This window comes from Roseomonas genomospecies 6 (assembly GCF_008365375.1).
Lineage (GTDB): Bacteria > Pseudomonadota > Alphaproteobacteria > Azospirillales > Azospirillaceae > Azospirillum.
The window spans coordinates 1-54,735 of sequence record NZ_QOKW01000009.1; the positions used below are offsets into that span (position 1 = coordinate 1).

Below are 54,735 nucleotides of genomic sequence, written 5' to 3' on the forward strand. Positions count from 1 at the left end.
TGGACTTGACGACGCGGACGCCGCCCTTGCCCTCGGGGTTGTCCTTGAAGCGGCCGGCGCCGCGGCCACCCGCGTGGATCTGCGACTTCACGACCCACACCGGGCCGCCCAGTTCGCGGGCGACGGTCTCGGCTTCCTGCGGGGTGTAGGCGACGCCGCCGCGGGGAACCGCGACGCCGTACTTCTTCAGCAGGCCTTTGGCCTGGTACTCATGGATGTTCATCGGGCGTCCATCTGTTTTTATGGTCGGCTGACAGATTTTGGTCGGCTGACGATGGGCGAAGATCGGGCAGGCGTTTCCTGCTGGCGGACGCGCCAGGACGCAAGTCTCCGGGAAGTCTTGTCCTTCAAGAAGCCTTGCGCCGGCTGGCGCGAACAACCGCGGTTACTGTACCACCCGGGGCGGAGCGTTCAACCGTCCACCCCGGGCGATAAAGCCGCAGGCCGCCGCGCAGGCAAAAAACAGGCCGCCTTAGGAGGCGGCCTTCTCAGCCTGCTGCTTCTTGACCACCTCGACGAGCTGCTTCACAGCGTCGACCGAGTGATCGAACATCTTCTTCTCTTCCTCGGAGAGATCGATCTCGATGATCTTCTCGACGCCGCCGGCGCCGATGATCGTCGGGACGCCGACGTAGAGGTCGTTCTGGCCGTACTGGCCGGTCAGGTAGGCGGCGACCGGAACGACGCGCTTCTGGTCCTTCAGGTAGGACTCGGCCATCTGGATGGCGGAAGCGGCCGGGGCGTAGAAGGCCGAGCCGGTCTTCAGCAGCTTGACGATCTCCGCACCGCCGTCGCGGGTGCGCTGCACGATGGCGTCCAGCTTCTCCTGCGTGGTCCAGCCCATCTTGACCAGATCCGGCAGCGGAATGCCGGCGACGGTCGAGTAGCGGACGAGCGGGACCATGGTGTCGCCGTGGCCGCCCAGAACGAAGGCGGTGACGTCTTCGACCGACACCTTGAACTCGTCGGCCAGGAAGTAGCGGAAGCGGGCCGAGTCGAGCACGCCGGCCATGCCGACGACGCGCTCCGGCGGGAGGCCGGAAGCCTGCTGGAGCACCCACACCATCACGTCCAGCGGGTTCGTGATGACGATGACGAAGGCGTTCGGGGCGTACTTCTTGATGTTCTCGCCGACGGTCTGGCAGACGCCGGTGTTGATCCCGATCAGGTCGTCGCGGCTCATGCCCGGCTTGCGCGGCACGCCGGCGGTGACGATCACGACGTCGGCGCCTTCGATGACCGAGTAGTCGTTGCCGCCGCTGAGCTTGGCGTTGAAGCCTTCGACCGGCGAGGTCTCAGCCAGGTCGAGGGCCTTGCCCTCCGGCATGCCTTCGGCGATGTCGAACAGGACGACGTCGCCGAGTTCCTTCTGGGCAGCGAGCAGAGCCAGCGTGCCGCCAATCTGGCCGGCGCCGACGAGCGCAATCTTCTTGCGAGCCATGGAGCGTTTCCCTAAGCGTGAGCGTCCCCCATTCAGCGGAGGACAGAACCGATTGAGTGTAGCGTCCTAGGGGTCCAGCGCCCTGAGATTTCGAGGGCGGTTCCTAGCGCGATTCCGGCCCGAGGGCAAGCGTGACCGCAAGCACGGGGCACGGAACTGTGCATCGATTACGGCGAATGGCCGGAACGGCAAACAGGAATTTGGTGTTGCGGCCCCGACGCACTATTCTTTGGAAGGATTTTCCGAGGTTTTTCCGGATGGGGGACGGGGTATGATTCGCTTTGCACCGGCATTTTGCCTGACCGTGACGCTGGCGTTGGGAAGCGGCGGCGCGGCGTTGGGACAAACCGTCGCAGACTATGAGACCGCTCTGGCCAGGGCGCCGCTGGTGGAGGCTGCCTCCCCTGGCGCCGTCCCGTCGGACACCGACGTGACCTATTGCCGGCCCGTGGCGAATTATGTGTACACGTCCGTTCCGCCGGGAGAGCGCAGCCGTATCGTGGTGCCCTTCGTCGCCTTCGACATGGGCGGCGACCCGGCGATCCTGAACAAGCGGGACCTGTGCGAGCGGGTGCGCCGGATGGCGGTGATCCAGTTCGATTCCGGATCGGGCGAGGAGATCGTCACCCCGCCGCAGTTGATCGACACGGACCCGTCGCGTCCGATGTACCAGAGCGATCCGATGGTGGACCCGAACGCCCGGCGCGCGCCGGCCCGCCGTCCCCTGGAAATCCAGTAACGGCCTCCAGCCGCGTCAGAAGCGGACGCCGTAGAGCGCGAGGTGGCGGGCCATGTCCGCCGCGGGCAGCGGGTAACCGGTGCCCCGGCGGGCGTTCAGCACGGCGCGCGGCGGGATGCCGGCGGCGCGGACCTGCACCCGCATGGCGCAGCGCATCGAATAGCCCGCCCGCCAGACCAGAGCGGTGACCGCGCGCGGGTCGCCGGAGCGCAGAATGTCGTCCACGATCGCCGGGTGAACGGCGGCGCGCAGGGCCAGGGCGGTGCGGACGAACTCCGTCTCCTCCCAGGACAGGGCGTCGCCCAGCGCCGTTTCGTCCAAGGCCCCCTGCCGGTGCAGGCGGACGGCGCGGCGTTCGGGCGATTCGGCGGGGTCGCGCGCTTCGATCCAGGCGACGCGGCGGCGGGTGACGGCGGCGACTTCCGCCGCGGTGGTGGCGTCGAGATCGGTGCGGCGCAGCAGCAGCTCCGCAACGGAATCGTCGACGAACCCGGCCAGCCGCAGAGCCAGCCGCTGCGGCAGGGTGGGGCGGCCCGCCAGCTTGGCCTGCCAGTCCGGATGGCCGCCGGACCGCTCCACCAGATCCTCCAGGCGGTCTTCGGGGATGACGGCGCCGTTGTTGTCCAGCAGGACGCCGGTGGCCTCGACGTCGCCCGTATCCACGATGGCGCAGGACAGCGGTGCGCTGACCGTTGCCCGCCGCGCGATGGCCGACAACGCCCAGCCCGCGGGGTGGCCGGCGACGATCTCCAGCAAATCCTCGTCGGTCAGGGTGGCGCAGCAGTGCAGGATCGGCTCCGCCACCGAGCGTTCGACATCGCGGGCCAGCGTGCGCGCCACCGCCGGGGGGGCGCAGGCGACGTCCTTCAGCGCCCCGGCCAGCGCCGCCCGCACATGGGCCGCATGGTCGCGGGCCAGCCGCTCCAGCGCGCGCAGGGCGGCGGCGGTGGCCTTGTCCTGGCCGTCCGGCGGCAGATCGGGGAGCAGACGGCACAGCTTGCGCGCCAGCATCGCGCGGACTCCGGCGTCGCCCATGCCGGCCAGCCGCGATTCGACCAGCGCCGTGCCGACGCGGCGGCGCGCCGGCCCCGGCGCGGACGGTGCGGGGGGAGAATCGTCGAACAGATAGCCGAGCAGTTCCGGCTCGACGCCATCGCCGCTCTGGGCGGTCGCGTCGGGGCGGTCGTCTCCAAGGGCGGCGGGGGTGGCCTGACGTCGCTGCATCCTCACATCCAACGACGACGCGGTTAACGGGCGCCTAATGGACCGAAACTTGTCGTCGGGAACCGGCCCTTTGGCGGCTCGTCCGCTGACGATGGAAGGGCTTTGAAAAGCGCGGGCTGAAAAGAAAAAGGGCCGCAACCCCGATGGGGCGCGGCCTTGAAGAGTTTAGGGAGGAAACGCACTGCAAAAGCAGTAACGGGGCGGATCATAGTCTCTGACCCTGGCGCATGGTAATACCAAGTTGGTATTGGTGCGGTGCGGCGTGCGCATGGCGGCGCGGGAATAAAATGTTGCTTGCCCATCGGGTGGGCAGGATTTCAACCGTTTGCACACATTCGAGCCGGAATTGCGAATGGTGGAAAGGCAAACGATCGGACTGAGAATATTGTTCGGGACCGGAATGATGGCGGGCGAAATCTGTTCGGGTGCCGATTGGACTCCGTCCGGTCATGGCCTTTGGAGGCCGCGCTCCTTGGAGGCGTCTTGTGCATTGGACGAAGTGTTGATGCGGGATGCCGGCACGTCTGGAAAGACCTCCCCCGCGGCGGGCCGGCGGCGCGGGGGAGGGGATAGGTGTTCAGGCGGCCAGCTTCTCGCGGATCAGCGCCTTCGTCTCGTCCAGGCCGTAGAGCTGGATGAAGGAGCCCATGCGGGGGCCGGTGGTCTGGCCCAGAAGCACTTCGTAGAGCGCCTGGAACCACGCGCGCAGCTCGGTGAAGCCGTGCTCCTTGCCGACCGCGAAGACCTCGTTCTGGATCACGTCGCCCGCCGCGTCGGCGGCGACGGCGTCCAGCCGCTTCAGCAGATCCTCCAGCGCGGCGCGCTCGGCGTCGGTGGGGGCGCGGAAGCGCTTCGTCGGCTTCACCTGATCCTGGTAGTAGCGGACGGCGTAACCGACCAGCTTGTCCAGGAAGGGGCTGTTCTCCGGCGTGGCCTCGGGCGCGTAGCGGCTGATGAAGCCCCACATCACGTCCTTGGTCTCGGCGTTCGCCGCACCGGCGAGGTTCAATAGCAGGTTGAAGGACACGTCAGACCGCACCGCGGGAGCCGCGCCGTTGTGGATGTGCCAGGCCGGGTTCTCCAGCGCCTTGGCCGGCTCCTCCACCGGCAGCTTGGCGACGAAGGCCAGATACTCGTCCACCGCCCGCGGAATCACGTCGAAGTACAGGCGCTTGGCCGACTTCGGCTTCTGGAACATGTAGAGGGCGAGGCTCTCCGGCGGGGCATAGGCCAGCCACTCCTCCATGGTCAGGCCGTTGCCCTTGGACTTGGAGATCTTCTGCCCCCGGTCGTCCAGGAACAACTCGTAATTGAAGCCCTGCGGCGGGGTGCCGCCGAGGATCTTGACGATCTTCCCGGCCAGTTCGGCCGACGGGATCAGGTCCTTGCCGTACATCTCGTAATCGACGCCCAGCGCGTACCAGCGCATGCCCCAGTCGGGCTTCCACTGGAGCTTCACATGGCCGCCGGTGACGGGGACCTCGACCTTCTTGCCGTCCTCGTCCTGGAAGACGATGGTGCCGGCGTCCACGTTGCGCTCCAGCACCGGAACCTGAAGCACGCGCCCCGTGGAGGGGGAGACGGGCAGGAACGGGCTGTAGGTCTGCTGGCGCTCCTCGCCCAGCGTCGGCAGCATGACGGCCATGATCTCGTCGTAGTTCCGCAGCACGCCGAGCAGCGCGTCATCGAAGCGGCCCGACGTGTACCAGTCGGTGGAGGACTGGAACTCGTACTCGAAGCCGAAGCTGTCGAGGAAAGCGCGCAGGCGCGCGTTGTTGTGCGCGCCGAAGCTCTCGTGCGTGCCGAACGGGTCGGGGACCTTGGTCAGCGGCTTGCCCAGGTTCGCGGCGACCAGCTCCTTGTTCGGGATGTTGTCCGGGACCTTGCGCAGCCCGTCCATGTCGTCGGAGAAGCAGAAGAGCTTCGTCGGGATGTCGCTCATCCGCTGGAAGGCCTGACGGACCATGGTGGTGCGCGCCACCTCGCCGAAGGTGCCGATGTGCGGCAGGCCCGACGGACCGTAGCCGGTCTCGAACAGGACGTAGCCTTTGGCCGGCGGCTCCTTCGCGAAGCGCGCGACCAGTTTGCGCGCCTCCTCGAACGGCCACGCCTTCGCCTGCAACGCCAATTCCCGCTCGCCGGTCATGGTAGAGCCCTTTCAAAACTCGACGGAAATGTAGAAAGGCAGCGACCCTAGGGCGGTCCGCGCCGTCCGTCAACGGGCGCCGCGCTTGTCCGCCCCGCGTTTCGGGCGCATTTCTGGAACGTGGATCACCCGCCGAGGACCCGCATGAGCTGGCTGTTCCTGTCCGTCGCCATCGCCTTCGAGATCGTGGGCACCGTCGCCATGAAGATGTCCGACGGCATGACCCGCCTGTGGCCCAGCCTGGCGGTGGTGACCTGCTATCTGGTGGCCTTCGCGATGCTGGCCCAGGCGCTGCGCGAGATCGAGGTCGGCGTGGCCTACGCCATCTGGTCCGCGGTGGGCACGGCGGCCATCGCGGCGATCGGGGTCTGGGTGTTCGGGGAGTCGCTGAACCTGTTGAAGCTGGCGGGGATATTGCTGATCGTGGCGGGGGTGGTGAGTTTGCGGATGTCGGGGGGCGGGGCGTAAAGTAAATTAGTAGTTTCCTAGGAATGATGCCAAGATCAAAATAGGTTGATCGTGATAGAAGGTGTTCAAACTGAGATCACAACAGGACCTCTGCAGAGTGAAATCTTCAAAAATGCCGAGTCGCCAAAAAATTGGCGACTCGGAGGCGCTATTTAATAATCTACACGGAATACAGTGTATTTATTAAAGCGTATATTTATATCTTATGAATGTCTTATGTTGAAATAATTCCACAGCCCAGGATGAACTGTAACGTGCATATCTCTAATTAGGAATTCCTCCCCACGGTGGCTCCAAAAATATCTTTTTCCGCTTTTTGTTGCATCTACATTACCTATAATGCCTGCATGAAACATATCATCGCATAGCTGTTGGAGGTCTACATTGGGTATTCCAGTTATTTCTTTCATTAACTCATTGCAATCTGCATACTCTTGTTTTCGAATCGCATTCCTGAGCCGACAAACTATTGTCTGTCCATAATTTACTGAAAGCTCATCCATAATTTCCTTGGCGGAAACTCTTGCGTATTCGTTGAGGCAGTTTTTGAAGCCGTCTTCTGAAAGCCTCGTGTGGCTCGGATTAACCTTTTGATAGCTCTTAAGATATCTGATGATGTCGCGAGGTCTGTACCAGCTATTGTGTAGTATGAATTTATAAGTACTTTGAGGCCTTTTTCCGAACCTTATTGTCTTATCTATGAAGTTATCCATATCAACATGCGATTGAGAACCGCATTCAATCTTCTTCTTAAATAGGGTAATCAATATATTATCATCGATGTGGTCAGAATTCCAGTGCAAAAGAACATCTTTGCTGTCGATTATTTTGCTAATCTCAGCGTCTAGTTCATTCAAAAAGTTCCTAATTTCAGGCCGAAGAGTACAGATAAAATGGATATCAATGCAGTTTCTGCATAAATCTCTGTTGAGATCATGAGAAACACGAAGGATGTCTCTGATTAAAGCAGACCGCACTTTTATCTCATCGTCTTGTGAGTCAAGCTTTGAGAAAACCAATTCATCGATAAACATATAAACCTTAAGACCTGAACATTCTCTAATAAGTAGCTCACGAGAAATATCATTAAATGAAGAAATATCCATCTCGTTTCTGCTATTAACCAAATTTGTCGGGTCAAACGATAGTTTTGCTGACATGATGTGAAGTGGAATTTGTACTTCAATCTTCAGAGATTTTAGTATTCCATTTAAAAGACCGGAAGTTTTATTACTAACGGTAGAGTTGACAAAAGATGTAAAAGCATTATTAATGCCATTTTTGCTCATACATGCACTTAACTGAACATAAAGAACTCGCTCCCAAACGGACCGAAAGTCGTAATAGTTAAAAAGGTTTTTTAAATTATTGATGTCTATCTTTAAAAAGTCGATTTTTTGAGTTTTTGCTAAGTCATTATAGTTTTGATGGCTAATGCCATCAAAAAAGCTAAAGAAATTTGTGATGAAACCCTCTCTCTCAAGCTTTGACTTGAGATATAATTGTGCAGCGGTTTTCCCTGCGCCTTTTTTTCCAATTATTATATAATTTCTTCTGTTGCTCAATGTCGACATGGAAAAAGAGAAAGGAATAACAAATGATTTTTCAAAGAAGGAAGGATTTGTTGCGTCCTCGTCAACAGCATCGTACTCGCCAAAGTTCATGTCTGATATTGATTGAAAGCCCTTCAGCATTCCTCATGTCTCCACTTCAAGATGTAATTCTACAGCTTTGAGGTATTTTTCTTTCATGATGCAACGCTATCATGTGCTTCCTAAGAGTCAACAAAGCTATCTATGAAGATCACGCGCCGCATTGAAATTTTCTCTTGACTTTGCTTCCTATGGTAATCCTTTCCTCAATTCGTTATGAAAACGTTAACGAGGTGGGTCGAAACAGATCCTCGACTTAGCTAAGGCACTGATTTCCGTGATATATAACTCAGGCTTTGGTTCAAGCTTCGGTCCGAATTATGAATCAGTTCTACTTCACGCAATCCGCCAGCCCGTCCCGCTCCACCACGGCCATCCGCCGCTCGATGATCCCAGCCCTCCGAGCCACATAGGCGCCGGGCGGGTTGGGCGACCAGTTGCGGGGGTTGGGCAGGACGATGGCCAGAAGGGCGGCCTCGCGGCGGGTCAGGGCGGATGCGGGTTTCTTGAAATGGTGGCGGGCGGCGGCCTCGGCACCGTAGACGCCGTCGTCCCACTCCACGATGTTCAGATAGACCTCCAGGATGCGGCTCTTGGGCCACAGCGTCTCGATCAGCAGGGTAAACCACGCCTCCGCGCCCTTGCGGGTCCAGCTCCGGTCCGGCCAGAGGAAGGCGTTCTTGGCGGTCTGCTGGCTGATCGTGCTGCCGCCGCGCAGGCGGCTGCCCTCCTCGTTGTCCGCGAAGGCGCCTTCGATGGCCGCCCAGTCGAAGCCGCCATGGCCGCAGAACAGCGTGTCCTCCGACGCGATGACCGCGCGGGCGAGGTGGGGGGAGATTTCCGACATGGGCACCCAGTCGTGCTCCAGCCCGGAGCCTCCGGCGGCGCGGATCAGCATCAGGGGTGTGGCCGGCACCGGCACCACGCGGTAGAGCGCCACCCAGCCGACGCTGAAGGCCGCCAGGGCGACGGCCAGGGCCATCAGGAGTCTCAGCAGACGCCGGACCGTAAACCGCATGCGCTCGACCTCTCCTCTGCGACGCTCAAGGACGGGGGAGCACTTTCGAGGGGGCGGGCCGCCCGGTCAACACGGGTTTGCTCGCATTGCGGCGGCGGGGGCCTTTATACTGCGCGCCATGGATCTGACCTCGGCGCCTTCGCTTCCGTCCTTCAGCCTCGACGACGCTCCCGCGCTGGTGGCCGGCGCGCGGCGCGTGGTCCTGCTGACCGGGGACGGCGAGGTGGAGGAAGTGCCGCCCGCCGCCGCGGCGAAGCGGGCGCGCCGCCAGCCGCCGCTGGTCTGCCACGCGCGGGCCATGGCGCGGCGGCTGGGAACCGAGCCCTTCGCGGCCTTCGACCTGCTGGAGCTGTTCGCCTTCGTCCTGCCCGCCCGCTTCTGCGTGCCGACCCCGCGCGGGCTGGCCGAGGCGCTGGACCTGCCGATCCCCGACGGGCTGGAGGACGACGCGCTGGCCCTGCACCGGGCGGTGCGCAAGTTGCTGGGCCTGCTGGGATCGCCGGGGCGGGAAGAGGCGTCCGACCCCGTGGCCTTCGCCTGGGAGATGGGGCGCGCCGGCTGGCTGTGGGCGCCCGCCGTGCTGACCGCTCTGGGCAAACCGGACGGGCCGGAGAAGGGGGCGGCCCGCGCCGGCCTGCGCGTCTGGACCCGCATCAAGGAGTGGCAGGACGGCCCGCCCGAACCGCCGCCCGCCCACCACCCGGTGGAGCCCGACGAGGCGCGCCGCCGGCTGTCGGTGATGCTGGCGGCCAGCGTGCCCGGCAAGGTGGCCGAGCCGCGCCCGCAACAAGCCGACTACGCCAGCGCGGTGTCCGCCGCCTTCGCCCCGCGCCCCGCCCCCGACACGCCGAACGTCGTGCTGGCGGAAGCCGGAACGGGCGTCGGCAAGACGCTGGGCTATCTGGCGCCGGCCACCGTGTGGGCGGAGAAGAACGGCGGCACGGTGTGGATCTCCACCTACACCCGCAACCTCCAGCACCAGATCGACGCGGAGCTGGACCGCCTCTACCCCGAACCGGCGACCAAGGCGCGCAAGGTCGTGCTGCGCAAGGGGCGGGAAAACTACCTCTGTCTGTTGAATTTGGAGGAGGCCGTCCGCGGCATGCCGATGCAGCCCCATCATGCGATTGGCGTGGGGCTGATGGCGCGCTGGGCCGCGGCGACGCGGGACGGTGACCTGACCGGCGGCGACTTTCCCGGCTGGCTGGTGGACATCGCCGGACGCGGGCGGACTCTGGGCCTCGCCGACCGGCGGGGGGAGTGCATCTATTCCGCCTGCGACCATTACGCCCGCTGCTACATCGAGAAGAGCGTGCGCCGAGCCCGCAAGGCCGACGTGGTGATCGCCAACCACGCGCTGGTGATGGTGCAGGCGGCGCTCGGCGGCGGGGAGGAGCCGACTCTGCCGACCCGCTACGTCTTCGACGAGGGGCACCATGTCTTCGACGCGGCGGACAGCGCCTTCGCCGGGCATCTGACCGGGCGCGAGACGCAGGAGCTGCGGCGCTGGCTGCTGGGGGCGGAGGAGACGGGGCGCAGCCGCGCCCGCGGGCTGAAGCGCCGCATCGAGGATCTGGTCGCCAGCGACGAGCGCGCGCAGGAGCTGATGGACGCCGTGATGCTGGGCGCCCGCGTCCTGCCGGCGGAGGGCTGGGCGGTGCGGCTGTCCGCCGACAACCCGCAGGGGCCGACCGAGGCGTTCCTGCTCGCCGCGCGGCGGCAGGTCTATTCCCGCACGGCGGGGCAGGGCGGACCCTACAGCCTGGAGGCTGACAAGGCCTATCCGGTGGACGGGCTGCTCGCCGCGGCGGAGGCTCTGGAGGCGGCGCTCGTCCGGCTGGCGGAGCCGCTGGCCGGGCTGGCGAAGCGGCTGGCCGCGCGGCTGGAGGATGAGACGGCGGAGCTGGACAGCGACCAGCGCCGCCGCATCGACGCCATGGCCCGCAGCCTGACCCGGCGCGGCGTGCTGACGGTCGAGGCGTGGCGGGCCATGCTGAAGACGCTGCCGGTGGAGACGCCGGCGCAGTTCGTGGACTGGTTCGCGGTGGAGCGGATCGACGGGCGCGACGTGGATGTCGGGCTCTACCGCCACTGGATCGACCCGACCGTTCCCTTCGCCGAGGCTCTGGCCGGGCCGGCGCACGGGATGGTGGTCACCTCCGCTACCCTGACCGACGGAACGGGCGACGTCGCCATGGACTGGCAGGCGGCGGAGGACCGCTGTGGCGCCAGCCATCTGCCGAAGCCGGCGCTGCGCGCCCAGGTCCCCTCGCCCTTCGACTACCCCAACCGCACGCGGGTGATGGTGGTCACCGACGTGCGCAAGGACGATCTGGGGCAGGTGGCGTCGGCCTACCGCACGCTGTTCCAGGCGGCGGGGGGCGGGGGGCTGGGGCTGTTCACCGCGATAAGCCGCCTGCGCGCCGTCTACGACCGCATCGTGGAGCCGCTGGACGCCACGGGCATCCCGCTCTACGCCCAGCATGTCGATCCGCTGGACGTGGCGACCCTGATCGACATCTTTCGGGGGGAGGAACACGCCTGCCTTCTGGGCACCGACGCGGTGCGCGACGGGGTGGACGTGCCGGGCCGCTCGTTGCGGCTGATCGTGTTCGACCGCGTGCCCTGGCCGCGCCCCGACATCCTGCACCGCGCCCGGCGCGACGCCTTCGGGCGGCGGCGCTACGAGGACATGATCGCGCGGCTTCGGCTGAAACAGGCCTTCGGGCGGCTGGTGCGGCGGGCCGACGACACGGGGGTTTTCGTGCTGCTCGATCCCATGATGCCCAGCCGCCTGTTCGGCGCCTTCCCCGAGGGGGTGGAGGTCCGCCGCGTCGGCATCAAGGATGCCGTGGAGGCGACGGCGGAATTCCTGCGCGGCTGGTGAGCGGCCTGTCCGTCCCGTCTATCCGGCCGTGCCGATCCGGGCGACGTCGAAGGGCGTCGTCTGGTAGATCTGGTTGATCCAGTTGGCGAACAGCAGATGGGCGTGGCTCCGCCAGCGGTTCTCGGGCGGCTGGCTCGGGTCGTCGTCGGGGAAATAGCCCTGGGGAACCGGCGTGGCCGGGTCCTTGGCGGCGTCCCGGACATACTCGTTCCGCAGCGTGTCCGTGTCGTATTCGATGTGGTTGAACATGTGCAGCGACCGGTGCGCGGCGTCCTCCAGCAGGCAGAGGCCGGTGTCCGGGGAGTCCAGGAGCACGCGCAGGCCGCTGTCCGGGGGAATGTCCTCCCGGCGCACCTCGGTCCAGCGGGAGACCGGGATGGGCACGCCGTCGGACAGGCCGCACAGATAGGGCGACGCCGGGGCGAGGTTGCGGTGCCGGAACACGCCGGACGCCTTTTTCGGCAGAAGATGCTTCGGCACGCCGTGGAAATGATGGACGGCGGCCTGCGCCGCCCAGCAGATGTTCAGACAGGCATGGACGTGGCTCTGCGTCCAGTCGAAGACCGAACACAGCTCGTCCCAGTAGGACACCTCTTCGAAGGGCATCGTCTCGACGGGCGCGCCGGTGATGAGGAAGCCGTCGAACTTTTCGCGGCGCACATCCTCCCACGACCGGTAGAAGGCGCTCATATGGTCCGCGGCGGTGTTGCGCGGCACATGGTTGGTGATCCGGATCAGCGACAGCTCAACCTGAAGCGGCGTGGCGCCCAGAAGGCGGGCGATCTGCGTCTCGGTCCGGATCTTGTCGGGCATCAGGTTGAGAAGGCCGAAGCGCAGGGGCCGGATGTCCTGCCGGATGGCGTCGGCCTCCTGCATGACCATGACGCCCTCGGCCTGAAGGGCGGTGAAGGCGGGAAGATCGTTGGGTATCCTGATGGGCATGACTCGTCCGGCTCCGCTGTCGGCGCATCGGTCGGAACAGACGTCATGGCGAACCCCGTTTGATTGCCGGTCCGGCCACATCCCCCTTCGGGACGCCACCTTGCTCGGGTAAGCAGGTTGGCGTTGAGCGTCCGCTCAACTCTTGATGCGCGGCGCAGATTATACGGACAGCGGTGGCTTGGCAACAGGGGACCGGCGGCCGCCGGCGAGGGGGAACTCCCGCCCGCCGACCATCGGTGCCGAACGCCGATTCCTACGCCGCCTTGATGGCGTTGAGGAAGTTCTCCACCTCGCTCTTCAGGCGCATCGCCCCGTTGTTCAGATCGGCGGAGGCCGACATCACCTGGGTCGCGGCGCTGCCGGTCTCGGTCGCGGCCTGCGACACGCGGCTGATGTTGCTGGTCACCTCCTGGGTGCTCTGCGCCGCCTGCTGGACGTTGCGGCTGATCTCCTGGGTTGCGGCCCCCTGCTCCTCGATGGCGGCGGCGATGGAGGAGGAGATGTCGTTGATCGAGGAAATGGTCGCTCCGATCCCGCGGATGGCGCCGACCGCCCCACCGGTGGCCGACTGGATCGCGCCGATCTGCTGGGCGATCTCCTCCGTCGCCTTGGATGTCTGGTTGGCGAGGCTCTTGACCTCGCTCGCCACGACGGCGAAGCCCTTGCCGGCCTCGCCCGCGCGCGCCGCTTCGATGGTGGCGTTCAATGCCAGCAGGTTGGTTTGGGCGGCGATGTTCTGGATCAGGTCCACCACGTCACCGATGCGTTGCGCGGCTTCCGACAGGCCCTGAACGGTGGCGTTGGTGCGGTCGGCCTCGTCCACCGCCTTGCCGGCAATGCTGGCCGACTGCGACACCTGCTGGGAGATTTCCGTGATGGAAGCGGCCATCTCCTCCGACGCGGAGGCGACCGTCTGCACGTTGGCGGAGGTCAGCTCCGCCGCGGAAGCGGCGCCCCCGGCCTCGGCCCGCGTGTGTTCGGCGATTTCGGTCATGCTGCGGGCGGTGGTGTCGAGCTGCGACGCCGCCGCGCCCACGGTCTGAAGAACGCTGTGAACGGCCCCGTCGAAATTGCGGATCAGCGAATCGATCCGCTCGGTGCGGCGGCGCTTGCTCTCCTCCTCCGCGGCCTGGGCGGCGGTCAGGCGCTCCGCCTCGATCAGGCCGTCCTTGAAGACCTGCACCGCGCGGGCCATCGCGCCGATCTCGTCCTGCCGGTTGCCGCCTTCCACCGCGACACCGAGGTCGCGCTTGGCCAGACGGTCCATGATGGTGGTCAGAGCGATGACGGGCCGGGCGATGGTCTTGGTCATCGTGATGCCGACGAACAGGCACAGGACCGCCACCAGCGCGATGGCGCCCAGAATCCAGGTCCGAGCCCCGAGATAGGCATCATTTCCCTCGTCCGCCGCTTTGCCGGCGTTGCTGACGTTGAAGGCCGTCAGTTCGTCGAGGAGCGCGCTGCACTCGTCGAAGGCCTTGCGCGACTCGAGCCGGTAGATGTCGGCGGCCTTCTCGTTCTCGTTCGCGCGGGAAGGCGGGAGGAGCACATCCCGGCTGATCTTCATGTAGCGGTCCCAGGCGGCCTCCCAGCGCTTGGCGGTCTGGGCTTCCCAACCGGCGGTCAGCAGCGATTCGTATTTCCGGCGGGACTCCGCCAGCCGGTCCAGGACCGACGCCATTTCCTTTTCGACCTGCGCGATGTCCGCAGGGTAGAGGGCCAGGATGTGGGACGCCTCAAGGATGCGGTATTCGTTCGCCGCCCCGTCCATATCGGTGATGGAGGTCAGGCTGGGCAGCCAGTTGGAGCGGATCTCCTCCGCGACCTGATTGACGGCGTTCAACCGTTCGATGGCGAACAATCCCAGGGCGACCGACATCAGCAGGAGGGAAACGGTCGTGGCCACCACCTTGGCCCGGATGGTCATGGAGTTCAGCATGGACATAGCGCGTGTTTCTTTCCCGAAGCGATGCGGCGACCGGCGATGGTTCTGGGTCTTGGGCGGAGGCGATAGTAAGGGTCAGCAGATCAGCCAAAAAGCATATACCTAATCCGTCTTAAGTTATACGAATTCAGGAGAAAGGCTAGACGCAAGAATGACGCAGGGAGCAAGGCCATGGTTGCGTCATGGTTTCTTCAAGTTAACCGGGGAGAAGTCCCAATCGCGCCGCGGGCAATCCTGAAGGGAAGTACCACCTGTCTTACGGTCCTGGTGCGTAGACGGCCAAAAGGAAGGACAGGGTGACCACGCTGGCAATGGTGGACATCAGGATCGCGGAGGAGGTGCGCTCCACATAGATCCGGTACTGGCTGGCCACCACGAAGGTCAGGGCGCCGGTGGGCAGGCCGGCCAGGATGATGGCCGAACCGGTCCAGAAGGGGTCGAGCGGGAACAGCGTCCGGATGAGGACCCACGCCAGCGCGGGCTGCACCACCAGTTTCAGGGCGCTGATCCAGCCGACCTCCAGCAGATTGGCCTTCAGGCTCTGGGTCGCCAGGAACAGGCCGATGGCGAACAGGGCGCAGGGGCCGGCGGAGGCGCCCATCAATTCGCAATAGGTCACGATGGGGCGCGGCACCGGCACGCCGGACAGGAAGACCGACCAGCCCAGCCCCAGCGCCGTGGAGATGATCAGCGGGTTCCTGACCAGCGCCCGGCCCACGTCGCGCAGCGCCTTGCCGATTCCGCCGCCGTGGCTGTTGGCGAATTCCAGCCAGATCACCGCGATGCCGACCATGATCGCGCTCATGATGACGGTGGCGAGGATCGCCGGGGCCAGACGATCCGGGCCAAAGGCCGCCAGGAACAGCGGGATGCCCATGTAGCCGGTGTTGGAGAAGCAGGCGTTCAACCCCTGCATGCACTGGATCTGCGTCCGCTCCCGGTGGAACAGCCAGCCGAGCAGGGCGCCCAGCGCGTAGACCGCAAGCATCGAGCCGAGGAAGGCGCCGATGAAGGGGCCGTTGAAGATCTCCGGCAGCGAACGCCGGGCGGTGCCCAGGAACAGCACCGGCGGCAGGGCCATCCAATAGACGAACTTGTTCAGCGCCTCCGACGAGGCGGGACCGAGAAGCTTCGCCTTACCGGAAAGGACGCCCGCCAGGATGATGGCGAAGACCGGGAGCGCCACATTGAGGACCACCGACATGGGGCCCGACCTTAAGGGGCAGCCCGCTCCCTGTCGAGGCACCCACCATTCCGTCGCAGGCATGGCTCCCTTGACGGCGCGTGGGGGGCGGGCAAGATTGGGCGGGGCCCTTTTCCGCAGGAGTTTCGATGATCAACCATCACAGCGCGCTCATCTACGTCATGGTGCTGGTGTCGGCGTGCGACGGCGACATGACGGACGCGGAGCTTGAGGCCATCGGCGAGAACGTCCGCTATCTGCCGATCTTCAAGGATTTCGACATCGACCGGCTGACCGACGTGACCCGCGAATGCTCCGGCCTGCTGGCCGATGCCGACGGGCTGGAGACGACGCTCCAGATCGTCAAGGAGGCCATTCCGTCCAAGCTGTCCGAAACCGCCTACGCGCTCGCCTGCGACATCGCGGCGGCGGACCCGTCGGCCTCGCAGGAGGAGCTTCGGATGCTGGAGCTGATCCGGCACAAGCTGGGCGTGGACCGGCTGTGCGCCGCCGCCATCGAACGCGGCGCGCGGGCGCGCCACACCCGCCTGTGATGGATCGCGGTATGGAGAGTCTCCAGGGCGGTCTCCAGGGCCGGACGGTCGGCTTCATCGGGCTGGGCCTGATGGGCCGGCCCATGGCCCGCAATCTGGCGAAGGCCGGCGCGGCGCTGGTCATCCACAGCCGCAGCCCCGGCCCGGTGGCGGAACTGGCGGGCGAGGGCATGAGCCCCGCCGCCAGTCCCGCCGAGGTCGCCGCCCGCACCGACGCCCCCACCGACGCCCCCACCGACGCCATCGTGCTGATGCTGTCCGACACGGTGGCGGTGGAGGCGGTGGCCGCCGACCTCATGGATGCGCTGAGGCCCGGCCATCTCGTGATCGACATGGGCACCACGGCGGTCGGGGCGACCCGCAAGCTGGCCGAGGCCGTCCGCGCCAAGGGCGCCGAATGGGTCGATGCCCCGGTGTCCGGCGGCACGGTGGCGGCGGAGGCCGGCACCCTGACCATCATGGCCGGCGGGACGGAGGACGCCTTCGCCCGCGCCCTGCCGCTGTTCCAGGCCATGGGGCAGCGCATCACCCATGTCGGCGAGAGCGGGGCCGGGCAGGTCGCCAAGATGGCGAATCAGGTGATCGTCGCGCTGAGCATCGGTGCGGTGGCGGAGGCGCTGGCGCTCGCCAGGGCCGCGGGGGTGGAGCCGGGCAAGGTCCGCGACGCCATCCGCGGCGGCTTCGCCGAGTCGCGCATCCTGGAGCTGCACGGGCAGCGCATGGTGTCCGGCGACTTCACGCCGGGCGGCCGCGTGGCCACCCAGATCAAGGACCTGAAACAGGCGGAGGAGCTGGCGGAGCAGTCCGGCATCCAGCTTCCCGCGCTGGGCCTGAGCCTGGAGCTGTTCGAACTGCTGGCGGAGCAGGGCGACGGCGGTCTGGACCACTCGGCCCTGTACCGGCTGTTCTTCAAATAAGGAGCCGCGGGGGGCGGCGCCGGAAATAAGGAGCCGCGGGGGGCGGCGCCGGCAACGGGCCTTCCCCCCGCGGAACCGTCATGCGTCGAGATGCTCCTTCACCAGCAGCTCGGCGATCTGCACGGCGTTGAGAGCGGCGCCCTTGCGCAGGTTGTCGGTGGCGCACCAGAAGGCCAAGCCGTTGTCCACCGTGTAGTCCTCGCGGATGCGGCTGACGAAGACGGCGTCGTCGCCGGCCACCTCGACCGGGGTGATGTAGCCTTCGTTGTCGTGCTGGTCGATGACCTGGACCCCCGGCGCCTTGCGCAGGATGCGGCGCGCCTCCTCGGCGGTGACCGGTTCCGCGCATTCGATGGTGACCGAGGCGGAGTGGCCGATGAAGACGGGGACGCGCACGCAGGTGGCGGTCACCTTGATCTTGGGGTCCAGAACCTTCTTGGTCCCGACGTTCAGCGCCCACTCGTCCTTCGTCGCACCATCCTCCATGAAGGGGCCGATGTGGGGGATGACGTTGAAGGCGATCTGCTTGGAGAAGACGGACTTCTGCACCGGATCGTTCACGTAGATGGCGCGGGTCTGGCCGAACAGCTCGTCCATCCCGTCCTTCCCGGCGTCCGAGGCCGCCTGGTAGGTGGAGACCACGGCGCGGCCGACCGTGAAGGTGTCATGCAGGGGCTTCAGCGCCATCGCCAGCAGGACGGTCGCGCCGTCGGGGCTGGCGACGATGTTCTTCTTCGCGTAGCCGCCGAGCGCCTGGGCGTTCACCTCCGGCACCACCAGGGGAACGTCGGGGTCCATGCGGAACTGCGCGCTGGTGTCGATGACCACGGCGCCCGCGGCGGCGGCGCGCGGCGCGTGGGCCGCCGCGACCTTGGCGTCCGAGGCGAACAGCGCGATGTCCACGCCCTTGAAGTCGAACCGGCCGAGATCCTGGACCTTCAGCACCTCGTCCTCGCCGAAGGACACCTCCTTGCCGACCGCGGCGTCGGAAGCCAGGGCGATCACCTCCGCGACCGGGAACTTGCGGTCGGCGAGGGTGGCCAGCATCTCCCGTCCGACATTGCCGGTGGCGCCGACGACCGCGACTGTGTAGCCCATGGCGGTGAATCCCTGTGATATGCGGTGCGAAGAGGGCTTGAGGTATGCGGTTCCCAATGGAATTGCAACAGCGCCCGCGTTGTGACACGGTGTTCGCCCTCATCACGAACGACCGCGACCTGCGCACGGGCATGGCCACTCCGCTCGAAGACATCATCGCGAAGGCGATCAAGGACGCGGACAAGTCCTTCTTCAACGAGGACTACACCAAGCAGGCGCGCTCGGTGATGAACGCCCTGAAGAAGGCCGGTTACGAGGTCGCTCCCGTCCGCCCGCCGGAAGGTCTGGTGGAGTGGGCCAAGGAGAACATCCCCTTCGGCCGCCTGCGCCCGGCGGAGCTGATTACCCAGATGTATTCGATGATGGTGGAGAATGTCCGCCGGTTCGACAAGTAACTGTCTGAACCGCAAGACTGCGCCGGAACCGTGGTAATACCAGCTACAGCAAAGCCCATTAGATATCAGTCACTTCCCGCGGTGCGCCATTTTGGTCACGGCCAAGTCCCTGCCGTTGACTCGTGTGCGGGAGAGGCGTAATTCAATCGCCAAACACAGCAGGGCTTAAAACTTTCGGTCTCGCATCACCCGCCGTCGCGGCAACAGCCCTCCTTGCCGCGACCGGTCGCCGAACTGAGGACGACGCAATGGCAAACGGCAGCGGTCGGCCGCTCTCTCCGCATCTGCAAGTCTACAAACTCCCCAGGACCGCGATCCTGTCCATCACGCACCGCATCACGGGCGTGGGGCTGGCCGTCGGTACCCTTCTGCTGACCTGGTGGCTGGTCGCAGCCGCCACCAGCCCCACCGCCTTCGCGCGTGCCCAGGGGTTCATCGGCTCCTTCTTCGGCCTGCTGCTGCTGTTCGGCTGGTCGCTGGCGCTGTACTACCACCTGTGCAACGGCATCCGGCACCTGGTGTGGGACGCCGGCAAGTCGTTCGAGCTGAGCGAGGCCGAGCGCGGCAACCAGATCGTCGTCATCGCGGCCGGCGTTCTGACCGTGCTGACCTGGATCATCGGCCTGATCGCCTGGTGAGGAGAGAAGACATGGCGTCCAACAGCAAGACCCTCCGCTCGCCGCTGCAGATCGCGCGCGGCCTGGGCTCCGCCAAGCACGGCACCGAGCATTGGTGGCACCAGCGCGTGACCGCCATCGCCCTGGTCCCGCTGACGATCTGGTTCGTCTTCGGCGTGATCCGCCATCTGGGTGCCGACCACGCGGCCTTCGTCGCGTGGATGAAGTCGCCCTTCTCGGCGCTGATGATGGTGCTGACCGCCGTGGTCACCTTCCACCACGCCCAGAGCGGGCTGCAAGTGGTGATCGAGGACTACGTGCACAACGAGATGGCGAAGATCCTGAGCATCCTGGCCGTGAAGTTCCTGTGCTTCGTGCTGGGTGCCGCCTGCGTCATCGCCGTCCTCAAGATTTCGTTCGGAGCCTGACGAGCCATGGCCGCCTACGATATTATCGATCATTCCTATGACGTCGTCGTCGTCGGTGCCGGCGGCGCGGGTCTGCGCGCCACCTTCGGCATGGCCGAGAAGGGCCTGAAGACGGCGTGCATCACCAAGGTCTTCCCGACCCGCTCGCACACCGTGGCCGCCCAGGGCGGCATCTCGGCGGCGCTCGGCAACATGAGCGAGGACGACTGGCGCTTCCACATGTACGACACCGTGAAGGGGTCGGACTGGCTGGGCGACCAGGACGCCATCGAGTACATGTGCCGCGAGGCCATCCCGGCGATCATCGAGCTGGAGCACTACGGCGTGCCCTTCTCGCGCACGCCGGAAGGCAAGATCTACCAGCGCGCCTTCGGCGGCATGACCGCGCATTACGGCAAGCAGCAGGCCTACCGCACCTGCGCCGCCGCCGACCGCACCGGCCACGCCATCCTGCACACGCTCTACCAGCAGTCGCTGAAGCACGAGGCGGAGTTCTTCGTCGAGTATTTCGCGCTGGACCTCATCATGGAGGACGGCGTCTGCAAGGGCGTGGTGGCCTGGAACCTGGACGACGGCACCATCCACCGCTTCCGCGCCCAGCTCGTCGTGCTGGCGACGGGCGGCTATGGCCGCGCCTACTTCTCCGCCACCTCGGCCCACACCTGCACGGGCGACGGCGGCGGCATGGTTCTGCGCGCCGGCCTGCCGCTGCAGGACATGGAGTTCGTGCAGTTCCACCCGACCGGCATCTATGGCTCCGGCTGCCTCATCACCGAGGGCGTGCGCGGCGAGGGCGGCTACCTCACCAACTCCAACGGCGAGCGCTTCATGGAGCGTTACGCGCCGTCGGCCAAGGACCTCGCCTCGCGCGACGTCGTGTCCCGCTCGATGACCATCGAGATCCGCGAGGGCCGCGGCGTCGGTGAGCACAAGGACCACATCCACCTGCACCTGGAGCACCTGCCGCCGGAGATCATCCACCAGCGCCTGCCCGGCATCGCCGAGACGGCCAAGATCTTCGCCGGCGTGGACGTCACCAAGGAGCCGATCCCGGTTCTACCGACGGTGCACTACAACATGGGCGGCATCCCCACCAACTTCCGGTGCGAGGTGGTGAACCCGACCGCCGACGATCCGGACCGCGTGGTGCCCGGCCTGATGGCCATCGGCGAAGCGGCCTGCGTGTCGGTGCACGGTGCCAACCGCCTCGGCTCCAACTCGCTGCTCGACCTCGTGGTGTTCGGCCGCTCCGCCGCCATCCGCGCCGCCGAGATCGTCGAGAAGGGCAAGTCGGTGTCGTCGTCCGCCGCCGCGACCGACGTCGCGCTGGAGCGCTTCGACCGCATCCGCAACGCCAAGGGCTCCATCAAGTCGTCGGAGCTTCGCCTGGAGATGCAGCGGACCATGCAGAACAACTGCGCGGTCTTCCGCACCGGCGAGGTGCTGGAGGAGGGCGTCAAGCTCATCGACCAGACCTTCGCCAAGAAGGGCGACATGGCGATCAGCGACCGCTCGCTGGTCTGGAACTCCGACCTCGTCGAAGCCATCGAGCTGGACAACCTGCTGTACCAAGCGGTCGCCACGCTCCACTCGGCGAAGAACCGTCCGGAAAGCCGCGGCGCCCATGCCCGCGAGGATTATCCGGACCGCGACGACGAGAACTGGATGAAGCACACCGTCATCGAGGTGTCGGACAAGGGCGAGACGAAGATCGGGTACCGTCCGGTCCATCTCTACACCCTGACCGACGAAGTGCAGGTGTTCCCGCCCAAGGCCCGCGTCTACTAAGGCGGCAAGAGCAAGGCAAGGATACGAACCATGGTCGAATTCAACCTGCCCGCCAATTCCAAGGTCGGCGTCGGCAAGACCATCAACGCCGCCGGCGGCGCCAAGCGGGCGAAGACCTTCAAGATCTACCGCTGGTCGCCGGATGACGGGCAGAACCCGCGGGTCGACACCTATGTCGTCGATCTCGACAAGTTCGGCCCGATGATCCTGGACGCGATCATCTACATCAAGAACAACATCGACTCGACCCTGACCTTCCGGCGGAGCTGCCGCGAGGGCATCTGCGGGTCCTGCGCGATGAACATCGACGGCGCCAACACGCTGGCCTGCCTGAAGGCCATCGAGGAGGTGAAGGGCGACGTGAAGATCTATCCGCTGCCGCACATGCCGGTGGTGAAGGATCTCGTTCCCGATCTGAAGCACATCTACGCCCAGCTCGCCTCGATCAAGCCGTGGCTGCAGTCGCAGTCGCCGGCCCCGAGCCGCGAGCGCCTGCAGTCGCCGGAGGACCGCGCCAAGCTGGACGGCCTCTACGAGTGCATCCTGTGCTTCTGCTGCTCGACCTCCTGCCCCAGCTACTGGTGGAACGGGGACCGCTACCTCGGCCCGTCGATCCTGCTCCAGGCCTACCGCTGGATCGTGGACAGCCGCGACGAGATGACGGGCGAGCGCCTCGACAACCTCGAGGACCCGTTCCGCCTCTACCGCTGCCACACCATCATGAACTGCACCAAGGCGTGCCCGAAGGGCCTGAACCCGGCCAAGGCCATCGCCGAGATCAAGAAGCTGATGGTTCAGCGCCGCTGATCCGTCCGTTTCGGTTCACCGATGGAAAACGGGGCGCCTCCGGAAGGGGGCGCCCCGTTTCCTTTGGCGTTTCGGCCTACGCGAAGTCCGGATCGGTGGGCCGGGAGGGCGGCAGATCGTCGTTGGGCAGGGGAGAGGGCATGTCCTCCTGCGGGCCGGGGGTCGGCAGGTCCGGGTTGTCGGTGAGGGGTCCCGGGGTGGGAACGTCCTGGCCCGGCGGCGGGAAAGGCGGAGCCGCGCGCAGCGGCTGCGGGGTGGCGGTCGGTGAGGTCCAGCCCATGGATCGGTGACTCCCGGTGTCGTGAGGCGTGTCCATCCTCAACCGCCCGACTGGCCCGTCTGCGCGCATTGACCGGCGGCGATGAGGGGGTATGCTTTTCGAGGGAGTGAATCATCCGGACAGAACCGACTCGAAGCCAAAGGGGAGAGGATCATGGGCAGCACGGCCGGTCAGGCGCTGAGCTACATCCAGGGCGAATGGATCGCGGGAAATCCGCCCATCGTCGGACCGATGACGCACGCGCTCTGGCTGTCTTCGGTCGTCTTCGACGGAGCCCGCGCCTTCCAGGGCGTGGCGCCGGACCTGGACCGGCACTGCGCCCGCGTCGTGCGCTCCGCCCAGGTGATGGGCCTCGCCCCCATGCTGACCGCCGGTGAGATCGAGGAGCTGTGCTGGGACGGCATCCGCCGCTTCCCCAAGGAGGCCGAGCTTTACATCCGGCCCATGTTCTACGCGGAAGAGGGCTTCGTGGCGCCCGACGCGGAGAGCACGCGCTTCGTCCTGTCGGTCTACGAGGCGCCGCTGCCCAGCGTCGCCGGCTTCACCGCGTGCCTGTCCAGCCGCCGCCGCCCGGTGCCGGACATGGCGCCGACCGAGGCCAAGGCCGCCTGCCTCTACCCCAACGCCGGGTTGGCCCTGAAGGAGGCGCGGGAGCGCGGCTTCGACAACGCCATCATGCTCGACCCCATCGGCAACGTGGCGGAGTTCGCCACCGCCAACCTGTTCATCGCCAAGGATGGCGTGGTGCGCACACCGGTTCACAACGGCACCTTCCTCAACGGCATCACCCGCCAGCGCGTGATCGCTCTGCTGCGCGACGACGGCGTGACGGTGGAGGAGGCTACCCTGGGCACCCGCGACGTGCTGGAGGCCGACGAGGTGTTCTCGACCGGCAACTACGCCAAGGTCGTGCCGGTGACCCGTGTGGAGGAGCGCGCCCTTCAACCCGGCCCCCTGGCCGCGCGGGCGAGGGCGCTGTATTGGGAGTTCGCCTTCCGCTGACGGCGGGTGATGCCGGCTTGCGGGCGGTATGCGGCCCGGAAGCCGGCTTGATATGCGGCCCGCTCCGGGGCATGATTCCTGCGAAACGGCGGAGCGAATCCGCTCGAGAAACCGGCGGAGGGACAAAGCCATGCAATTTCGTGAGCGGCGCCGCGTGATCCAGGTGATCCGCACCGTCTACGATCCGGACCTGAAGCGCGGTCGGTCGGAAGTGGTCGGGAAGATCGACAAGGCCGCGCTCGCGGTCACCGACAAGCTGCAGAAGGGCTGCACGCCCGAGGAACTGTCGGAAATCCTCACCTATCTGGACGACCGCCGGAACCGCCTGCGCAACGAGGCGGTGCGCGCCGGGGCGGAAACCCTTCCGGCGCAGATGCGGGAGGCGGCGGAGTATTTCCGCACCCATCGCGACGGCGAGGCGCGGGAGTTCGCCACGGAAATCAGGCTGGCCTGGGAGGAGTTGAAGGCGGCTCTGCGCGACTCCGGCTTTTCGAAGAACAAGGTTTTGAAGAAGGCCGGAGAGCGGAACAAGGCCGGGGACAGGGTGGAAGCGCCGGCGCGGGACGCACAGCCGGCCGCGCAACCGGTTATGGAACCGGTTGCGAAAGCCGCTGCCGAACCGGAAGCCCCGACCGCGGAAGCCACCCCCGCCGGCAAGCCGCGCGCGAAGAGGACCCGGGCCGGAAAGGCGGTTGCGGACTTGGGCGGGACCGCCTCGCCGGTGTCCTGAGGGCGCAGGATCAGGCGCCCGCGCGGATCAGGGCGTTGGCGCTGTTGCGGTGGTGGGCCAGCGTGGCGGTGAGGCGGGCCAGCCAGGCATCGCCGCCGGTCCGGTCGGCGAGCAGGGCGCGGCGCCGGTTCGCCGAACCCTGCCGGGCCTCGGCGGCCAAACGGTCGTGCAGACGAATCAGTGCGGCGAGGGCAAGAGCGGTGTGACGCTCGCCCCCCTCCAGGACCGCCGTCCGCAACGCGCCGCGGGGCGGTGCGTCGTCGTGGCGGCGTTCAAGGTCTTCCAAAAGGGAGGAACGTGGCGGCGTCCCGGCGATTCCGGTCATGCCGGGACGCTAGACCGTTTTGCGGAAACTGTAAAGGCTTAAAATCCTAGGACGGAGTGCCGCAGGCTTGGCGCTTGCCGGTCCGGCGCCTACTGGCTCGCCCAGACGATGCGCGCCATCCAGGCAACGTCGGCGCGTGGGATGCTGCGGTCCGGATGGGCGCGGTTGATGGACATCAACTCGACCTTGGTGGCGGTCTCGCGGACGAGTTGCTTGGCCATCACCTCTCCGCCCTTGGTGCGGACCACGACGCGGTCGTTGCGCCGGATCTGCGCGGCAGGGGACACGATGATGGTGTCGCCGTCCCGATAAACCGGGTCCATGCTGTCGCCCGCGATCTCCAGGGCGTAGGCGTGCGGATCGCCGATGCTGGGGAACAAAAGCTCATCCCAGCCGATGCCCGAGGGGAAGCCGGCGTCGTCGAAGAAACCTGCGTTGCCCGCCTGCGCGTAGCCGATGACCGGCACCCGCTGGAGCGATCCGGCGCCCGCGGCATCGCCGACGAGGCTGACGAATTCCGACAGCGACGCCCCCGTCGCCTCCAGAACCTTGGACACGCTTTCCGTCGAGGGCCAGCGGAGCTTTCCGTCGCCGGTGGTCCGCTTGCTCTTGTTGAAGGTCGTCGGATCGAGTCCCGCGCGCCGCGCGAGCCCGGAGGCCGACAGCCCGTGCTGGGCCGCGAGGCGGTCGATCGCCCGCCAGATGTCCGCATGTTTCAACATGGGAGGATAATCACATAAACAGGTCGGCCCGTCCCTAGGAACCTATTCATATTTCCCTTGACGAAGGAATGTGAACAGTACATAACGTGAACAAGTGTTCGCCAGCCGCGCGTGCCGCGGCCCATCCGGCGCTCCGCCCGAGAGCGAAGCTGCGCCTGCGAACGCACAAGCTGCAATTCCCGAGGGAGACCCCACGCATGGCCCTTCACCGCAACACGTCCATGGTCCTGTCCGACGCCCCCGGGGAGCCGTTCGGCAGCGCGGAGGAGGCGTGGTTCTGGTCGGTCCAGGCGCAGGACGCCAAGGCCGCGGGCGCGCGCATCACCGCCGGGCGCGGGCTGGTCCAGCGCCCCTGCGAGCCCACCGACGTGCTGCGCGCGGTGGACCGGCTGTACCGCAGCCGCCTGCTGATCCGCGATCATTTGCTCGTCCTGGTGCATTACGGGCGCCGCCTGATGGCGCCGGACCCCGCGCGCCACCGCGAGCAGCGCGCCCACACCCTGTGGCGGGAGGCGTTCGACCGGCTCCACCCGGTGCTGCGCCAGAAGGGCATCGTGCAGTGAGCGGGCCTGAGCCCCAGCCGTCGCTGGCCGGAACGGACGCGCCGCGGATCTGGGTGGTCTTCCGGGGCGAGGCGGAGCTGTGGTGGCTGCGCCTGCTGAAGCCGGGGTTCCGCCACTGCTTCGCGCTGCTGCACGACGGGCGCCACTGGGTCGTCGTCGATCCGCTGTCCCCCTTCACCGACGTGTCGGTCCTCGACCTGCCCACCGCCTTCGACCTGCCGGGCTGGTACCGCGGCATGGGCATGGCGGTGGCCCCGGCGCCGGTGCGGCGCGGCCTGACCCGTCCGGCCCCCTGGGGACCCTTCACCTGCGTGGAGGCGGTCAAGCGCCTGCTGGGGCTGCACGCACCCGGCGTTCTGACTCCCTGGCAGCTCTACCGGCGCCTGACGCGGACCGTCGCCGCGGCCTGACCCGCGCCGCCTTTTTCTGAACGAGCGCCCTTTTCGAAACGAGCAAGGAAGAACCGCCCATGGCGAACCTGTTCAAGGCGCCCCGGCCCGCGCCGGAGCCTGCGCCGCCCCCCGCTCCTGCACCGGCACCGGTCCCGGCCCCGGAGCCCCCGCCGCAGCCGGCGCCGGTCCCGGAACCGGTGGTGCCCGCTCCGGTGGAACCCCCGGCGCCGGTCCCCACCACGGCTCCCTGGTGGAGCGCCCCCCCCGAAGCGATGCCGGCACCGGTGCCGGAGCCCGCAGCACCGGCGGTGCAGCCGCCCGCGTCCGACCCCGCTCCCCAGACCCCGGCCGCGGAGGCGGAAAAGGACCCGGCCAAGGCCGCCGAGGCGCTGGTCCAGCGGCGCAACCGCGGACGGGCGGGCACGGTTCAGACCTCCTGGCGGGGGGCGCTGGACGCCGGGGCGCTCGTGCCGCTGCGCAAGCGCCTGCTGGGGGAGTGAGGCCATGAGTGAGACCATCAGCGACACCTCGCACGGACACCGCAAGGGGGGAGCCGCCCACCCTCCGCGGAAGGAGCCGGCCAGCGATGGGGCGGAGCGGTTGCTGGAGCGCTACCGGGCGGCGCGGGAGCGCCGGTCGGTCTGGGAAAGCCACTGGCAGGAATGCTACGACCACGCCCTTCCCAACGGGCAGCCCTTCCGGGGCGGCGGCAATCCCGGCGAACGGCGGGTGGACCGGCTGTTCGACGGCACCGCGCCGGACGCGGTGGAGCAGCTCGCCGCCAGCCTGCTGGCCGAACTCACCCCGCCCTGGTCGCGCTGGTTCGGGCTCCAGCCCGGTCCCTCCCTGCCGGACGGGGAGCGCGACCGCGTGGCCCCGATGCTCGACCGCGCGGCCGGGATCGTCCAGGCCCACTTCGACCGCTCCAACTTCGCGGTGGAGATCCATCAGGCCTTCCTCGATCTGGTGACGGTGGGCACCGCCTGCCTGCTGATGGAGGAGGCCCCGCCGGGCGGAGCGTCCAGCCTGCGCTTCACCGCCGTGCCGCTGGCCGAGGCGGTGCTGGAGGAGGGCGCCGACGGGCGGCTGGACGGCACCTTCCGGCGCAGCGAAGCGACCCTGGCCCAGATCGAGCGGCGCTTCCCCGGCGCCGCCGTCCCGGACGAGGTGCGCCGGCGCGGCACGGAGGAGCCGGACAGCCGCTTCCCGCTGGTCGAGGCGGTTCTGCCGGACGGGCTGGCCTACCGCTGGACGGTGGTTCTGGACAGCGGGTTGACCGATCCCCGCACGCTGGCCGAGGGCCGCTTCGCGCAATCGCCCTTCGTCAATTTCCGATGGCTGAAGGCGCCCGGGGAAACCTATGGCCGCTCGCCGGTGATGAAGGCGCTGCCGGACATCAAGACCGCCAACAAGGTGGTGGAACTGGTGCTGAAGAACGCCTCCGTGGCCGTCACCGGCATCTGGCAGGCTACCGATTTATATTTTCCGGTGTTTGCGTGAGCCTCCCCGGATTAGCTAGGCACGTTGATTCTCCTCAGTTTTCGGCGGAAGAGTAGGGCACCGGCGCGCCGGGAAAACTCGCGCATTTTCCACCGCCTGCTTACGCAGTGCTTACTTGAGGGGCCGCAATCCATGCCGAGGATCACAAAGAAGCTGGTCGATACCCTGGTGCCGAGCGGGCGCGACGGGGTTGTGTGGGATGACGAGTTGAGCGGGTTCGGTATCCGCATCACCGCCGCTGGGGTGAAGTCCTACGTGGTGCAGTACCGCATTGCCGGCCGGTCCCGCCGGATGACGGTTGCCCGGCATGGGGTGATGACGCCAGACGAGGCGCGGAAGGAGGCCCGCCTGTTGCTCGCTGAGGTGGCCCGTGGTGTGGACCCGGCCGAGCGGCGCGACCAACAGAGGCACGACCTCACCGTTGCCGATCTGTGCGACCTCTACGTCTCCGAGGGCATGACGACCAAGAAGCCGTCCACCATCGCCAGCGACCGGGGGAAGATCGCCCGGCATATCAAGCCGCTGTTGGGCAAGCGGTTGGTGCGCTCCATCACCCGCGCCGACATCGAACGGTTCCAGGCCGACGTTGCCGCCGGCAAGACCGCGGCGGACATCAAAGGCGGGTTCAAGTCCCGCTCTATCGTGACCGGCGGCCGGGGCACCGCTACCCGCACGCTGGGGCTGCTGTCGGGCATCTTCCAGTTTGCGGTGAACCGCAACATGCGGCCCGACAACCCGGTGCGCGGCGTCAAGAAGTTCGCCGGGACAAAGTGCGAGCGGTTCCTGTCCCCGGCCGAGATGGCGCGACTCGGGAAGGCTCTGGCCGATCTGGCGGACGAGGGCGTGAACCCGGTGGCCGTGAACGTGGTGCGGCTGCTGGCGCTCACCGGCTGCCGGCGGGGAGAAATCACCGGCTTGCGCTGGGGGTGGGTGGATTGGGACCGGGCCTGCATCCGGTTCCCCGACTCAAAGACGGGCGCCAAGGTGGTGCCGCTGGGCGCCGCCGCGCTGGAGCTGCTGACGGAGATGCACAGCGAGGACAGCGCCGGCCCGGTGTTCCCTGGCCGCAGCGTTACAGGCTCCACCACCGCCGTGTGGAAGGTGTGGGACGCTGCCCGTGAGCGCGCCAAGCTGCCCGACGTGCGCATTCACGACCTGCGGCACAGCTTCGCCAGCGTTGGCGCGTCGGGCGGTGACAGTCTGGTGGTGATCGGTGCCTTGCTCGGGCATCGGGACACCACCACCACCGCCCGTTATGCCCACCTTTCCAACGATCCGCTGAAGGCTGCGGCCGACCGCATCGCGGGGAACATAGCCGCAGCAATGAAGGGCGAGACTGGGAACGTGGTGCCGTTGCAGCCGGGGGCGAAGCGGAAGCGTGCAGGTGGCGTCTGATTTCCGGGGTAACCGAGGTAACCGGGGTAACCGCCAGCGTTTTCAAGGAGTTCAGCGGTTACCCCGCGCCAAGGTAGCGGGGTAACCGGGGTAACCGGCAATCACTCTGCCGGGCGAAGCGCAACGGTAGCGCTCGTGGTTTCCGCTCGCGCGGCCAACTTGTCCGCCATCTCTTTAGAGACGATCCCACACCACGCGGCGATATCGTCGCGGCGCTGGAGTCCTGCCCGGTCAATCAGCTTGCGCGTGTACCCGTTCGACCGCCGGCCGGTGCGGATGGCAACGGCGACCTTGCCCGGCTCTGGCACCAGATCGGCCGGCACCGCCAGCGGCCCCCATCTCACATCTTCGTTCGTGGCCCGCATCGCCAGCGAGCGGAGCACCTTGTGCAACGGTTCCCCGGCGCGGGTCCGCGTGGCGATTTCCCGCAACGCGCCGTGGGCGTGCTCAGGGGCGAGGATGTTGACCTGTCGGACGCCGTGCGTCTCTAGAGACGCCTTCCAACGGGCTTGGCGGGTTGTGACGGTGTTCGTGTCGAGCATGGCGAGCCTGTCTCTAGAGACGCTGTTCCCGCAGCATGTAGGCGTCTCTAGAGACGGGCAAGGACAACCCCTTGACGAGCGTGAACGAATATGGAACGAATGTGCCCGACATCGCCCGAAGTGTATCCAGCCCGCCCGGTCCTGCCGTGGCGGGCTTTATGCGTCTGGGGCGATGTTGTCTGTCCACCGAATGGGAGCGTCAGCATCCCAACGGACGCCTGGGCGGCCACTGTTCACGAATTCAAACCCTTCGCGTTCAAGTGTCATCTGAAGCCGGCGGATCGTCTCGCCGCGACTGTCGGCGCCGTTCTCAAACCGGCTGATGGCGGTGAAGGACACGGGGGTTCCGGCTGCCTTCGCGGCTGCTGAAAGCTCCCTGATGCCCCACCCTCGAACGACACGGGCAGCTCGGATTTGCTCGCGCGTGATCATTGCCGGCCAATACCTCTAATTTGCTATCGCTGTGATCTTATCAGCCTATGGGGATGCCGAAAAGGGTATCCGTTATACTTTGGCGCTTGACCGTAATGGCTATCACAGATAGCGTTTAAGGCATCGGCTGATGCTGCTGCGCATTCTGTGATGATGGCGGCTTGGCTTAGATGCAAAAAGGCCGGGAGCGGCTGCAACCCGCTACCCGGCCCGTGACCAACCCTGAGTCTGGAGAACCCGGAAATGGCTGTTTCCGAGAATACCACCCTCTTGCCTCTCGCGCACCTGCCGCGCGCTACGCTTGAAGCCATAGTCGAGCTGGCGCTCGCTGAGATGGACCGCCGCGACGGCGACCCCGACCGGGAAGAGAACGGCGATGCCGAATGGGACGTTGCCGACGTGGAACACGCGGCCTGGGCCGCCGGCGGGGAGGTGCGCTATGTCGCGTAACGTCTCTCGCCGCCTGCTGCTCACCGGCACTGCCGCCGCTCCGATAGCCGCTGGCGCTGCCGCCCTGGCCGACACCCCGCAAGACCGGGACGCGGCGATGCTGACGGCGTTCCGCCAGTGGCGGGAAGCCTGCGCCATCTGCCTGGAGAGCGACGACTACAACGAGGCGGCCGACAAGGCGGAGCGGAAGGCGAGCGACTTCCTGGCCGACGCGCCCGTCCACGGTGCGGCTGGCGCGGTGGTGAAGCTGGCGTTCCTGGCGTACGGGGCGAGCGACCACTACGGCTACGCCCACCCGGAGCACCCGGCCGTCCGCACCATGGAGTCGCTGAAGGCATCCATCCCCAACCTGTCCCCGGAGCTGTCAGCGGCGATCAGCCTGACCGTCGAGGAAACCGCCAGCATCATGGAACTGTGGTCGAACGATAGCCGCGCCCGCTATGAAAGCGAGAAGCTGGCGAAGGAGTGGAAGACCTACGACCGCATCTTCAAGGAGACGAACGCCTACGACGAGGAAGAGAAGAACCGGAAGCGGAGCCTAGCGGAGCCGCGTGGGCCTGATGGACTGTCCAAGAGCGAGGGCACGTTCATGCGCTACTTCCTAGAGGTGACGGAAGAGGACAAGCGCGATTTGGTGGACTCTATGGACCTGATGCTATTGGGCCTGCGCGTTCACAGGGCGCTCAAAGCCCTGGTCGCGAAGAACGACATTGCGGCGGGGTCCTTGAAGATCCTGGAGGACGACTTCCGCGAGGCGGACGACGGCGGCCCCGGTACGGCCCTGGTAGCCGCAGCCTGAACCCGAGGGGGCCGGTTCCACCGGCCCCCCTTGTCATGCTCGGGAAAAGCCGGGAATACGAAAAGTGACGGCGGTCTCTTTTCCTGGTTGACGCAGATAAGTGACCGCCGTACCTTCTTGGCATGAGGGAGAGGGTGACCCATGCCGTTTGATTTCGACCGACCGCAGTTCAGCACCCAAGAGCTATTGGCGTGCGTACCGAGCCTGACCCACGACAGCTTCAAGCAGTGGCTGAAGCGAAACGTTTTGTCATTGAGTGTTGGCGAGAGCATCGGCAAAGGGCGCCGGCCGCAGTACAACGGAACCGACGTGATCCAAGTCGGCGCCGCTTACGAGCTATCCCGCCTCATATCGAACACCTCCAAAATTCCTTTCATCTGGCGGATGGTGATCTTTCCGCGTGTCGTGGCGTGGATGACCGGGCTTGCGGAGTACGAGCCGCGCGACGTGAGCGCCTTTATGATGCTTCACCCGGTCACTGGTGACGTTCACGCTTGGCGCTTCTCTGAGTCCACCACCGAGGGTGATGGGCCGCTTAACGAGCCAGAAACGCCTGACGCCCTGATCCTCTTCCGAATTGACCGCTTCATCGGCCGCATGATCCAGCGAATGGAGCGCGTAAAGGCTGGCCTGCCGGCAGTGGAGCCGATCAAGGTCAAGACTGATGAAGAAGCGGAGATGGAATACCTAGAGCAAATGGGCGCGCTCGGCAAAGACGAAGAGGGGCGCCGCATTCTGGTTGGGTTGAGCTTTGAGGAAACGGAAGAGTACTTTCGGGTTTTGAATAGGCAGATGGAACACCGCGGCTCGGACGGTCTTGCCCCTTACGCATCATGGGATGAAAAAGACCAAGAGTCCGAACGGTATATGGAACTGCACGACAAGCATGAGCGGGCGCGTCTAGCCGGGATCTTCAATCGGATGGAAGGCCAAGCGGATCTTTAAGGCCGCCCCCTAAACCAAGGAGCACATAGTATGACTGATCTGGAAGCGCGGCTGAGTCCGCAAGCGCCCGAACTTTGCCTGCCGCCGGCCCTGCGCAAGCCGCGCCTGCGCCGTTGGGAGGCGAGCGAATACTTGGAGATCGCCCACGGCATCACCATCGCTCCCGCCACTCTGGCGAAGTACGCCTCGCTGGGCGGTGGCCCGGCCTTCAACAAGGGGATGGGTCGGACGCCGCTCTACCCTAAGGACGAGTTGGACCGTTGGGCGACGGAGCGTCTCGGCAAGCTGATGCGCAGCACCAGCGACACGGGCATGGAGGGCTGACCATGCGCAACGCTGCCGACGCCTACCGCCAGTCCGATCCCGACTTCAACCGCAACTTCCGTCGCGGCTATCGCTGGAGCGAGATGGCTCGCCCGGCTCGCCCGATGGTGATCCCGCCCAAGTCGCTCGACCAACTCGCCGCCGAGGTGGCGCACTTTTGGCGGGCCGAAACCGGGAGGGCCTGACGATGACCGGGACCCGCCTCGACTTCGACCGGATCAACCGCGCTGCTGTCGCCGCCCTGCCGGCACTGCTGGCGCGCTGGCTGCCGGGCGGCAGACGAGAGGGGCACGAGTACGTCGCCGTCAACCCGCGCCGCGCCGACCGCCGGCCGGGGAGCTTCCGAATCAACATGAACACCGGCAAGTGGGCCGACTTCGCCACCGATGACCGCGGCGGGGACGTGGTGTCGCTCGCTGCCTACCTGGGGGGCATCTCGCAGTTGGAGGCCGCCCGCGCAATCGCTGAAATGCTTGGGGTTCGCTGATGCCTGACACCAACCACATGTTCGCGCCGCTGTCGGCTGAAGAACTGTCCGCGGCGACCCCATCGGGCACGGCACCCAAGGGCGGAGGCAAGGTGCCGATCACCCCGGTTCCGGCCGGCGCTCCACCGATGCGCTTCAGACACCCCAAGTATGGCGAGCCGACGCAGAAGTGGGCCTATCACGACGCAGCCGGCCATCTGATGTTCTATGTCGCCCGGTTCGACTTCACGACCGAGGACGGCACGCCCGACAAGGACGTGCTGCCGATCACCTTCTGTGACCTGGGCGAAGGCCGGCGCGGCTGGCGCTCGAAGGGCATTCCCGATCCGCGCCCGCTCTACAAGCTGCCCGACCTGATGGCCCGGCCTGACGCCCTGGTGATCGTCACCGAAGGCGAAAAGGCTTGCGACGCTGCGGCCGAGTTGTTCCCGGAGTTGGTCACCACCACGCCCATGCACGGGGCGAAGTCGCCGCACAAGACGGACTGGACGCCGCTCGCCGGCCGGAAGGTGGTGATCTGGCCGGATCATGACGAAGCCGGCGCGGCCTTCGCTGCCGAGGTGGTGCGGCTCGCAACGGAGGCTGGCGCCGCCAGCGTGGCCGTGGTTCAGCTCCCGTCCGACTGGCCGCACGCCTGGGATGTTGCCGACCCGCTGCCCGCTGGTGTCGCCCCGGCCGACCTCTACCTCATGGTGGAGGCTGCCAAGACGTGGCAGACGGCACCAGCGCAGGACGCGGGTGGGATGGCGCCGCCCCCGGTCACTGGTGGCTTCATGCTGCGCCCCAACGGGCTGTTCTTCCGCGACCCTGACCCCGAGAAAGACGACCTCCTGCTGTCCGGCCCGTTCGAGGTGGTGGCAGAGACGCGCGATACCGCCGGCAGCAATTGGGGCGTGCTGCTGAGGTGGAAGGATCACGATGGCCGCGAGCACGAATGGGCAATGCCTCGCGCTCTGCTGGCCGGCGACGGGACTGATTTCCGCCGGACCCTGCTCGACGGCGGGCTGTTCGTCGCTCCCGGCCGGAAGGCCCGCGAGATGCTGACCGCCTACCTTGCCAGCGTCCGTGTGAAGGCACGTGCGACCTGCGTTGACCGCACGGGCTGGCATGGCCGCGTCTACGTGTCGGCTGGCCGCTCATACGGCGATACCAAGGGCGAGCGCGTGCTGTTGCAGTCTGCCGGCGCCGCAACGGACACGAAGCCGCGCGGCACGTTCGAGGGGTGGCAGTCCGAGGTGGCCGCGCTGGCTGTGGGCAACAGCCGCCTTTCCTTTGCCCTATCTGCTGCCTTCGCCGGGCCACTGCTGTACCTGCTGAACGCCGAGTCGGGCGGGCTTCACTTCCGCGGTGCATCGTCTATCGGCAAGTCCAGCACCTTGTATGTGGCCGCGTCCGCCTGGGGGTGTCCGGTCCACAACTGGCGCGCCACCGACAACGCGGCCGAAGCACTCGCCCGAGCGGCCAACGATGCGCTGCTGTGCCTGGACGAGATGGGGCAGGGCGACGGCCGGGCGGTGGATGCCATGGGCTACATGCTGTCCAACGGCGCCGGCAAGGCCCGCATGAACAAGGATACCAGCGCCCGCCCGGTGACGACATGGCGCGTGCTGTTCGTGTCCACTGGCGAAATCGGCTTGGCTGAGAAGGTGGCCGAGACCGGGCGTAAGACCAAGGCCGGACAGGAAGTCCGCATCCTCGACATTCCCGCCGACGCTGGCGCCGGGCTGGGCGCGTTCGAGAACCTGCACGGCTCGCCGGACGGGGACAGCTTCGCCCGCCGCGTCCGGCTGGCGACGGAGACGCACCGCGGTCACGCTGCGCACACCTTCCTCGAACGCATCACCTCTGCCGACTTTGACGAGCTGGCGGAAGCTTTGCGCGCCGGCTGTGAGCGGTGGAAGGCCAGCTATCTGCCGAAGGGATGCGACGGGCAGGTGCAGCGGGCAGCCGGCCGCTTCGCCTTGATCGCCGCTGCCGGTGAGCTGGCCGCAGCCATGGGCATTCTGCCTTGGCCGGAAGGCGAGGCGATGCGTGGTGCGGCGGCCTGCTTCAACGCATGGCTGGAGGCGCGCGGCGGCAAGGGTCCGGCTGAGGTGGCGCAGGGGATTGCACAGGTGCGTGCGTTCCTCGAAGCGAACGGCATGAGCCGGTTCCAGGCTGTCTGGTCCGACGACGACGCCGAAACCCGCCCTGTCGCGGGGCGTGTCGGCTTCCGCCGCAAGGACGAGAGCGGCCGGTGGGAGTTCTTCGCCATGGCCGAGGGCTTCAAGGAAATCACGAAGGGCTTTAACGCAAAGACCCTGGCGGCCGAGCTGGTCAAGGCCCGCATGTTGGATGCCGCGTCGGACGGCAAGTCGCAGAAGAACATGAAGGTGCCGGGGCATGGACAGATGAAGCTTTATCACTTCCCTGCCGCTGCCATCGAAGGCGGGGGTGAACATGCGTGACCTGTTCGCCGCATGGGCGGTTACCCCGGCCGGTTACCCCGGTTACCCCGCGCCGGAAGCGCAAGGTAACCGGAAAAACCATAATAAAATCAACGCTGTTACCCCGGTTACCCCGGTTACCCCGCAAAACGACCAACGTCCGCCTGCACACGTCCGAGACGAACAGGACATGCGGGACGACTTCGAGGAACTGGCCGCCCGGCTGGAGTTTCAATGCGGCATGAGTCGGGCCGATGCTGAGCGGCAGGCTTGGGTTGAGGTTTTCGGCCCCGCCCCGCGGAGCTAGAAGATTAGACGATGTGACAGTTGATTAACTTCGCCATCTCTCGAATATTCCAGCACATTTAATCCTTGTAGTTGTTTCTGCTTTTTGTGGACGAATAGGGGTGTAGGGGGCAAGTCTGCATCGTCTCCCACGCGGGAATTTGTACGATGCTGCATCGGCTTCGCTCTATGTTCGGCCTGGAAACGAAAGCGACCTCGACCTTTTCGGAGTTCGAGGCGCTTCTGTCTTCCCGTCGTCAGACCGCGGCCGGTGTGTCGGTCGGGCCGGAAGCGGCGATGCACTGTTCCCCCGCCTTCGCCTGCATCCGCATCATCGGCGAAACCGTCGAACAGGTGCCGCTCCACCTTTACCGCAAGCTCCCGGACGGGGGGCGCGAGCGTGTCACCGATCACCCGGCCGCGCGGCTGCTGAAGGCCCCCAACGAGTTCACGACGGCGGGCGAGTTCAAGCTGTTGCTGGGCACCCACCTTGCCGCCTATGGCAACGCCTACGCCTGGACCGGCCGGGATGATGCCGGCAACCCGGTGGAGGCAATCCCGCTCGATCCGCGCCGGGTGTCGGTCAAGCCCGATGATCTGACCATGGCGCCGCAGTACACCGTCACCGCCGGTAACGGCACGCAGCGCACCTACAGCCGCGCCGACGTGCTCCACGTCCGCGGCCCCGGCCTGGACGTGTACCGCGGCACCGCCCCGGTGGAGCTGGCGCGCGAAGCCATCGGGCTTTCCCTCACTCTGGAGAGCCATTGCGGTTCGCTGTTTGGCCGTGGCGCCAAGCCGTCCGGTGTCCTGAAGGTGAAGGGCAAGAAGTCCCCGGAAGCACTCGCCCGCATCCGCGCCCTGTTCTCGCAGTTCTACGGCGGTGCGGACGCCGAGCACCGCACGATGCTGCTGGACGAGGACACCGACTTCACGCAGGTGCAGTTGAACAGCGTGGACGCGCAAACGCTGGAGATGCGCCGGTTCCAGGTGGCGGAAATCTCCCGCTACTGGCGCATTCCGCTGTCCCTGCTGAACGACTTGGAGCGGGTGACGCACGCCAACGCCGAGTCGCTGGCGATGCAGTTCGTCCAGTTCACCATGCTCCCGGTGTTCCGCAGCATTTCGGACGCGCTGGCGCTGACCCTGCTGCGCCCGGAAGAGCGGGACGACCTCTTCTTCGATTGGGTGGTGGACGACTTCGTGCGCGCCGATCTGGCGACGCGGATGCAGGCATACGCCACCGGCATTTCGCATTCGATCCTGTCCCCGGACGAGGCGCGGCAGATGGAGAACCGGGGCCGCATCCCGGACGGCTCGGGCGCCACCTTCACCCGGCCGGTGAACGTCGGGGTGCAGCCGCCGGCCGGGGCCGCAGCCGTCCGCACAGAGGACACCGCCGATGCTTGAGGTGAAGGTCTCCCCCGAGGGCGAAGTGATCGGGTACGCCTCGCTTTGGGGCGGCCCCGCCGACGCGGTGAACGACATCGTGCAGCCGGGCGCCTATCGCAACAGCCTCTCCACCGGCCTGCCGCTCATGCTGCGCGAGCACAAAGGCGCTCCTATTGGACAGTGGACCGACGCGACGGAAGACGACATCGGGCTGAAGGTCCGAGGGATTGTCACCGATGCGGCAACGCTGGCTGACCTGCGCACCGGGCGCCTGGACGGCCTGTCCATCGGCTTCATCGCCACCAAGGCCCACCGCGACACTGCCGGCCGGCGGGTGCTTGACGAGATGGACCTACGCGAAATCAGCATCGTGAAGCGCCCTGCGTCCAGCCGGGCGCGGGTGCTGTCCGTGAAGAGCTTCCCCCCGGCCGCTGGCGCGGCCCCCAACAGCGAGAGCATGACCATGGAAGACCAGACCACGGCCGCGCCCGACACCGGCACGACCGAGACCACCGAGACGAAGGGCGTGGACATCACCGCGGCTGTCACCGCCGCCCTGGCGCCCGTCACCACCCGCCTGGAGACCGTCGAGCGGATGCTTCGCCGTCCCGGCGGTGGCACGACGGCCGAGACGAAGAGCGGCCCCGCGCCCGAGGTGAAGGCGTTCAGCGAGTATCTGCGCTACGGCACCGCTGGCCTGGACGCCGTGGAGGTGAAGGCGCTCCGTCTGTCCGACGACGAGTCCGGCGGCTACCTCGCTCCGCCGGAGTTCGTGGCGGAGATCGACAAGAACCTCGTCCAGTTCTCGCCCATCCGCGGCATCGCCACCGTGCGCAACACCGCCCGCTCGGAAGCGCAGGTGCCGCGCCGCACGGGCGCCCCCACCGCGCATTGGGTGGAGGAAGACGACGACCGGCCGGAGACCGAGACGAAGTACGGCCTGGGCCGCTACCCGGTGAAGGAGATCGCCTGTTACATCGACGTGCCGCTCGCCCTGCTGGAAGACGCGGGCGTTGACGTGTCCGCCGAGCTGGCGATGGACCTTGCCGAAGAGTTCGGCCGGGCGGAGGGCGAGGCGTTCGTCACCGGCTCGGGCGTGGGCCGCCCCTTCGGCTTCATGAACGATGCCGACATCGGCTTCGTGAAGTCCGGGCACGCCTCGCAGGTGACGGCGGATGGCCTGATCGACCTGTTCCACGCCGTCCCGACCTTCTACCGCACCAACGGGGTGTGGGTGCTGAACTCCGCCACGCTGGGCGTGGTGCGCAAGCTGAAGGACGGCACCACGGGCCAATACCTGCTGATGACGCAGGGCATCGGCAACGCCCCCGTCACGACGCTGCTGGGCCGCCCGGTGATCGAGGCTCCCGACATGCCGGACGTGGCGGGCAACGCCTTCCCCATCGTCTTCGGCGACTTCGGGCAGGGGTACCGGGTGTTCGACCGCATCGGCACTTCGATCCTGCGCGACGACCTCACCCAGCGCACCAAGGGCAAGGTGCGGTTCCACGCGCGCAAGCGGGTGGCCGGCGGTGTGCGCAAGGCCGAAGCCCTGAAGAAGCTGAAGATCGCGGCGTAAGGAGGACCAGACCATGCGCGACCTGCACCACAACATCGGCACCGTCACCGCCATCCTGCCGCAGGCGATCACCACCGCCGGCGGCGCCGTCAACTCGGGCAACCTCGACCTGCTGGGGTTCGAGTCGGCGGAGTTCGTCGTCAGCGTCGGCACCAGCGGCGACACCCTGTCCGGCACGAACAAGCTGTCGGTCAAGATCGAGCACGCGCCCGATGACGACGGCTCGCCCGGCACCTATGCGCCCGTCGCCGCGGTCAACGTCCTGGGCGCCACGCCCGACGTGAACGGGGTGGTGCTGGTGGTGGACGATCCGGCCGAAGACGCGGTGACGCGCCGCTTCGGCTATGTCGGCTCCGGCCGGTTCCTGAAGCTGACCGTCACCCCGGCCGGCACCCACACCAACGGCACGCCCGTGTCGGCGGTGCTGGTGAAGGGCAACCCGCTCAAGGCACCCGTGGCTTGAGGCCCGCCATGCTGACCGTCATCACCCCTGCTGCCTCGCATGACCTGACCACCCTCGCCGCGGTAAAGGCCGAGCTTGCGGTGTCCGGTTCGGGTGATGACGCTTGGCTGGCGGACACCATCACCCGCACCAGCGCCACCGTCCGGCGCTGGTGCAACCGGGTGTTCGCCGCGGAGACGGTGCGGGAGACCTACCGCCTTGCCCGGCCGGTGCCCGAGCTGCTGTTGTCCCGGCTTTCCGTCGTCACCATCGCCAGCGTCACCGTGGACGGGAGCACGCTCGCCTCGACCGAATACGAGGCCGACACCGAGAAGGGCGTGCTCTACCACCTGGACAGCCGCCGCCGCTTCCTGTGCTGGTCCGCCGACGTGATCGAGGTGGAGTACACCGCGGGCTTCACGCTGCCCGGCGCTGTTGGTCGGACCCTGCCTGAGGATGTGGAGAAGGCCGTCATTGCCCTGGTGAAGGCTGCTTACTTCGCCCGTACCCGTGACCCGCTGGTGAAGTCCGAGAGCGTCGAGGGGGTGGGATCAACCGCCTATTGGGTTGGCGACGCCATGCCGCCGGACATTGCCGGGGCTCTGTCCGGCTACTGCCTGTCGGCCCTGGAGTGATCCCATGCAGCCAGAACGCCTTGCCCTGGAGCGAACCTTGTGGATCGGGGAGACGGTGACGCTCCGCCGCCGCATCGGCACCAGTTCCACCTTCGTGGATGTAGCCTGCCGCGCGGTGGTGCGCGGCTACAATCCGCGGGAGTTGATCGGCGGTATCGCGCAGAAGGACAGCAAAGTCATCATCTCGCCTGCGGAGATCGAGGCTTCCGGCTGGCCGGGCGCGGCGGGTGGCACCACCACCCCGCGCAAGGGCGACTTCGTTGTGATCCAGGGCACGGCCCGCGCCGTCGAAGTCGTCGGGCCGGTCTACGTCCGCGGCGAGCTGGTGCGCATCGAAATGCGCGTGATCGGGTGACGCCATGCCCTACGCCCCGCCCCGCCTGTGCCGCTGTGGCGCCCTGGTGCCTCATGGTCAACGGTGCCCGAGTTGCGCCAAGGCCAGCGAGAAGGCCCGCCCATCGGCCAGCGTGCGGGGCTACGGCACCGACTGGCGGAAGCTGAGGGACACCATGCCGAAGACGCCGTGTGCCATCTGCGGCGGACCATGGGAGCCGGGCATGCACCTGGACCACCGCGTGCCGCGTGCGGCTGGCGGGACCGACCACCCGTCGAACCTGCAATGGGTCCATCGGCGCTGCCACTCCGCCAAGACGGCGGGGCAGGACGGCGGATACGGCAACCGGAGGGCGCGAAGGGGATAGCGGTTTCGGAGTTTTCCGCCCTGGGGGATGGGACCGTGTGGGGGTCTTCTTCGAGACAGAACCGAATTGAGCAAATCGAGGTGTGGAATGCGTGGACGGAAACCGGAACTGAAGGCCATCGAGGGCGGGTTGTCCCGCCTGCCGCCCGCGCCGTCCTGGCTGCCGAAGGAGGGCAAGGACGAGTGGCGCCGCGTGGTGCCCGCGCTGAAGGAGCGGCGGACGATCACCAAGGCCGACCTCCCCATGCTGGAGGCGTACTGCCTCGCCGCCGGCACGGTGCGGCGAGCGCAGATCACCATTGCCACCGATGGCGACTACATCGCCACCGACAAGGGCGACAAGCGCCGGCACCCGGCTTTCCAGACGATGTTTCAGGCGCTCACCGAGTCCCGCCGGCTGGCCGCCGAACTTGGGCTGACGCCTGCCAGCCGGAACAAGGCGGCAGCGACGGAAACCGACGACGACCTAGCGGACTTGGACCTTTGATCGTGGCGACCAGCACCTATCCCGAATGGCTGTTCGACGGCAGCGAAATCCCCGACCCGATGGGCCACGGGGAGCGGGCCGTTTCGTTCCTGCGCCGTCTGCGGCACCCGAAATCGACGCTGCCCGGCCGGCAATTCCAACTCTATGACTTCCAAGAGCGGTTGGTGCGGCGCATCTACGGCCCGCGCCACCCGGATGGCCGGCGGATCGTGCGCAACGTCGTCATGCTGCTGCCGCGCGGCGGGCGGAAGACCAGCCTGGGCGCTGGGCTGGGGCTGCTGCACACCATCGGCCCGGAGCGGGTGCCCGGCGGGCTGGCGCTGTTCGCCGCGTCGGATCGGGAACAGGCGCGCATCGGGTTCGAGGAAGCCGCCGGCATCTGCCGGGAGGATGGCCGGATCGCCGACAAGCTGCGCTTCATCGACTACCGGCACCGGATCGAGCATCCGAAGAGCGGGTGCAGCCTGCGCGCCATCTCGTGCGACGCGGCCCGCAGTCATGGCACCACCCCGACATTCGCCCTGGTGGACGAGCTGCACGCATGGCCCAAGCGCGACCTGTGGGACGTGATCCGCACCGGCTTGGTGAAGGTGCCCGGCTCCCTGTCCGTCGTCATCACCACCGCCGGGCGCGGGCAACAGAACGTCGCCCACGACATCGTGGATTATGCCCGCCGGGTGGCGCGCGGCGAGGTGGACGACCCCGGCACGCTCCCGGTGCTGTTCGAGACCGCAGCCGATGCGGAATGGCGCGACGAACGGGTGTGGTTCCGGGCCAACCCCGGCTTGGTCCACGGCTTCCCCGACCTGGAGGGGCTACGCCAGCTTGCGCGCGAGGCGGAGAACCGGCCGGCGGATCGGGAAGCCTTCCGGCAACTGCACCTGAACGTGTGGCTCGACCACTCCACCGACCCGTTCGTTGACATGGCGGTGTACGACGCGGGCGCCGCGCCGCTCGACCTGGACGACCTGGCGCACGCCCCCTGCTGGCTGGGCGTGGACCTGTCCAGCAACAGCGACCTGACGGTGGTGGTGGCGTGCTGGCGGGTGGGCGACGGCTATGTGGTGCTGCCGCACTTCTTCTGCCCGAAGGACAACCTGCGCGGCCGACAGGACCGTGACGGCGTGCCCTACGTCCGCTGGGCCGAAGAAGGGCTGATCGAGCCGACGCCGGGCAACGTGGTGGACTTCCGCGCGGTGGAGGACTGCATCCGCGACCTATGCGACCGCTTCGACGTGCAGTCCATCGGCCTGGACCCGCACCTTGCCCGCTCGACCATCAACAACCTGACCGACGATGGCTTGCCGGCGGTGGAGGTGCGCCAAGGGTGGGTGACGATGGCCCCCGCTATCAAGGAACTGGAGCGGGCCATCATCGGGCGCCAGTTCCAGCACGGCGGGCATGAGGTGTTGCGCTGGTGCTTCGACAACATCCAGGTGGAGACCGACCGCGCCGGCAACCGGCTGTTCAGCAAGGGCAAGGCGCGCGAGCGGATCGACGGCGCCGTGGCGTGCGCCATTGCTGTATCGCTGGCGATGCACGGCGAGGGCGTGGGCGGCTCGATTTATGACCTCGACCTACCGGACGAAGCCTTCTTCGTTTAAACCCCGCCCTGCCGGACTTAGATTGGAAGTTGTGTGAGGTGCGCTTTCACTAGTTTAGCGCGCCTTTTTCTCTTGCTTTGACATGGCAAGCTCTAGAAATCCGATGACGAGATCCGTCATGCGTTCTTCGTCCATCTCATCGATATGCGCATCCTTGGATGGGCCAGTGTGAGGGATCAATTGAACAAGGCCGATCTTGCCATAGGCGTTCACATTGAAGACTAGATGCTTGTTTGTATCAGCCCCATCCAATGACAGATAGCATGATACCTGGGCGATGGCCGGCTTAATGTCGCGCTCAGATTTGCGAACATCAAGTATAATACCATCATCTTTGATGCGGCTATTGATGCTCTGCACGACGTTGAGCAAGAGAGGGTAGGTTTCGGTTTCCCATTTCTTTTTTGCTGCGGCCTTTTTGTCCTCTTCTTCCTTAGCCTTCAAAGCGGCAGCGTCCAGGGCAGCCTTGGCCGCTTCATCATTTGCCTTTTTGGCGGCAACAACCGCGTTAAGCCGCTCGTCAAGGTTCTGCGACATGATGGCTCCGTTCAGTCTAGCGTTAGGACGTTTTTAGGCTCTTACCGCAACCGGAGCAATGCTGTCGCGGCGTGAACTGCGCTTATTCCAGGTGTGAACTTGGTGGGCACATTTGCTGAACACGTTCGTTCGGTACGTTCCGCACCCTGCTTACGTGGTGCTTACATCGGGTCCGGGGTGCTGCCTAACGATATGAAAAGCAAGCACAATGCCAGATTATCACTAGCATCTGGCAGGCCGACGACGACGGAGTGCTGAATCCCGCCACCATCCGGCTTGTGCCGGGGACGATCATTCCCAAGGCGGTGGGGTCCGCCGGGCTGACGCCGCTCGCCAACCCCGGGCGGTTCGACGTGTCGCAGCTCGTGCTGGACGACCTGCGGGCGCGCATCCGCCACGCGCTGCTCGCCGACCGGCTGGGACCGCTGGATCAGCCCCGCATGACCGCGACCGAGGTGGTCGAGCGCTCCGCCGAGATGGCGCGGCTGCTCGGTGCGACCTATGGGCGGCTCCAGGCGGAGCTGCTCACCCCGCTGGTGCTGCGCGCCGTCGGCATCCTGCGCCGCCGCGGCGAGATTCCGGACATCGCGGTGGACGGGCGCACGGTCGCGTTGCAGCACCGCTCCCCGCTCGCCCAGGCCCAGGCGCAGCGGGACGTCCAGGCGACGCTGCGCTGGCTGGACACGGCGCGGCAGCTCGGGCCGGAGGCGCTGTCCACGGTGGACGCCGCGGCGACCGCGCGCTGGCTGGGCGAAGCCTTCGGCGTGCCGGCCAAGCTGGTGCGGGCGGAGGCGCCCCATGGCTGACCCGGCTGGCTGGGACTGGTTGGAGGGCGTGGGTTCCACCGGAACCGTCCCCGGCCCCCATCCCGACGGCGATCCGGCGCCCAGCTTCGCCCGCTGCTTCGCCGGGCCGGACGGGGCGCGGGTGCTGGGCACGCTGAAGGCCATGACGCTGGAACGCACGCTCGGCCCCGACGCCTCCGACGCCGCCCTGCGCGACCTGGAGGGCCAGCGCCGGCTGGTCGCCGTCATCCTTGCCCTGACCGCCCGCGGGCAGGGTGCCTGATCCTCTCGATCGACCCCGATCATTCTTCAAAAAGGGAGCTTTCCATGGCCGAGAATCTGCTGACCTCCTCCGTTCCCGGCGCCCCGCCCGCGGTGCCCGAGAAGTTCCGCGACCCCGAAACCGGCGCCGTCCGGGTCGAGGCGCTGCTGAAGTCCTATCTGGAGCTGGAGCGCAAGCTGTCCGCTCCCGGCGGCGGCGACAGCGGTGAGCGGCCCGATCTGTTGAAGGCGCCCGGCGTGCCGGAGGGGCCGGAGGGCTATTGCATCGCCTGCGACCACGGGCTGTTCGAGCCGGACCCGGCGATCAACGGACGCCTGCACGGCGCCGGCTTCACGCCGGAGCAGGCGCAGCTCGTCTACGACCTCGCCGCCGAACGGCTGGTTCCGCTGATCCAGGAACTGGCCGCGGAGTTCCAGGCGGAACGGGAGATCGAGCGGTTGTCCGCCCAGTTCGGCGGGGCCGAGCGCTGGCGGGAGGTGTCGCGGCAGCTCCACGCCTGGGCCGTCAAGAATCTGCCGCCCGCCGCGGTGGAAGGGCTGTCCACCACCTATGAAGGGGTGATGGCGCTTCACCGGATGATGACCGGCGCCGAGCCCGCCGCCCTGTCCATGCCCGCCGGCCCGGCCTCCGGCGGCGCGGAGGCGGAGCTTCAGGCGCTGATGCGCGATCCCCGCTATTGGCGCGACCGCGACCCGGCGACGGTGTCGCGGGTGACCGACGGCTTCCGGCGGCTCTATCCGAACGGTTGAGGCCTGACGCGCGGCAGGGCATCGCGGCGGGTCCGCGGTGCCTTCCGCGCCAAAGGGGCAAAATGTCGCAGCCATTCCAAAAAGGCGCGCCGCCGCAGCCGTGCGCAACTTGGGCGTTGCGTGGCTGTAACAAAAAAGCGAGGCTGCGTTCGCAGAATGACAACCGGCCCGTGGCAATAGGCCGGACGCGACGATTGCCGCCGGGACCGTAATGACGCTGCGCCGCAAGATCCGCTGGTTGACCTGGATCGGCCTGATCGGCTGCCTGATGGCGGCGATACCTGCGCTTTATCTGCTTCGCAGCGGTTTGATCGCGGAACGGGAACGGTTGACGCTCGCTCTGGTCGAGTCGGCGCACGCGATGCTTGGCGAGATCAACACCGCCATCGTGGCCGGGGCCCTGCCGCGGGACGAGGGACAGGGGCAGGCGCGGCTGGCGCTGCGGGCGCTCGGCCGCGATCCCTTCCATGTCAGCGTCTTCACCGACGGGAGCGTGCCTCCGGGCTGGATGGGGGAGGGGCACTCCGTCCGCGCCAGCGTCCTGTTCGAACCCTGGGGCTGGGCGGTCGCCGCGGCCAGCGGAACCGACGACCTGGAGCGCGAGTTCGCCGTGGAGGCCCTGGCCTTCGTCCTGTTCATCGCCGTCCTGCTGGTGCTGAGCTGGCCGCTGTCGGTGTTCCTGTCGCAGCATGTGCTGGGTCCCATCGAGGCGCTGTCGGAGCGCATGGAGCGGCTGACCGGCGGGCAGACCGGCATCGACATTCCCGGGCGCGACCGCAAGGACGAGTTCGGCGCCATGGCCCGCGCCATGGAGTATTTCCGGCAGGCCGCCGAAGCGCTGATCGAGCGCGACGAGCGGCTGTTCGGCATCATGAACAACGTCGGCGAAGCCATCGTGCTGGTCGGCGAGGACGGTCTGGTGGAGGAGCACAATCCCGCCGCCGTCGCGCTGTTCGGCGTGCCGTCGGGCCAGCTCGACGGGCGGCGGTTCGCCGACCTGTTCGTCGAGGAGGACCGCGAGCGGGTCGCCCGGCTGCTGGGCATGCCGACGCTGGCCGCCGGCGGCGCGGGGGGAGCGGGCTCCAGCCGCACCGAGCGCGCGGAGGAGCTGGGAATCGAGCGGGAGGACGGGCGGGTCGATGCGTCGCTCACCGTGTCCTGCCTGGATGTGCAGGGACGGCGCAGCTACGTCTGCGCGCTGGCCGACATGACGGAACGGCTGCGCCACGAGCGGGAGCTGCTGCAGCTCGCCACGCGCGACCGGCTGACCGGTCTGCCGAACCGGGCCCTGATCGAATCGCTTCTGGATTCCTCCATCGAGCGGGCGCGCCGCCATGGCCGCCGCTTCGCGGTGCTGTGCCTGGACCTGTCGCGCTTCAAGCTGATCACCGACACGCTGGGCCATCATGCCGGCGACCTGCTGCTGCAGGAGGTCGCGTCGCGGATCGTCGTGACGGTGCGGGCCAGCGACACGGTGGGGCGCATCGGCACCGACGACTTCGCGGTGATCCTGGACGAGGTGGGGGAGGCGAAGGAGGCGGAGATCGCCGCCCAACGCATCCTGGCCGCCTTCGAGGAACCGGTTCTGCTGATGGAGACGGAGCATTACGTCCGTCCGTCCATCGGCATCGCGCTGTTCCCCGATCACGCCGACAGCGCGCAGGAGCTGATCCGCTCCGCCGACACCGCGCTCTATGCGGCCAAGCGGGCCGGCGGCAACCGCCACGCCTTCTTCCGCAAGGAGCTGGCCGACCAGGCGCACCGCCATCTGGCGCTGGACCGCGACCTGCGCGCGGCGCTGGCGCAGGGGGAGTTTCAGCTTCACTACCAGCCCAAGGTGTCGCTGATCGACCAGACGCTGGAAGGCTTCGAGGCGCTGCTGCGCTGGGACAAGCCCGGATTCGGCATGATCTCCCCCGGCGAGTTCATCCCGGTCGCCGAGGATACGGGATTCATCGTGCCGTTGGGCGACTGGGTTCTGGACGAAGCCTGCCGCCAGTTGCGCGACTGGCTGGACCGCGGGCTGAAGCCGGTGCCGGTGGCCGTCAACATCTCCCCGCGTCATCTGCGCCAGCGGTCCGCCGAGGATTTCCGCCGCATCATCGACCGCCACCGCCTGTCGCCCGACCTGGTCGAGCTGGAAATCACCGAGGGCGCGGTGATGCAGGACATGGACCACGCGCTGTCCGTCCTGGCCGCGTTGAAGGCCATGGGCATCCGCGTGGCGGTGGACGATTTCGGCACCGGCCATTCCTCGCTCAGCTATCTGAAGCGGCTCCCGGTGACGACGCTGAAGATCGACCGTTCCTTCGTGAACGGCGTGCCGAGCGAGCGCGAGGACAACGGCATCGTCTCCACCATCATCGCCATGGCCGACATGCTGGGGCTGGACGTGGTGGCGGAGGGGGTGGAAAAGCAGGAGCAGGCCAATTTCCTGCGCCACCACAATTGCACCCTGGTCCAGGGCTGGCTGACCGGTCGCCCGGTGCCCGCCGGGCAGGCCGCCGACCTGCTGACCGTCCGTCTGCGCCAGACGGCGTGAGGGGACGCCGGGGGCCGGTGTGGCCCCCGGACCATTCCAGGCGTCAGCGCAGCGCGCCCTTGACGTCCTCGTACTTGCCCTTCTGCCAGCTCTCCAGGCCCTTGAGATCGGCTTCCGTCATATCGACGGTCAGGCGGTCGCCTTTCATGTGCAGCCGGTCCAGCGGCAGGACGACATCCTTGTCGCTGAAGTCGGCGATGTGGTCGACATCGAGCACGGCGAAGGTCTGGTTGCCCTTGCGGACGACGCCTTCGACCTCGGCGATGTCCTTGCCGTCGCTGCCATAGACGTCCTTTCCCTTGAGCTGGGCCGCGGTCATTTTCGCGACCGCCGGATCGAGCGATCCGTGGGTGGCCGCGACCTGGGAGGTCGGCTTGTCGGCGGGAGCCTGCTTGGCGGCGGTTTCGGCCAGAGCCGGCGTGGCGAGCAGAAGGGCGGCGACGCCGCAGGCGGTGATGATCGTCTTCATGAAGCGAATTCCTCTTTTTGTGCCGTGTTCTTCGGGCCGTGAGGGCCAAAAGTTCAACAGCATGCGAGTGGGGAATATTCCGCGCTCCGACGGGGTACCGCACCCTGGAAATTCGGCGATCAAGGAAAATATTCTTGACATGCTCGGACGCATGTCCTAGAACCGCTCTTGCCAACGCCCGACGTGCGTCCCCTCTCGCGGCGGGCGGCGGCATCCCGAACCTCCCTCCATGCCTGTCCTGAAAGGGGCTGACCGGACAACCGAAAGGCCCGGTCAGCCCCTTTCTTTTTCGCGCTTCGCCCGCGGCCGGGCGCGCGTCCCCCCTGTCCTTTCCGGGGATTGGGCGCGCCTGACAACCGGGTGGCGGAATGCTCCCCGCCGGACGGGACCCCGCAGAACGCGAAAGGAAATCATTCCGATGTCCACCTCGGTCGCCCAGGCTTTCGTCAAGCAGTTCGAACGCGAAGTGCACGACGCCTACCAGCGCATGGGCTCCAAGCTGCGCAACACGGTGCGCACCAAGAACAACGTCCAGGGCGCTTCCACCGTCTTCCAGAAGGTCGGCAAGGGCACGGCCTCCACCAAGGCGCGCCACGGCGCGGTCCCGGTGATGAACCTGGATCACACGCCCGTGGAATGCACCCTCTACGACTTCTACGCCGGCGACTGGGTCGACCGGCTGGACGAGCTGAAGACCAACATCGACGAGCGCCAGATCATCGCCAGCGCCGGTGCCTACGCGCTGGGCCGCAAGACCGACGAACTGATCCTCGGCGAGTTGAACAAGTCCACCAACTACGCGGGCGGCTCCGGCGACGGGCTGACCAAGGCGAAGGTGCTGGCCGCTTTCGAGATGCTGGGCGAGTCCGACGTGCCGGACGACGGGCAGCGCTACGCCGTCGTCGGCTGGAAGCAGTGGAGCCAGCTTCTGGGCATCGACGAGTTCGCCAGCACCGAATATGTCGGCGCCGACGAGTTGCCCTGGCGCGGCACCCAGGCCAAGCGCTGGCTGGGCACGCTCTGGATGCCGCATTCCGGCCTGAAGGCCGAGGGCGGCGTGCGGCTGTGCCACTGGTACCACAAGACGGCCATCGGCCACGCCTCCGGCGCCGACGTGAAGACGGACATCTCGTGGCACGGCGACCGCGCCGCCCACTTCGTCAACAACATGATGTCGCAGGGCGCCGGCCTGATCGACGCGGCGGGCGTCGTCACCATGCGCTGCCTGGAAGCCTGACGCCGCCGCCTTTTCCAGCCCGACCGACACGGAGTTTCCTCCCATGGCCTATCTTCCGAAGGACCTGAGCGTCCTTGCCTACGCCAACGGCTTCACGCTCTGGCACTACACCACGCCGGACGCCGCCGCCCAGGTGGACAACGGCGGCTATTTCAACGGCGCGTCCGACCTGCTGCGCGCCGGCGACATGATCCTCGCCAACACCGGCACCGCCGGAACGCCCGCCGCGGGCGTCTTCGTGGTCGCGGCCAACACGGCGGGGGTGGTGGACGTCACCAACCTGTCGCCCTTCGGCGCGTCCAACACGGACTGACCCGTTCCATCCATCGCTCCCTCTCCCGCTCAGGGAGAGGGCTTCGGAGGTTCGTTCCCATGGCATTGACCGCTATCGGGCTGTGCAGCCGCGCGCTCATCAAGATCGGGGCGACGGGCATCACCGCCTTCGACGAGGGCACCGCCGAGGCGGAGGTCGCGTCCTCGCTTTACGAACCGGCGCGCGACGCGCTGCTGTCGGCCAACGCCTGGAGCTTCGCCACCCGGCAGGCCCGGCTGCCGCGGCTGGCGGACGACCCGGTGGCCGACTATGGCGCGGCCTTCCAGCTTCCCGCCGACTTCCTGCGCGCGCTCGGCGCCGGGGCAGGCGGGCGTGGGCGCGGGTTGGAATACCGCATCGCCGGGCGGGCGCTGCACGCGGCGTCCGACGCGGTGGTGCTGACCTATGTCGGACGCCCGGCGGAGGAGGACTTCCCGGCCTTCTTCGATCAGGCGCTGATCGCCCGGCTGGCCGCCGAGTTCTGCATCCCGCTGACCGAGAATTCGAGCCGGGCGGAGCTGTTGCAGCGGCTGGCCGAGAGCGAGTTCCGCCGCGCCCGCCAGATCGACGCCCTGCAGGACAGCCAGCCGGGATTCGAGGATTTCACCCTGATCGACGCGAGGGGCTGATGGCGCGGATTCGTCAGGTGAAGACCAACTTCACGGCGGGGGAGATTTCCCGCCGGCTGCTCGGGCGCGGGGACCTGCGCGCTTACGACAACGGGGCGCTGGCGCTGCGCAACCTGTTCATCCACCCCACGGGCGGGGTGACGCGCCGCTCCGGCCTCGCCTTCGTCGATCCGGCGCGCGGCGACGGACGGCTGGCCGCCTTCGAATTCAACACGGAGCAGACCTATCTGCTGGTCTTCTCCGACGGGCGGATCGACGTCTACGGCGACGACGCGCCGGTCGCCACGGTGGCGGCCCCCTGGACCGCCGCCCAGCTTCCCCAGATCACCTGGACGCAGAGCGCCGACACGCTGCTGGTCTGCCACCCCGACGTGCCGCCCCGCAAGCTGACCCGCAGCGCCGCCGCCGGCTGGACCCTGACCGACTGGAGCTACGTCGCGGAGGGGGAGCGGGTGGCGATGCCCTTCTACCGCTTCGCCGACCCCGCGGTGACGCTGACTCCGTCCGGCACGGACGGGCTGGTGACGGTGACGGCCTCCGCCCCCGTCTTCGACCCGAAGCAGGAGGGGACGCGCATCCGCATCCAGGGCAGGCAGCTTCGCGTGGAGGGGGTGGTGTCCGCCACGCAGCTTTCCGGGACGGTGCTGGAAACGCTGCTCGGCACCGCCGCGACCACGGCGTGGGACGAGCAGTCCTTCTCGCCGTTGCGCGGCTGGCCGGTGTCGGCGGCCTTCCACCAGGACCGGCTGGTCATCGGCGGGTCGCGGGACCTGCCCAACCGGCTCTGGCTGTCGCGCTCCGCCGATCTGTGGAACTTCGACCTGGGCACCGGCAAGGACGACGAGGCCATCGAGTTCGGCATCCTGTCCGATCAGGTGAACGCCGTGCGCGCCGTCTTCTCCGGGCGGCATCTCCAGGTCTTCACCTCCGGCGCGGAATACATGGTGTCGGGCGACCCGCTGACGCCGCAGAACATCCAGGTCCACCGGCAGACGCGCATCGGCTCCCCCGTGGACCGCTCCGTCCCGCCGCGCGACGTGGACGGCGCCACCCTGTTCGTGTCGCGCAACGGGCGGGAAATCCGCGAATTCCTCTACACCGACACCGAGGCCGCCTATCAGGCCAACGATCTGGCGCTGCTGGCCCGCCATCTGGTGGTGAGGCCGCGCGACCAGGATTACGACCAGGGCCGCCGGCTGCTGTTTGTGGTGATGGAGGACGGCGCGCTGTGCGCCCTGACCGTCTACCGGCTGGAGCAGGTGACCGCCTGGACCCGGCTGGAGACGGACGGGGCGGTGCGCTCCGTCGCGGTGGTCGGGGACGAGGTCTATGTGCTGGTGGACCGCGCCGGGCGGTGGAGCGTGGAGCGTTTCGACGACGGCCTGAACCTCGACGCCGCCCTGGTCGGCGACCACGAGGCCCCGACCGCGGTGTGGAGCGGGCTGGACCATCTGGAGGGGCGGGCCGTCGCGGTGGTCGCCGATGGGACGGTCCGCGCCGACGCCACCGTCGCCGCCGGCCGGATCGTGCTGGACCCGCCGGCCCGCCATGTCGAGGCCGGGCTGCCCTACAGCCACCGCGTCGAGCCGCTGCCGGTCAGCCTGCTGGGCCAGGCGGGCGCGACGGACGCGGTGCGGCTGGTCTCCGTCCGCTTCCGGCTGGAGGAGACGGCGGCGCTCCACGCCGATCTGGGGCGCGGCCTTCAGGAACTGCCGCTGCACCGGACGGGGCCGCAAGCCCCGGGCGGCGTTCCGGCGCCGGTGTCCGGCGACCGCAAGCTGCGGGCGCTGGGCTGGCGGCGCGACAGCGACCGGCCCCTGTGGAGCATCCGGCAGGACGCGCCGCTGCCCTTCACGCTTTTGTCCGTAACCATGGAATTGAGGGTGAACGACTGATGGGCGGAATCACGACCCTGGCCACGGCGGCCCTGCCGCTGGCGAACTCCGTCGCCGACACGGTGGACCGCGTCTCCGGCACTTCGGCCAGCCTGCGCGCGCAGGAAGCGACGGCGCGGCGGCAGCAGGCCGCCGACGAGCGCAGATACGCCCATCAGGCGGAACAACAGCGGCTGCAATGGCAGCACGAGGACGAGCTGCGCCGCGAGGAGCAGGAGCTTCAGCGCCGGAAGGAGGAGCAGGGGCGAGTCGAGGCGGAACAGCAGCGCGCCCGCGAGATGGACTGGCTGGCGCAGAGCCAGAATCTCGCCGCCCAGCACCTCCGCGCCGGGCAGGCCGCGACGCTGGCGGAGACGGAGACGGGCGCCCGCTCGCGGCTGGCCCAGGCGTCCGCCGCCGCCCAGTCGGACGAGCGGCGGCGTGTGGACGCCCTGCGCCGCACCGTGGCGCGCACCCGCGCCACGCTGGGCTCCAACGGGGTCAGCGCGGCGGACGGCTCCGGCGAGGCCATCCTTCTGGGCATCGTCAAGGACGGCGCCGCGGAGCGCGCGGAGGCGGAGGGCGCCGACCGGCTGAAGCGCGAGGCCATCCAGCAGGAGGTGGACAACGCGCGCCGCCGCAACCTGCTGGAACAGGCGCAGCTCGCCGAGCGCCAGCGGCTGGAGTTCATGAGCCGCTTCTACTGACGGCTCCTTTCGTTCCACGCAGCAGGAGGGGCGCACCATGCCCAGCGCAATCGACGTTCCGCGCGGCAACCCGCGCGTCCAGTATCTTGCCGACGGCGTGCAGACGGACTTCACCTTTCCCTTTCCGGTCTTCGAGGAGGGCGACCTCCAGGTCTTCCTGGGCGCCGCGCGGCAGACCACCGGCTATGCGGTGACCGGGGCCGGAGAAACGGCGGGCGGCACAGTGGCATTCGAAGCACCGCCGGAGGCCGGGACGCCCGTCCTGCTGCGCCGTCGCCTGCCCATCGAGCGGATGAGCGACTTTCTGGAAAGCGCGCCGCTTCCGGCCTCCAGCCTGAACCGGGAGTTCGACCGGCTCACCGCAGCGCTCCAGCAGGTGGCCGGCGATCTGGAACTGATGCTGCGCTACACCGACACCGACCTGCCGGCCTCCAACCGGCTGCCGGGACGGGCGGCGCGGGCGGGTCAGCTCCTGGCCTTCGATACGGCGGGCAACCCCACCGTCCGCCCGCCGGTGGACGAGGAGGCGCTGTCTACCTTCGTCGCCCCCGGCGCCGGGGCCGTTCGCCGCCCGGTGCGGGAGAAGCTGGCCGACGCCCTGTCGGTGAAGGATTTCGGCGCGGTGGGCGACGGCATCGTGGACGACACGCTGGCGATCCAGGCCGCCCTGACCAGCGCGGACGCCGTTCATGTGCCGCCGGGCACCTACCGCATCACCAACACGCTGACGGTGGGCTATGGGCAGACGCTGTCCGGTGCGGGGCAGAGGTCCGTCATCGCCGGAGCCTCGGCGGGCTTCGACCTGATCCATCTGCCGGACGGCTACGCCACGGTGAGCGGCCTGCGGCTGGAGAAGGGGGACGCCGCGGTGAAGCTGTTCGGGCGGGACGGCCCTTGCGTTCACAACACGCTGAGCGACCTGACCATCTGGGACCCGCGGGTCGGGCTGCTGTTCGACGGCTATGCCGATCCCAATTGGCCCTGCTACTGGAACATGGTGTCGCGAATCCTGGTGGCGCGCCCGTCGCTGCACGGGGTGTGGCTGACCCGGACGGGGGAGGGCGACACGCCCAACGCCAACCGCTTTTCCATGGTGCGCGTCTATTCCCTGTCGGCGCCCATCGCCGGCTGCGGCTTCTTCGTGGAGCAGGGCAAGTACAACAACAGCTTCCAGGACTGCGAGGCCAACCTGTCGACCATGGCGCTGGCCTGCTTCCGCGTCGGCGCCAACACGGACAAGACGCTGATCCTGAACTTCTACGCGGAGTCGCTGGGCGGCGTGCCGAACGTGCAGCTCGACGCCGGGTCGGTGGAAACGGCCATCGTCAACCTGCTGTCCATGTCCGCCGGTCCGGCCATCCACGACCTGTCGGGCGGGCGCTACACGGCGGTGAACGCCGGCTATCCGGAAAAGAACCGGCTGGCGCGCAGCCGCGTCTCCGAACTGGTCGTCGAGGCCCTGCGCTACGACACGGAATATGTGGAGCCGCAGGCCGGCGGGGTGATCGCGCTGGACCTGACCAGCTCGGTCTATTTGGTCAGCGCCTATGCCGGGGACGTGGAGCTTCGGCTGCCGGCGGCGGGGGCGGCCAACGGCCATGCGGTGACCGTCAAGCGGACGGACGCCTCCACCCACCGCCTGACGATCACGGAGACGGGCGGGCCGGGGCCGGACGGACGGACGGTGGCTCTGGGCAACCGCCATGACTTCGTGACCATCGTGTCGAACGGCGCCGGCTGGTGGGTCGTGGGCGGCAACAACCGGCCTGGAAACGCCCATTTCCACGACCAGCCGGGCCTCTTCGAACCGGACCTGAACCAGGCGCTGTATCTGGTCAGCGCTTTCGGCGGCGCCGTCACCGTGCGGCTGCCGCCGCCGGGGGCGCTGCACGCGGTCGGGCGCACGGTGACCGTCAAGAAGGC

The 54,735-nt window shown here is 67.2% G+C and carries 59 protein-coding genes and 1 riboswitch (1 of these 60 only partly in view); of the genes, 43 read left to right on the forward strand and 16 right to left on the reverse strand.

From position 1 onward, the window contains the following. The coding region (locus DS843_RS13170; RefSeq protein ID WP_353618352.1) for an ATP-grasp domain-containing protein at positions 1-223 on the reverse strand (223 nt) is incomplete at its 3' end. 249 nt (positions 224-472) lie between these two features. Beyond that, positions 473-1,441, reverse strand: a complete 969-nt coding sequence (mdh, locus tag DS843_RS13175; RefSeq protein ID WP_035675841.1) for a malate dehydrogenase — start codon at positions 1,439-1,441, stop codon at positions 473-475. Positions 1,442-1,712: 271 nt separating this feature from the next. Between mdh and DS843_RS13180 the strand changes: the two genes are divergently transcribed. Continuing rightward, on the forward strand, positions 1,713-2,180 hold the full coding sequence (locus tag DS843_RS13180) for a hypothetical protein (protein WP_149469354.1): 468 nt from the start codon (positions 1,713-1,715) through the stop codon (positions 2,178-2,180). A gap of 15 nt (positions 2,181-2,195) precedes the next feature. On the opposite strand, the gene DS843_RS13185 is transcribed toward DS843_RS13180, so the two are convergent. Both DS843_RS13185 and DS843_RS13190 read right to left on the reverse strand, forming a co-directional pair. Next, the gene (locus DS843_RS13185) at positions 2,196-3,404 is read right to left on the reverse strand and encodes a DUF2336 domain-containing protein (protein ID WP_149469355.1); all 1,209 of its coding nucleotides are present in this window, start codon (positions 3,402-3,404) and stop codon (positions 2,196-2,198) included. Between the two features lie 577 nt (positions 3,405-3,981). Next, positions 3,982-5,550: a lysine--tRNA ligase gene (locus DS843_RS13190; RefSeq protein ID WP_149469356.1), complete on the reverse strand. Its 1,569-nt coding sequence runs from the start codon at positions 5,548-5,550 to the stop codon at positions 3,982-3,984. Positions 5,551-5,694: 144 nt separating this feature from the next. Here DS843_RS13190 and DS843_RS13195 point away from each other — a divergent pair, with 144 nt between their 5' ends. Continuing rightward, positions 5,695-6,018, forward strand: a complete 324-nt coding sequence (locus tag DS843_RS13195; protein ID WP_149469357.1) for a DMT family transporter — start codon at positions 5,695-5,697, stop codon at positions 6,016-6,018. 203 nt (positions 6,019-6,221) lie between these two features. Here DS843_RS13195 and DS843_RS13200 read toward each other — a convergent pair whose 3' ends face one another. Both DS843_RS13200 and mtgA read right to left on the reverse strand, forming a co-directional pair. Then, entirely contained in the window at positions 6,222-7,712 is a 1,491-nt protein-coding gene (locus tag DS843_RS13200; protein ID WP_149469358.1) for a P-loop ATPase, Sll1717 family, read from the reverse strand. A 289-nt stretch (positions 7,713-8,001) separates the two neighbouring features. Continuing rightward, positions 8,002-8,688: a monofunctional biosynthetic peptidoglycan transglycosylase gene (gene mtgA, locus DS843_RS13205; protein ID WP_149469359.1), complete on the reverse strand. Its 687-nt coding sequence runs from the start codon at positions 8,686-8,688 to the stop codon at positions 8,002-8,004. A gap of 118 nt (positions 8,689-8,806) precedes the next feature. Between mtgA and DS843_RS13210 the strand changes: the two genes are divergently transcribed. Continuing rightward, positions 8,807-11,575, forward strand: a complete 2,769-nt coding sequence (locus DS843_RS13210) for an ATP-dependent DNA helicase (protein ID WP_149469360.1) — start codon at positions 8,807-8,809, stop codon at positions 11,573-11,575. Positions 11,576-11,593: 18 nt separating this feature from the next. On the opposite strand, the gene DS843_RS13215 is transcribed toward DS843_RS13210, so the two are convergent. From DS843_RS13215 to DS843_RS13225, 3 genes are all read right to left on the reverse strand, one after another. Beyond that, positions 11,594-12,517, reverse strand: a complete 924-nt coding sequence (locus tag DS843_RS13215; RefSeq protein WP_149469361.1) for a homoserine O-succinyltransferase — start codon at positions 12,515-12,517, stop codon at positions 11,594-11,596. A gap of 49 nt (positions 12,518-12,566) precedes the next feature. Further along, a riboswitch (SAM-I-IV-variant riboswitch) is annotated at positions 12,567-12,671 on the reverse strand. Positions 12,672-12,770: 99 nt separating this feature from the next. Continuing rightward, positions 12,771-14,462: a methyl-accepting chemotaxis protein gene (locus DS843_RS13220; RefSeq protein WP_149469362.1), complete on the reverse strand. Its 1,692-nt coding sequence runs from the start codon at positions 14,460-14,462 to the stop codon at positions 12,771-12,773. A 256-nt stretch (positions 14,463-14,718) separates the two neighbouring features. Then, the gene (locus tag DS843_RS13225; protein ID WP_149469363.1) at positions 14,719-15,666 is read right to left on the reverse strand and encodes an AEC family transporter; all 948 of its coding nucleotides are present in this window, start codon (positions 15,664-15,666) and stop codon (positions 14,719-14,721) included. 128 nt (positions 15,667-15,794) lie between these two features. On the opposite strand from DS843_RS13225, the gene DS843_RS13230 reads away from it, so the two are divergent. Next, positions 15,795-16,199 (forward strand): tellurite resistance TerB family protein, encoded by a 405-nt coding sequence (locus DS843_RS13230; protein WP_014241609.1) that lies wholly within the window; start codon positions 15,795-15,797, stop codon positions 16,197-16,199. A gap of 11 nt (positions 16,200-16,210) precedes the next feature. Next, complete coding sequence (locus DS843_RS13235; RefSeq protein WP_149469364.1) at positions 16,211-17,116, forward strand: NAD(P)-dependent oxidoreductase; 906 nt, start codon at positions 16,211-16,213, stop codon at positions 17,114-17,116. Between the two features lie 78 nt (positions 17,117-17,194). On the opposite strand, the gene DS843_RS13240 is transcribed toward DS843_RS13235, so the two are convergent. Then, positions 17,195-18,214: an aspartate-semialdehyde dehydrogenase gene (locus DS843_RS13240; protein ID WP_149469365.1), complete on the reverse strand. Its 1,020-nt coding sequence runs from the start codon at positions 18,212-18,214 to the stop codon at positions 17,195-17,197. 89 nt (positions 18,215-18,303) lie between these two features. Between DS843_RS13240 and DS843_RS13245 the strand changes: the two genes are divergently transcribed. The 5 genes from DS843_RS13245 (at position 18,304) to DS843_RS13265 (ending at position 22,249) form a co-directional block, all read left to right on the forward strand. Next, positions 18,304-18,609 (forward strand): hypothetical protein, encoded by a 306-nt coding sequence (locus tag DS843_RS13245; protein WP_286192080.1) that lies wholly within the window; start codon positions 18,304-18,306, stop codon positions 18,607-18,609. Between the two features lie 248 nt (positions 18,610-18,857). Next, positions 18,858-19,247 carry a succinate dehydrogenase, cytochrome b556 subunit gene (gene sdhC / locus DS843_RS13250; RefSeq protein ID WP_149469366.1) on the forward strand — a complete coding sequence of 130 codons (390 nt, stop codon included), beginning with the start codon at positions 18,858-18,860 and terminating at the stop codon, positions 19,245-19,247. 11 nt (positions 19,248-19,258) lie between these two features. After that, positions 19,259-19,654, forward strand: coding sequence for a succinate dehydrogenase, hydrophobic membrane anchor protein (gene sdhD / locus DS843_RS13255; protein WP_149469367.1), 396 nt, complete (start codon positions 19,259-19,261; stop codon positions 19,652-19,654). Between the two features lie 6 nt (positions 19,655-19,660). Beyond that, positions 19,661-21,442: a succinate dehydrogenase flavoprotein subunit gene (gene sdhA, locus DS843_RS13260; protein WP_149469368.1), complete on the forward strand. Its 1,782-nt coding sequence runs from the start codon at positions 19,661-19,663 to the stop codon at positions 21,440-21,442. A gap of 30 nt (positions 21,443-21,472) precedes the next feature. After that, positions 21,473-22,249, forward strand: coding sequence for a succinate dehydrogenase iron-sulfur subunit (locus DS843_RS13265; protein WP_149469369.1), 777 nt, complete (start codon positions 21,473-21,475; stop codon positions 22,247-22,249). A 76-nt stretch (positions 22,250-22,325) separates the two neighbouring features. Here the strand turns inward: DS843_RS13265 and DS843_RS13270 are convergent, their stop codons facing one another. Continuing rightward, positions 22,326-22,529 (reverse strand): hypothetical protein, encoded by a 204-nt coding sequence (locus DS843_RS13270; protein ID WP_149469370.1) that lies wholly within the window; start codon positions 22,527-22,529, stop codon positions 22,326-22,328. A 153-nt stretch (positions 22,530-22,682) separates the two neighbouring features. Between DS843_RS13270 and DS843_RS13275 the strand changes: the two genes are divergently transcribed. Beyond that, positions 22,683-23,531 carry a branched-chain amino acid aminotransferase gene (locus tag DS843_RS13275; protein ID WP_149469371.1) on the forward strand — a complete coding sequence of 283 codons (849 nt, stop codon included), beginning with the start codon at positions 22,683-22,685 and terminating at the stop codon, positions 23,529-23,531. Positions 23,532-23,661: 130 nt separating this feature from the next. Then, positions 23,662-24,261, forward strand: coding sequence for a hypothetical protein (locus tag DS843_RS13280; protein WP_149469372.1), 600 nt, complete (start codon positions 23,662-23,664; stop codon positions 24,259-24,261). Between the two features lie 10 nt (positions 24,262-24,271). Here the strand turns inward: DS843_RS13280 and DS843_RS13285 are convergent, their stop codons facing one another. Together DS843_RS13285 and DS843_RS13290 are read right to left on the reverse strand one after the other, a co-directional pair. Continuing rightward, on the reverse strand, positions 24,272-24,586 hold the full coding sequence (locus tag DS843_RS13285) for a hypothetical protein (protein ID WP_149469373.1): 315 nt from the start codon (positions 24,584-24,586) through the stop codon (positions 24,272-24,274). 89 nt (positions 24,587-24,675) lie between these two features. Then, positions 24,676-25,308 carry a S24 family peptidase gene (locus DS843_RS13290; RefSeq protein WP_149469374.1) on the reverse strand — a complete coding sequence of 211 codons (633 nt, stop codon included), beginning with the start codon at positions 25,306-25,308 and terminating at the stop codon, positions 24,676-24,678. Between the two features lie 197 nt (positions 25,309-25,505). Here DS843_RS13290 and DS843_RS13295 point away from each other — a divergent pair, with 197 nt between their 5' ends. The 5 genes from DS843_RS13295 to DS843_RS13315 all read left to right on the forward strand — a co-directional run bounded on the left by DS843_RS13295 (position 25,506) and on the right by DS843_RS13315 (position 29,158). Further along, positions 25,506-25,871, forward strand: a complete 366-nt coding sequence (locus DS843_RS13295) for a hypothetical protein (RefSeq protein WP_149469375.1) — start codon at positions 25,506-25,508, stop codon at positions 25,869-25,871. Then, positions 25,868-26,281 carry a hypothetical protein gene (locus DS843_RS13300; protein ID WP_286192081.1) on the forward strand — a complete coding sequence of 138 codons (414 nt, stop codon included), beginning with the start codon at positions 25,868-25,870 and terminating at the stop codon, positions 26,279-26,281. Before DS843_RS13295 ends, DS843_RS13300 begins: the two co-directional genes overlap by 4 nt. Positions 26,282-26,340: 59 nt before the next feature. Then, on the forward strand, positions 26,341-26,763 hold the full coding sequence (locus DS843_RS31550) for a hypothetical protein (RefSeq protein ID WP_208852236.1): 423 nt from the start codon (positions 26,341-26,343) through the stop codon (positions 26,761-26,763). Between the two features lie 4 nt (positions 26,764-26,767). Beyond that, on the forward strand, positions 26,768-27,763 hold the full coding sequence (locus DS843_RS13310) for a portal protein (protein WP_475849115.1): 996 nt from the start codon (positions 26,768-26,770) through the stop codon (positions 27,761-27,763). A gap of 132 nt (positions 27,764-27,895) precedes the next feature. Beyond that, positions 27,896-29,158 (forward strand): tyrosine-type recombinase/integrase, encoded by a 1,263-nt coding sequence (locus DS843_RS13315; RefSeq protein WP_149469376.1) that lies wholly within the window; start codon positions 27,896-27,898, stop codon positions 29,156-29,158. A 101-nt stretch (positions 29,159-29,259) separates the two neighbouring features. Here the strand turns inward: DS843_RS13315 and DS843_RS13320 are convergent, their stop codons facing one another. Further along, a complete protein-coding gene (locus DS843_RS13320) occupies positions 29,260-29,700 on the reverse strand; it encodes a hypothetical protein (RefSeq protein WP_149469377.1) in 441 nt (146 codons plus the stop codon). Between the two features lie 675 nt (positions 29,701-30,375). Between DS843_RS13320 and DS843_RS13325 the strand changes: the two genes are divergently transcribed. The 16 genes from DS843_RS13325 (at position 30,376) to DS843_RS13400 (ending at position 42,687) form a co-directional block, all read left to right on the forward strand. Continuing rightward, positions 30,376-30,582 carry a hypothetical protein gene (locus tag DS843_RS13325; RefSeq protein ID WP_149469378.1) on the forward strand — a complete coding sequence of 69 codons (207 nt, stop codon included), beginning with the start codon at positions 30,376-30,378 and terminating at the stop codon, positions 30,580-30,582. After that, the gene (locus tag DS843_RS13330; protein WP_149469379.1) at positions 30,572-31,381 is read left to right on the forward strand and encodes a hypothetical protein; all 810 of its coding nucleotides are present in this window, start codon (positions 30,572-30,574) and stop codon (positions 31,379-31,381) included. The genes DS843_RS13325 and DS843_RS13330 overlap by 11 nt, the downstream gene beginning before the upstream one ends. A gap of 141 nt (positions 31,382-31,522) precedes the next feature. Further along, the gene (locus DS843_RS13335) at positions 31,523-32,326 is read left to right on the forward strand and encodes a hypothetical protein (RefSeq protein ID WP_149469380.1); all 804 of its coding nucleotides are present in this window, start codon (positions 31,523-31,525) and stop codon (positions 32,324-32,326) included. A 30-nt stretch (positions 32,327-32,356) separates the two neighbouring features. Then, positions 32,357-32,650 (forward strand): hypothetical protein, encoded by a 294-nt coding sequence (locus tag DS843_RS13340; protein WP_286192082.1) that lies wholly within the window; start codon positions 32,357-32,359, stop codon positions 32,648-32,650. 2 nt (positions 32,651-32,652) lie between these two features. Beyond that, positions 32,653-32,835: a hypothetical protein gene (locus DS843_RS13345; protein WP_149469381.1), complete on the forward strand. Its 183-nt coding sequence runs from the start codon at positions 32,653-32,655 to the stop codon at positions 32,833-32,835. 2 nt (positions 32,836-32,837) lie between these two features. Then, a complete protein-coding gene (locus tag DS843_RS13350) occupies positions 32,838-33,137 on the forward strand; it encodes a hypothetical protein (RefSeq protein WP_149469382.1) in 300 nt (99 codons plus the stop codon). Then, positions 33,137-35,584, forward strand: coding sequence for a DUF927 domain-containing protein (locus tag DS843_RS13355; protein WP_149469383.1), 2,448 nt, complete (start codon positions 33,137-33,139; stop codon positions 35,582-35,584). The genes DS843_RS13350 and DS843_RS13355 overlap by 1 nt, the downstream gene beginning before the upstream one ends. After that, a complete protein-coding gene (locus DS843_RS13360; protein WP_149469384.1) occupies positions 35,577-35,870 on the forward strand; it encodes a hypothetical protein in 294 nt (97 codons plus the stop codon). Before DS843_RS13355 ends, DS843_RS13360 begins: the two co-directional genes overlap by 8 nt. A 146-nt stretch (positions 35,871-36,016) precedes the next feature. Next, complete coding sequence (locus DS843_RS13365; protein ID WP_149469385.1) at positions 36,017-37,258, forward strand: phage portal protein; 1,242 nt, start codon at positions 36,017-36,019, stop codon at positions 37,256-37,258. Beyond that, positions 37,251-38,819: a phage major capsid protein gene (locus tag DS843_RS13370; protein ID WP_149469386.1), complete on the forward strand. Its 1,569-nt coding sequence runs from the start codon at positions 37,251-37,253 to the stop codon at positions 38,817-38,819. Before DS843_RS13365 ends, DS843_RS13370 begins: the two co-directional genes overlap by 8 nt. Before the next feature lie 13 nt (positions 38,820-38,832). Beyond that, on the forward strand, positions 38,833-39,282 hold the full coding sequence (locus DS843_RS13375) for a hypothetical protein (protein ID WP_149469387.1): 450 nt from the start codon (positions 38,833-38,835) through the stop codon (positions 39,280-39,282). A gap of 8 nt (positions 39,283-39,290) precedes the next feature. Further along, a complete protein-coding gene (locus DS843_RS13380) occupies positions 39,291-39,896 on the forward strand; it encodes a head-tail connector protein (protein WP_149469388.1) in 606 nt (201 codons plus the stop codon). Between the two features lie 4 nt (positions 39,897-39,900). Further along, positions 39,901-40,251: a hypothetical protein gene (locus tag DS843_RS13385; RefSeq protein ID WP_149469389.1), complete on the forward strand. Its 351-nt coding sequence runs from the start codon at positions 39,901-39,903 to the stop codon at positions 40,249-40,251. A 154-nt stretch (positions 40,252-40,405) separates the two neighbouring features. Next, the gene (locus DS843_RS32035; protein ID WP_353618353.1) at positions 40,406-40,597 is read left to right on the forward strand and encodes an HNH endonuclease signature motif containing protein; all 192 of its coding nucleotides are present in this window, start codon (positions 40,406-40,408) and stop codon (positions 40,595-40,597) included. 87 nt (positions 40,598-40,684) lie between these two features. Continuing rightward, positions 40,685-41,083 (forward strand): phage terminase small subunit P27 family, encoded by a 399-nt coding sequence (locus DS843_RS13395; RefSeq protein ID WP_149469391.1) that lies wholly within the window; start codon positions 40,685-40,687, stop codon positions 41,081-41,083. Between the two features lie 2 nt (positions 41,084-41,085). After that, complete coding sequence (locus tag DS843_RS13400) at positions 41,086-42,687, forward strand: terminase large subunit (protein WP_149469392.1); 1,602 nt, start codon at positions 41,086-41,088, stop codon at positions 42,685-42,687. Positions 42,688-42,741: 54 nt separating this feature from the next. On the opposite strand, the gene DS843_RS13405 is transcribed toward DS843_RS13400, so the two are convergent. Continuing rightward, positions 42,742-43,224, reverse strand: coding sequence for a hypothetical protein (locus tag DS843_RS13405; RefSeq protein WP_149469393.1), 483 nt, complete (start codon positions 43,222-43,224; stop codon positions 42,742-42,744). A gap of 227 nt (positions 43,225-43,451) precedes the next feature. Here DS843_RS13405 and DS843_RS13410 point away from each other — a divergent pair, with 227 nt between their 5' ends. From DS843_RS13410 to DS843_RS13425, 4 genes are all read left to right on the forward strand, one after another. Continuing rightward, on the forward strand, positions 43,452-44,030 hold the full coding sequence (locus DS843_RS13410; RefSeq protein WP_475849171.1) for a portal protein: 579 nt from the start codon (positions 43,452-43,454) through the stop codon (positions 44,028-44,030). Further along, a complete protein-coding gene (locus DS843_RS13415; protein WP_149469394.1) occupies positions 44,023-44,292 on the forward strand; it encodes a Bbp19 family protein in 270 nt (89 codons plus the stop codon). Before DS843_RS13410 ends, DS843_RS13415 begins: the two co-directional genes overlap by 8 nt. 44 nt (positions 44,293-44,336) lie before the next feature. Further along, positions 44,337-45,041, forward strand: coding sequence for a capsid assembly protein (locus DS843_RS13420; protein WP_149469395.1), 705 nt, complete (start codon positions 44,337-44,339; stop codon positions 45,039-45,041). A gap of 211 nt (positions 45,042-45,252) precedes the next feature. Next, the gene (locus DS843_RS13425; RefSeq protein WP_149469396.1) at positions 45,253-47,583 is read left to right on the forward strand and encodes a putative bifunctional diguanylate cyclase/phosphodiesterase; all 2,331 of its coding nucleotides are present in this window, start codon (positions 45,253-45,255) and stop codon (positions 47,581-47,583) included. A gap of 43 nt (positions 47,584-47,626) precedes the next feature. On the opposite strand, the gene DS843_RS13430 is transcribed toward DS843_RS13425, so the two are convergent. Beyond that, on the reverse strand, positions 47,627-48,052 hold the full coding sequence (locus tag DS843_RS13430; protein WP_167525301.1) for a PRC-barrel domain-containing protein: 426 nt from the start codon (positions 48,050-48,052) through the stop codon (positions 47,627-47,629). Positions 48,053-48,470: 418 nt separating this feature from the next. On the opposite strand from DS843_RS13430, the gene DS843_RS13435 reads away from it, so the two are divergent. The 6 genes in view from DS843_RS13435 to DS843_RS13460 are tightly spaced (at most 59 nt apart) and all read left to right on the forward strand, a layout consistent with a single transcriptional unit that may run on beyond the window. Beyond that, positions 48,471-49,289: a phage capsid protein gene (locus tag DS843_RS13435; RefSeq protein WP_149469398.1), complete on the forward strand. Its 819-nt coding sequence runs from the start codon at positions 48,471-48,473 to the stop codon at positions 49,287-49,289. A 43-nt stretch (positions 49,290-49,332) separates the two neighbouring features. After that, positions 49,333-49,602 (forward strand): hypothetical protein, encoded by a 270-nt coding sequence (locus DS843_RS13440; protein WP_149469399.1) that lies wholly within the window; start codon positions 49,333-49,335, stop codon positions 49,600-49,602. 59 nt (positions 49,603-49,661) lie between these two features. Next, positions 49,662-50,231: a phage connector family protein gene (locus tag DS843_RS13445; RefSeq protein WP_149469400.1), complete on the forward strand. Its 570-nt coding sequence runs from the start codon at positions 49,662-49,664 to the stop codon at positions 50,229-50,231. After that, the gene (locus tag DS843_RS13450; RefSeq protein ID WP_149469401.1) at positions 50,231-52,126 is read left to right on the forward strand and encodes a phage tail protein; all 1,896 of its coding nucleotides are present in this window, start codon (positions 50,231-50,233) and stop codon (positions 52,124-52,126) included. Before DS843_RS13445 ends, DS843_RS13450 begins: the two co-directional genes overlap by 1 nt. Then, the gene (locus DS843_RS13455) at positions 52,126-52,812 is read left to right on the forward strand and encodes a hypothetical protein (protein WP_149469402.1); all 687 of its coding nucleotides are present in this window, start codon (positions 52,126-52,128) and stop codon (positions 52,810-52,812) included. Before DS843_RS13450 ends, DS843_RS13455 begins: the two co-directional genes overlap by 1 nt. 37 nt (positions 52,813-52,849) lie before the next feature. After that, positions 52,850-54,735, forward strand: the 5' portion of a protein-coding gene (locus DS843_RS13460) for a glycosyl hydrolase family 28-related protein (RefSeq protein ID WP_149469403.1). The gene runs 145 nt beyond the window's last position; only the first 1,886 of its 2,031 coding nucleotides appear in the window; it begins with the start codon at positions 52,850-52,852; its stop codon lies off the right edge, out of view.

Coding starts and splice junctions, on each gene's coding strand:
- mdh (WP_035675841.1), bottom strand. CDS start 1,441: ATGGCTCGCAAGAAGATTGCGCTCGTCGGCGCCGGCCAGATTGGCGGC.
- DS843_RS13180 (WP_149469354.1), top strand. CDS start 1,713: ATGATTCGCTTTGCACCGGCATTTTGCCTGACCGTGACGCTGGCGTTG.
- DS843_RS13185 (WP_149469355.1), bottom strand. CDS start 3,404: ATGCAGCGACGTCAGGCCACCCCCGCCGCCCTTGGAGACGACCGCCCC.
- DS843_RS13190 (WP_149469356.1), bottom strand. CDS start 5,550: ATGACCGGCGAGCGGGAATTGGCGTTGCAGGCGAAGGCGTGGCCGTTC.
- DS843_RS13195 (WP_149469357.1), top strand. CDS start 5,695: ATGAGCTGGCTGTTCCTGTCCGTCGCCATCGCCTTCGAGATCGTGGGC.
- DS843_RS13200 (WP_149469358.1), bottom strand. CDS start 7,712: ATGCTGAAGGGCTTTCAATCAATATCAGACATGAACTTTGGCGAGTAC.
- mtgA (WP_149469359.1), bottom strand. CDS start 8,688: ATGCGGTTTACGGTCCGGCGTCTGCTGAGACTCCTGATGGCCCTGGCC.
- DS843_RS13210 (WP_149469360.1), top strand. CDS start 8,807: ATGGATCTGACCTCGGCGCCTTCGCTTCCGTCCTTCAGCCTCGACGAC.
- DS843_RS13215 (WP_149469361.1), bottom strand. CDS start 12,517: ATGCCCATCAGGATACCCAACGATCTTCCCGCCTTCACCGCCCTTCAG.
- DS843_RS13220 (WP_149469362.1), bottom strand. CDS start 14,462: ATGTCCATGCTGAACTCCATGACCATCCGGGCCAAGGTGGTGGCCACG.
- DS843_RS13225 (WP_149469363.1), bottom strand. CDS start 15,666: ATGTCGGTGGTCCTCAATGTGGCGCTCCCGGTCTTCGCCATCATCCTG.
- DS843_RS13230 (WP_014241609.1), top strand. CDS start 15,795: ATGATCAACCATCACAGCGCGCTCATCTACGTCATGGTGCTGGTGTCG.
- DS843_RS13235 (WP_149469364.1), top strand. CDS start 16,211: ATGGAGAGTCTCCAGGGCGGTCTCCAGGGCCGGACGGTCGGCTTCATC.
- DS843_RS13240 (WP_149469365.1), bottom strand. CDS start 18,214: ATGGGCTACACAGTCGCGGTCGTCGGCGCCACCGGCAATGTCGGACGG.
- sdhC (WP_149469366.1), top strand. CDS start 18,858: ATGGCAAACGGCAGCGGTCGGCCGCTCTCTCCGCATCTGCAAGTCTAC.
- sdhD (WP_149469367.1), top strand. CDS start 19,259: ATGGCGTCCAACAGCAAGACCCTCCGCTCGCCGCTGCAGATCGCGCGC.
- sdhA (WP_149469368.1), top strand. CDS start 19,661: ATGGCCGCCTACGATATTATCGATCATTCCTATGACGTCGTCGTCGTC.
- DS843_RS13265 (WP_149469369.1), top strand. CDS start 21,473: ATGGTCGAATTCAACCTGCCCGCCAATTCCAAGGTCGGCGTCGGCAAG.
- DS843_RS13270 (WP_149469370.1), bottom strand. CDS start 22,529: ATGGGCTGGACCTCACCGACCGCCACCCCGCAGCCGCTGCGCGCGGCT.
- DS843_RS13275 (WP_149469371.1), top strand. CDS start 22,683: ATGGGCAGCACGGCCGGTCAGGCGCTGAGCTACATCCAGGGCGAATGG.
- DS843_RS13280 (WP_149469372.1), top strand. CDS start 23,662: ATGCAATTTCGTGAGCGGCGCCGCGTGATCCAGGTGATCCGCACCGTC.
- DS843_RS13285 (WP_149469373.1), bottom strand. CDS start 24,586: ATGACCGGAATCGCCGGGACGCCGCCACGTTCCTCCCTTTTGGAAGAC.
- DS843_RS13290 (WP_149469374.1), bottom strand. CDS start 25,308: ATGTTGAAACATGCGGACATCTGGCGGGCGATCGACCGCCTCGCGGCC.
- DS843_RS13295 (WP_149469375.1), top strand. CDS start 25,506: ATGGCCCTTCACCGCAACACGTCCATGGTCCTGTCCGACGCCCCCGGG.
- DS843_RS31550 (WP_208852236.1), top strand. CDS start 26,341: ATGGCGAACCTGTTCAAGGCGCCCCGGCCCGCGCCGGAGCCTGCGCCG.
- DS843_RS13310 (WP_475849115.1), top strand. CDS start 26,768: ATGAGTGAGACCATCAGCGACACCTCGCACGGACACCGCAAGGGGGGA.
- DS843_RS13315 (WP_149469376.1), top strand. CDS start 27,896: ATGCCGAGGATCACAAAGAAGCTGGTCGATACCCTGGTGCCGAGCGGG.
- DS843_RS13320 (WP_149469377.1), bottom strand. CDS start 29,700: ATGCTCGACACGAACACCGTCACAACCCGCCAAGCCCGTTGGAAGGCG.
- DS843_RS13325 (WP_149469378.1), top strand. CDS start 30,376: ATGGCTGTTTCCGAGAATACCACCCTCTTGCCTCTCGCGCACCTGCCG.
- DS843_RS13330 (WP_149469379.1), top strand. CDS start 30,572: ATGTCGCGTAACGTCTCTCGCCGCCTGCTGCTCACCGGCACTGCCGCC.
- DS843_RS13335 (WP_149469380.1), top strand. CDS start 31,523: ATGCCGTTTGATTTCGACCGACCGCAGTTCAGCACCCAAGAGCTATTG.
- DS843_RS13340 (WP_286192082.1), top strand. CDS start 32,357: ATGACTGATCTGGAAGCGCGGCTGAGTCCGCAAGCGCCCGAACTTTGC.
- DS843_RS13345 (WP_149469381.1), top strand. CDS start 32,653: ATGCGCAACGCTGCCGACGCCTACCGCCAGTCCGATCCCGACTTCAAC.
- DS843_RS13350 (WP_149469382.1), top strand. CDS start 32,838: ATGACCGGGACCCGCCTCGACTTCGACCGGATCAACCGCGCTGCTGTC.
- DS843_RS13355 (WP_149469383.1), top strand. CDS start 33,137: ATGCCTGACACCAACCACATGTTCGCGCCGCTGTCGGCTGAAGAACTG.
- DS843_RS13360 (WP_149469384.1), top strand. CDS start 35,577: ATGCGTGACCTGTTCGCCGCATGGGCGGTTACCCCGGCCGGTTACCCC.
- DS843_RS13365 (WP_149469385.1), top strand. CDS start 36,017: ATGCTGCATCGGCTTCGCTCTATGTTCGGCCTGGAAACGAAAGCGACC.
- DS843_RS13370 (WP_149469386.1), top strand. CDS start 37,251: ATGCTTGAGGTGAAGGTCTCCCCCGAGGGCGAAGTGATCGGGTACGCC.
- DS843_RS13375 (WP_149469387.1), top strand. CDS start 38,833: ATGCGCGACCTGCACCACAACATCGGCACCGTCACCGCCATCCTGCCG.
- DS843_RS13380 (WP_149469388.1), top strand. CDS start 39,291: ATGCTGACCGTCATCACCCCTGCTGCCTCGCATGACCTGACCACCCTC.
- DS843_RS13385 (WP_149469389.1), top strand. CDS start 39,901: ATGCAGCCAGAACGCCTTGCCCTGGAGCGAACCTTGTGGATCGGGGAG.
- DS843_RS32035 (WP_353618353.1), top strand. CDS start 40,406: ATGCCGAAGACGCCGTGTGCCATCTGCGGCGGACCATGGGAGCCGGGC.
- DS843_RS13395 (WP_149469391.1), top strand. CDS start 40,685: ATGCGTGGACGGAAACCGGAACTGAAGGCCATCGAGGGCGGGTTGTCC.
- DS843_RS13405 (WP_149469393.1), bottom strand. CDS start 43,224: ATGTCGCAGAACCTTGACGAGCGGCTTAACGCGGTTGTTGCCGCCAAA.
- DS843_RS13415 (WP_149469394.1), top strand. CDS start 44,023: ATGGCTGACCCGGCTGGCTGGGACTGGTTGGAGGGCGTGGGTTCCACC.
- DS843_RS13420 (WP_149469395.1), top strand. CDS start 44,337: ATGGCCGAGAATCTGCTGACCTCCTCCGTTCCCGGCGCCCCGCCCGCG.
- DS843_RS13425 (WP_149469396.1), top strand. CDS start 45,253: ATGACGCTGCGCCGCAAGATCCGCTGGTTGACCTGGATCGGCCTGATC.
- DS843_RS13430 (WP_167525301.1), bottom strand. CDS start 48,052: ATGAAGACGATCATCACCGCCTGCGGCGTCGCCGCCCTTCTGCTCGCC.
- DS843_RS13435 (WP_149469398.1), top strand. CDS start 48,471: ATGTCCACCTCGGTCGCCCAGGCTTTCGTCAAGCAGTTCGAACGCGAA.
- DS843_RS13440 (WP_149469399.1), top strand. CDS start 49,333: ATGGCCTATCTTCCGAAGGACCTGAGCGTCCTTGCCTACGCCAACGGC.
- DS843_RS13445 (WP_149469400.1), top strand. CDS start 49,662: ATGGCATTGACCGCTATCGGGCTGTGCAGCCGCGCGCTCATCAAGATC.
- DS843_RS13450 (WP_149469401.1), top strand. CDS start 50,231: ATGGCGCGGATTCGTCAGGTGAAGACCAACTTCACGGCGGGGGAGATT.
- DS843_RS13455 (WP_149469402.1), top strand. CDS start 52,126: ATGGGCGGAATCACGACCCTGGCCACGGCGGCCCTGCCGCTGGCGAAC.